57 protein-coding genes and 1 tRNA gene (1 of these 58 cut by a window edge) are annotated in these 56,131 nt (G+C 68.6%); 40 read left to right on the top strand and 18 right to left on the bottom strand.

The genetic code is table 11. From position 1 onward, the window contains the following. From ACH413_RS41190 to ACH413_RS41135, 12 genes are all read left to right on the top strand, one after another. Nucleotides 1-1,269, top strand: partial view of a sodium-translocating pyrophosphatase gene (locus ACH413_RS41190; RefSeq protein WP_360045815.1) — the 3' portion only. Its footprint begins 1,038 nt before the window's first position; only the last 1,269 of its 2,307 coding nucleotides appear in the window; its start codon lies off the left edge, out of view; the stop codon is at nt 1,267-1,269. Between the two features lie 64 nt (nt 1,270-1,333). Continuing rightward, nucleotides 1,334-1,906 (top strand): hypothetical protein, encoded by a 573-nt coding sequence (locus tag ACH413_RS41185; RefSeq protein ID WP_360045813.1) that lies wholly within the window; start codon nt 1,334-1,336, stop codon nt 1,904-1,906. 29 nt (nt 1,907-1,935) lie between these two features. Continuing rightward, entirely contained in the window at nt 1,936-2,493 is a 558-nt protein-coding gene (locus ACH413_RS41180; RefSeq protein WP_360045811.1) for a hypothetical protein, read from the top strand. An 81-nt stretch (nt 2,494-2,574) separates the two neighbouring features. Beyond that, a complete protein-coding gene (locus ACH413_RS41175; protein WP_360045809.1) occupies nt 2,575-3,180 on the top strand; it encodes a hypothetical protein in 606 nt (201 codons plus the stop codon). Next, entirely contained in the window at nt 3,177-3,767 is a 591-nt protein-coding gene (locus ACH413_RS41170; RefSeq protein WP_360045807.1) for a hypothetical protein, read from the top strand. The genes ACH413_RS41175 and ACH413_RS41170 overlap by 4 nt, the downstream gene beginning before the upstream one ends. A gap of 5 nt (nt 3,768-3,772) precedes the next feature. After that, a complete protein-coding gene (locus ACH413_RS41165) occupies nt 3,773-4,327 on the top strand; it encodes a hypothetical protein (RefSeq protein ID WP_360045805.1) in 555 nt (184 codons plus the stop codon). 48 nt (nt 4,328-4,375) lie between these two features. Next, entirely contained in the window at nt 4,376-4,948 is a 573-nt protein-coding gene (locus ACH413_RS41160) for a hypothetical protein (protein WP_360045803.1), read from the top strand. Between the two features lie 141 nt (nt 4,949-5,089). Then, nucleotides 5,090-7,852: a type I DNA topoisomerase gene (gene topA / locus ACH413_RS41155; protein WP_360045801.1), complete on the top strand. Its 2,763-nt coding sequence runs from the start codon at nt 5,090-5,092 to the stop codon at nt 7,850-7,852. A gap of 13 nt (nt 7,853-7,865) precedes the next feature. Continuing rightward, nucleotides 7,866-8,300, top strand: coding sequence for a hypothetical protein (locus ACH413_RS41150; RefSeq protein ID WP_360045799.1), 435 nt, complete (start codon nt 7,866-7,868; stop codon nt 8,298-8,300). Nucleotides 8,301-8,372: 72 nt separating this feature from the next. Then, complete coding sequence (locus ACH413_RS41145) at nt 8,373-10,409, top strand: bifunctional MFS transporter/dTMP kinase (RefSeq protein WP_396425752.1); 2,037 nt, start codon at nt 8,373-8,375, stop codon at nt 10,407-10,409. A gap of 23 nt (nt 10,410-10,432) precedes the next feature. Continuing rightward, nucleotides 10,433-11,629, top strand: coding sequence for a DNA polymerase III subunit delta' (locus ACH413_RS41140; protein WP_360045797.1), 1,197 nt, complete (start codon nt 10,433-10,435; stop codon nt 11,627-11,629). 4 nt (nt 11,630-11,633) lie between these two features. Continuing rightward, nucleotides 11,634-12,035 carry a hypothetical protein gene (locus ACH413_RS41135; protein ID WP_360045795.1) on the top strand — a complete coding sequence of 134 codons (402 nt, stop codon included), beginning with the start codon at nt 11,634-11,636 and terminating at the stop codon, nt 12,033-12,035. Here ACH413_RS41135 and ACH413_RS41130 read toward each other — a convergent pair. The 3 genes from ACH413_RS41130 to kduI are packed head-to-tail and all read right to left on the bottom strand — an operon-like array spanning nt 12,012 to nt 14,295. Further along, on the bottom strand, nt 12,012-12,749 hold the full coding sequence (locus tag ACH413_RS41130; RefSeq protein ID WP_360045793.1) for an IclR family transcriptional regulator: 738 nt from the start codon (nt 12,747-12,749) through the stop codon (nt 12,012-12,014). The genes ACH413_RS41135 and ACH413_RS41130 overlap by 24 nt on opposite strands. Then, entirely contained in the window at nt 12,746-13,471 is a 726-nt protein-coding gene (locus ACH413_RS41125) for an SDR family oxidoreductase (RefSeq protein ID WP_360045791.1), read from the bottom strand. The genes ACH413_RS41130 and ACH413_RS41125 overlap by 4 nt, the downstream gene beginning before the upstream one ends. Then, complete coding sequence (gene kduI / locus ACH413_RS41120) at nt 13,468-14,295, bottom strand: 5-dehydro-4-deoxy-D-glucuronate isomerase (RefSeq protein WP_360045789.1); 828 nt, start codon at nt 14,293-14,295, stop codon at nt 13,468-13,470. Before kduI ends, ACH413_RS41125 begins: the two co-directional genes overlap by 4 nt. 135 nt (nt 14,296-14,430) lie before the next feature. Between kduI and ACH413_RS41115 the strand changes: the two genes are divergently transcribed. Further along, nucleotides 14,431-16,020, top strand: a complete 1,590-nt coding sequence (locus tag ACH413_RS41115; RefSeq protein WP_360045787.1) for an L-lactate permease — start codon at nt 14,431-14,433, stop codon at nt 16,018-16,020. On the opposite strand, the gene ACH413_RS41110 is transcribed toward ACH413_RS41115, so the two are convergent. Further along, nucleotides 16,017-17,363: a hypothetical protein gene (locus ACH413_RS41110; protein WP_360045785.1), complete on the bottom strand. Its 1,347-nt coding sequence runs from the start codon at nt 17,361-17,363 to the stop codon at nt 16,017-16,019. The genes ACH413_RS41115 and ACH413_RS41110 overlap by 4 nt on opposite strands. 108 nt (nt 17,364-17,471) lie before the next feature. Here ACH413_RS41110 and ACH413_RS41105 point away from each other — a divergent pair. Beyond that, nucleotides 17,472-17,545: transfer RNA gene (locus ACH413_RS41105), tRNA-Thr, on the top strand. 45 nt (nt 17,546-17,590) lie between these two features. On the opposite strand, the gene ACH413_RS41100 is transcribed toward ACH413_RS41105, so the two are convergent. Both ACH413_RS41100 and ACH413_RS41095 read right to left on the bottom strand, forming a co-directional pair. After that, nucleotides 17,591-17,998 (bottom strand): NUDIX domain-containing protein, encoded by a 408-nt coding sequence (locus tag ACH413_RS41100; protein WP_360045783.1) that lies wholly within the window; start codon nt 17,996-17,998, stop codon nt 17,591-17,593. Between the two features lie 21 nt (nt 17,999-18,019). Further along, complete coding sequence (locus tag ACH413_RS41095; protein ID WP_360045781.1) at nt 18,020-18,679, bottom strand: HNH endonuclease family protein; 660 nt, start codon at nt 18,677-18,679, stop codon at nt 18,020-18,022. Nucleotides 18,680-18,743: 64 nt separating this feature from the next. Between ACH413_RS41095 and ACH413_RS41090 the strand changes: the two genes are divergently transcribed. Then, nucleotides 18,744-20,321 carry a DUF885 domain-containing protein gene (locus tag ACH413_RS41090; protein ID WP_360045779.1) on the top strand — a complete coding sequence of 526 codons (1,578 nt, stop codon included), beginning with the start codon at nt 18,744-18,746 and terminating at the stop codon, nt 20,319-20,321. Here the strand turns inward: ACH413_RS41090 and dctA are convergent. After that, on the bottom strand, nt 20,211-21,545 hold the full coding sequence (gene dctA, locus ACH413_RS41085) for a C4-dicarboxylate transporter DctA (RefSeq protein WP_360045777.1): 1,335 nt from the start codon (nt 21,543-21,545) through the stop codon (nt 20,211-20,213). The genes ACH413_RS41090 and dctA overlap by 111 nt on opposite strands. A gap of 85 nt (nt 21,546-21,630) precedes the next feature. Between dctA and ACH413_RS41080 the strand changes: the two genes are divergently transcribed. Then, entirely contained in the window at nt 21,631-22,449 is an 819-nt protein-coding gene (locus tag ACH413_RS41080) for an endo alpha-1,4 polygalactosaminidase (protein ID WP_360045775.1), read from the top strand. Here ACH413_RS41080 and ACH413_RS41075 read toward each other — a convergent pair. Both ACH413_RS41075 and ACH413_RS41070 read right to left on the bottom strand, forming a co-directional pair. After that, complete coding sequence (locus ACH413_RS41075; RefSeq protein ID WP_360045773.1) at nt 22,422-23,162, bottom strand: SRPBCC domain-containing protein; 741 nt, start codon at nt 23,160-23,162, stop codon at nt 22,422-22,424. The two genes, ACH413_RS41080 and ACH413_RS41075, sit on opposite strands and share 28 nt — an antisense overlap. Beyond that, complete coding sequence (locus ACH413_RS41070) at nt 23,159-23,758, bottom strand: helix-turn-helix domain-containing protein (protein WP_360045771.1); 600 nt, start codon at nt 23,756-23,758, stop codon at nt 23,159-23,161. Before ACH413_RS41070 ends, ACH413_RS41075 begins: the two co-directional genes overlap by 4 nt. Nucleotides 23,759-23,902: 144 nt before the next feature. Between ACH413_RS41070 and ACH413_RS41065 the strand changes: the two genes are divergently transcribed. Continuing rightward, on the top strand, nt 23,903-24,076 hold the full coding sequence (locus ACH413_RS41065) for a hypothetical protein (RefSeq protein ID WP_360045769.1): 174 nt from the start codon (nt 23,903-23,905) through the stop codon (nt 24,074-24,076). Here ACH413_RS41065 and ACH413_RS41060 read toward each other — a convergent pair. The 3 genes from ACH413_RS41060 to ACH413_RS41050 form a co-directional block, all read right to left on the bottom strand. Beyond that, nucleotides 24,058-25,020 (bottom strand): TIGR03617 family F420-dependent LLM class oxidoreductase, encoded by a 963-nt coding sequence (locus ACH413_RS41060; RefSeq protein WP_360045767.1) that lies wholly within the window; start codon nt 25,018-25,020, stop codon nt 24,058-24,060. The two genes, ACH413_RS41065 and ACH413_RS41060, sit on opposite strands and share 19 nt — an antisense overlap. An 18-nt stretch (nt 25,021-25,038) precedes the next feature. After that, a complete protein-coding gene (locus ACH413_RS41055; RefSeq protein ID WP_360045765.1) occupies nt 25,039-25,740 on the bottom strand; it encodes an excalibur calcium-binding domain-containing protein in 702 nt (233 codons plus the stop codon). A 118-nt stretch (nt 25,741-25,858) separates the two neighbouring features. Next, nucleotides 25,859-26,311 (bottom strand): DUF4442 domain-containing protein, encoded by a 453-nt coding sequence (locus ACH413_RS41050; protein ID WP_360045763.1) that lies wholly within the window; start codon nt 26,309-26,311, stop codon nt 25,859-25,861. A gap of 175 nt (nt 26,312-26,486) precedes the next feature. Here ACH413_RS41050 and ACH413_RS41045 point away from each other — a divergent pair, with 175 nt between their 5' ends. Both ACH413_RS41045 and ACH413_RS41040 read left to right on the top strand, forming a co-directional pair. Next, entirely contained in the window at nt 26,487-27,008 is a 522-nt protein-coding gene (locus ACH413_RS41045) for a MarR family transcriptional regulator (RefSeq protein ID WP_360045761.1), read from the top strand. 2 nt (nt 27,009-27,010) lie between these two features. Next, the gene (locus tag ACH413_RS41040; protein WP_396425745.1) at nt 27,011-28,651 is read left to right on the top strand and encodes an MDR family MFS transporter; all 1,641 of its coding nucleotides are present in this window, start codon (nt 27,011-27,013) and stop codon (nt 28,649-28,651) included. Between the two features lie 57 nt (nt 28,652-28,708). On the opposite strand, the gene ACH413_RS41035 is transcribed toward ACH413_RS41040, so the two are convergent. Continuing rightward, entirely contained in the window at nt 28,709-29,215 is a 507-nt protein-coding gene (locus ACH413_RS41035) for an inorganic diphosphatase (protein WP_090070060.1), read from the bottom strand. A gap of 124 nt (nt 29,216-29,339) precedes the next feature. Here ACH413_RS41035 and dacB point away from each other — a divergent pair, with 124 nt between their 5' ends. From dacB to hpt, 4 genes are read left to right on the top strand one after another with little or no spacing between them, the layout of a single operon-like run. Then, nucleotides 29,340-31,442 carry a D-alanyl-D-alanine carboxypeptidase/D-alanyl-D-alanine-endopeptidase gene (dacB, locus tag ACH413_RS41030; protein WP_360045757.1) on the top strand — a complete coding sequence of 701 codons (2,103 nt, stop codon included), beginning with the start codon at nt 29,340-29,342 and terminating at the stop codon, nt 31,440-31,442. A gap of 28 nt (nt 31,443-31,470) precedes the next feature. Further along, a complete protein-coding gene (locus tag ACH413_RS41025) occupies nt 31,471-32,514 on the top strand; it encodes a zinc-dependent metalloprotease (RefSeq protein WP_360045755.1) in 1,044 nt (347 codons plus the stop codon). Beyond that, nucleotides 32,511-33,422, top strand: a complete 912-nt coding sequence (tilS, locus tag ACH413_RS41020) for a tRNA lysidine(34) synthetase TilS (protein WP_360045753.1) — start codon at nt 32,511-32,513, stop codon at nt 33,420-33,422. The genes ACH413_RS41025 and tilS overlap by 4 nt, the downstream gene beginning before the upstream one ends. 17 nt (nt 33,423-33,439) lie before the next feature. Continuing rightward, a complete protein-coding gene (gene hpt, locus ACH413_RS41015) occupies nt 33,440-33,988 on the top strand; it encodes a hypoxanthine phosphoribosyltransferase (RefSeq protein WP_360045751.1) in 549 nt (182 codons plus the stop codon). Between the two features lie 511 nt (nt 33,989-34,499). On the opposite strand, the gene ACH413_RS41010 is transcribed toward hpt, so the two are convergent. Further along, nucleotides 34,500-36,158 (bottom strand): substrate-binding domain-containing protein, encoded by a 1,659-nt coding sequence (locus ACH413_RS41010; protein WP_360045749.1) that lies wholly within the window; start codon nt 36,156-36,158, stop codon nt 34,500-34,502. A 366-nt stretch (nt 36,159-36,524) separates the two neighbouring features. On the opposite strand from ACH413_RS41010, the gene ftsH reads away from it, so the two are divergent. From ftsH to ACH413_RS40975, 7 genes are read left to right on the top strand one after another with little or no spacing between them, the layout of a single operon-like run. Next, nucleotides 36,525-38,714, top strand: coding sequence for an ATP-dependent zinc metalloprotease FtsH (gene ftsH / locus ACH413_RS41005; RefSeq protein WP_360045747.1), 2,190 nt, complete (start codon nt 36,525-36,527; stop codon nt 38,712-38,714). Next, nucleotides 38,711-39,358 carry a GTP cyclohydrolase I FolE gene (gene folE / locus ACH413_RS41000; RefSeq protein ID WP_360045745.1) on the top strand — a complete coding sequence of 216 codons (648 nt, stop codon included), beginning with the start codon at nt 38,711-38,713 and terminating at the stop codon, nt 39,356-39,358. Before ftsH ends, folE begins: the two co-directional genes overlap by 4 nt. A 32-nt stretch (nt 39,359-39,390) precedes the next feature. Further along, nucleotides 39,391-40,176 carry a dihydropteroate synthase gene (folP, locus tag ACH413_RS40995; RefSeq protein ID WP_360045972.1) on the top strand — a complete coding sequence of 262 codons (786 nt, stop codon included), beginning with the start codon at nt 39,391-39,393 and terminating at the stop codon, nt 40,174-40,176. Further along, nucleotides 40,169-40,561 carry a dihydroneopterin aldolase gene (folB, locus tag ACH413_RS40990; protein WP_360045743.1) on the top strand — a complete coding sequence of 131 codons (393 nt, stop codon included), beginning with the start codon at nt 40,169-40,171 and terminating at the stop codon, nt 40,559-40,561. Before folP ends, folB begins: the two co-directional genes overlap by 8 nt. Further along, nucleotides 40,558-41,052 (top strand): 2-amino-4-hydroxy-6-hydroxymethyldihydropteridine diphosphokinase, encoded by a 495-nt coding sequence (folK, locus tag ACH413_RS40985; protein ID WP_360045741.1) that lies wholly within the window; start codon nt 40,558-40,560, stop codon nt 41,050-41,052. The genes folB and folK overlap by 4 nt, the downstream gene beginning before the upstream one ends. After that, entirely contained in the window at nt 41,049-41,501 is a 453-nt protein-coding gene (locus ACH413_RS40980; RefSeq protein ID WP_360045739.1) for a DUF3180 domain-containing protein, read from the top strand. The genes folK and ACH413_RS40980 overlap by 4 nt, the downstream gene beginning before the upstream one ends. A gap of 50 nt (nt 41,502-41,551) precedes the next feature. Beyond that, nucleotides 41,552-43,072, top strand: coding sequence for a DUF6779 domain-containing protein (locus ACH413_RS40975; RefSeq protein WP_360045737.1), 1,521 nt, complete (start codon nt 41,552-41,554; stop codon nt 43,070-43,072). Between the two features lie 144 nt (nt 43,073-43,216). Here the strand turns inward: ACH413_RS40975 and ACH413_RS40970 are convergent, their stop codons facing one another. From ACH413_RS40970 to ACH413_RS40960, 3 genes are read right to left on the bottom strand one after another with little or no spacing between them, the layout of a single operon-like run. Further along, nucleotides 43,217-44,302: an NADH-quinone oxidoreductase subunit D gene (locus ACH413_RS40970; protein ID WP_360045735.1), complete on the bottom strand. Its 1,086-nt coding sequence runs from the start codon at nt 44,300-44,302 to the stop codon at nt 43,217-43,219. Between the two features lie 43 nt (nt 44,303-44,345). After that, entirely contained in the window at nt 44,346-44,768 is a 423-nt protein-coding gene (locus ACH413_RS40965) for a DUF1203 domain-containing protein (protein WP_360045733.1), read from the bottom strand. A 17-nt stretch (nt 44,769-44,785) separates the two neighbouring features. After that, nucleotides 44,786-45,700, bottom strand: a complete 915-nt coding sequence (locus tag ACH413_RS40960) for an SAM-dependent methyltransferase (RefSeq protein ID WP_360045731.1) — start codon at nt 45,698-45,700, stop codon at nt 44,786-44,788. A gap of 30 nt (nt 45,701-45,730) precedes the next feature. Here ACH413_RS40960 and ACH413_RS40955 point away from each other — a divergent pair, with 30 nt between their 5' ends. From ACH413_RS40955 to ACH413_RS40935, 5 genes are all read left to right on the top strand, one after another. After that, nucleotides 45,731-46,876, top strand: a complete 1,146-nt coding sequence (locus ACH413_RS40955) for a PrsW family intramembrane metalloprotease (protein WP_093594184.1) — start codon at nt 45,731-45,733, stop codon at nt 46,874-46,876. Between the two features lie 102 nt (nt 46,877-46,978). Continuing rightward, nucleotides 46,979-47,869, top strand: coding sequence for a DUF2520 domain-containing protein (locus tag ACH413_RS40950; RefSeq protein WP_360045728.1), 891 nt, complete (start codon nt 46,979-46,981; stop codon nt 47,867-47,869). Between the two features lies 1 nt (nt 47,870). After that, on the top strand, nt 47,871-48,761 hold the full coding sequence (gene panC, locus ACH413_RS40945) for a pantoate--beta-alanine ligase (protein ID WP_360045726.1): 891 nt from the start codon (nt 47,871-47,873) through the stop codon (nt 48,759-48,761). Nucleotides 48,762-48,770: 9 nt separating this feature from the next. Continuing rightward, nucleotides 48,771-49,241, top strand: coding sequence for an aspartate 1-decarboxylase (gene panD, locus ACH413_RS40940; protein ID WP_360045724.1), 471 nt, complete (start codon nt 48,771-48,773; stop codon nt 49,239-49,241). A gap of 10 nt (nt 49,242-49,251) precedes the next feature. Further along, nucleotides 49,252-50,046 carry a type III pantothenate kinase gene (locus ACH413_RS40935; RefSeq protein WP_360045722.1) on the top strand — a complete coding sequence of 265 codons (795 nt, stop codon included), beginning with the start codon at nt 49,252-49,254 and terminating at the stop codon, nt 50,044-50,046. On the opposite strand, the gene ACH413_RS40930 is transcribed toward ACH413_RS40935, so the two are convergent. Continuing rightward, nucleotides 50,036-50,791 carry a methyltransferase domain-containing protein gene (locus tag ACH413_RS40930; protein ID WP_360045720.1) on the bottom strand — a complete coding sequence of 252 codons (756 nt, stop codon included), beginning with the start codon at nt 50,789-50,791 and terminating at the stop codon, nt 50,036-50,038. The genes ACH413_RS40935 and ACH413_RS40930 overlap by 11 nt on opposite strands. Before the next feature lie 136 nt (nt 50,792-50,927). Here ACH413_RS40930 and lysS point away from each other — a divergent pair, with 136 nt between their 5' ends. The 5 genes from lysS (at nt 50,928) to ACH413_RS40905 (ending at nt 56,026) form a co-directional block, all read left to right on the top strand. Then, nucleotides 50,928-52,382: a lysine--tRNA ligase gene (lysS, locus tag ACH413_RS40925; RefSeq protein WP_330278264.1), complete on the top strand. Its 1,455-nt coding sequence runs from the start codon at nt 50,928-50,930 to the stop codon at nt 52,380-52,382. Nucleotides 52,383-52,496: 114 nt separating this feature from the next. After that, the gene (locus ACH413_RS40920; protein ID WP_030477509.1) at nt 52,497-52,847 is read left to right on the top strand and encodes an Lsr2 family protein; all 351 of its coding nucleotides are present in this window, start codon (nt 52,497-52,499) and stop codon (nt 52,845-52,847) included. Nucleotides 52,848-53,160: 313 nt separating this feature from the next. Next, on the top strand, nt 53,161-54,153 hold the full coding sequence (locus ACH413_RS40915; protein ID WP_360045718.1) for an iron ABC transporter permease: 993 nt from the start codon (nt 53,161-53,163) through the stop codon (nt 54,151-54,153). A gap of 11 nt (nt 54,154-54,164) precedes the next feature. After that, the gene (locus tag ACH413_RS40910) at nt 54,165-55,232 is read left to right on the top strand and encodes an iron chelate uptake ABC transporter family permease subunit (protein ID WP_360045716.1); all 1,068 of its coding nucleotides are present in this window, start codon (nt 54,165-54,167) and stop codon (nt 55,230-55,232) included. Beyond that, nucleotides 55,229-56,026 carry an ABC transporter ATP-binding protein gene (locus ACH413_RS40905; protein WP_360045714.1) on the top strand — a complete coding sequence of 266 codons (798 nt, stop codon included), beginning with the start codon at nt 55,229-55,231 and terminating at the stop codon, nt 56,024-56,026. Before ACH413_RS40910 ends, ACH413_RS40905 begins: the two co-directional genes overlap by 4 nt. The last annotated feature ends 105 nt before the right edge of the window (nt 56,027-56,131 follow it).

Below are 56,131 nucleotides of genomic sequence, written 5' to 3'. Positions count from 1 at the left end.
CCCGCGCTGATCGCGTCCGTCGCGGTGATCATCGGCATCGTGCTGGCCGGCGTCATCCTCTGGCTGACCGGCTACTACACCGGCACCGAGCACAAGCCGGTGCAGGAGGTCGGCAAGACCTCGCTGACCGGTGCGGCCACGGTGATCCTGTCCGGCATCTCGGTCGGTTTCGAGTCGGCCGTCTACACCGCGCTCGTCATCGGTGCGGCCGTCTACGGCGCGTTCCTGCTCTCCGGATCGACCGTCGTCGCGCTGTTCGCCATCGCGCTGGCCGGTTGTGGTCTGCTGACCACCGTCGGTGTCATCGTCGCGATGGACACGTTCGGCCCGGTCTCGGACAACGCGCAGGGCATCGCCGAGATGTCCGGTGACGTGCACGGCGAGGGCGCGCAGATCCTCACCGAGCTCGACGCGGTCGGCAACACCACCAAGGCCATCACCAAGGGCATCGCGATCGCGACGGCGGTGCTCGCCGCGACGGCGTTGTTCGGCTCCTACAGCGACGCCATCAAGCAGGCGTTGCTCAAGACGGGCGAGGTCGTGGGCGACGCGTCGTCGTTCTCGTTCGTCGTGTTCACCCCGAACGTGCTGGTCGGCATCACCATCGGTGCGGCCGTCGTCTTCATGTTCTCGGGCCTCGCGGTCAACGCCGTGACGCGCGCCGCCGGTGCCATCGTGTTCGAGGTGCGCCGTCAGTTCCGCGAGAACCCGGGCATCATGGACTACTCGGTGAAGCCGGAGTACGGCCGCGTCGTCGACATCTGCACCAGGGACTCGCTGCGTGAGCTGGCGACTCCTGGACTGATGGCGGTGCTCGCCCCGGTCGCCGTCGGCTTTGGCCTCGGCGTCGGCCCGCTGGCCGGTTACCTCGCCGGTGCCATCGCGACCGGCACGCTCATGGCGGTCTTCCTGGCCAACTCCGGTGGTGCCTGGGACAACGCCAAGAAGCTGGTCGAGGACGGCAACCACGGCGGCAAGGGCTCCGACGCCCACGCCGCGACGGTCATCGGCGACACCGTCGGCGACCCGTTCAAGGACACCGCGGGTCCGGCCATCAACCCGCTGATCAAGGTCATGAACCTGGTCTCCGTGCTGATCGCGCCGGCCATCGTCACCTTCTCCATCGGTGACAGCGCGTCCGACCCGATCCGGATCGCGATCGCCGTGGTCGCGGCACTGGTCATCGCCGGTGCGGTGATCGTGTCCAAGCGTCGCGGCACCGCGATCGCGGACACTCCCGCGGAGTCCGTCAGCAACGGCGCCGCGTAGATCCACCTCTGGTCGGGGTACGTTCGGGTCTTCCCCCGACGTACCCCGACCGAGGAGTTACGACATGAGGCGCAGCCTCGTCGCCACTGCCGCTGTTGCCGCCCTTGCGCTGGCCGGGTGCACCACCGGCGGCAACTCCGGCACTTCATCGACGCCCACCAGCGGCGCGGCCAGCCCCGAGGCCGTCGCCTACATGGACAAGGTGTGCGGCGCAGCCTCCGAGTTCGCCAAGATCGAGAAGACGGCCCCCAAGTTCGACGCCGGCGACTCCGCCAAGCTCAAGGCCGACATGGCCGCGTACATGGGCCAGCTCGCCGACGCCTTCACCAAGTCGGCGGAGGGCCTCAAGAACGTCGGCCCGTCGCCCGTCGCGGGTGGCGAGGCGGCCGTCAACAAGATGGCCGAGACGTTCACCTCGCTCGGTGTCGTGTTCACCGACGCCAAGACCAAGGTCGAGCAGGCGGACGCCAACAACGCCAACGGAGGCCTCCAGGCCGCCGGAGAGGCCATCGCCAAGCTCTCCGAGCTCGCCGACCCGCTGCGCGAACTCAAGGACGTTCCCGAGCTGCAGAAGGCCACGCAGTCCGCGCAGCAGTGCCAGGCGATGCAGCGCCTCAACGTCACGCCGACGAGCTGAGCGGGGCCGTCCGGAGTAACTTCCGGCCCATGCGCCGCACAGTCCTCGCAGTTCTGACGTGCTGTCTGCTCGCGGTCACCGCGTGCAGCAGCGGAGGTTCCACCTCGACCTCGCCCACCGCCAGTGAGGCCGACGTCGTGGCGTGGATGGACAAGGTCTGCGGTGCCGTCGACGGCACCGTGAAGGCCATGTCCGACGAGCCGCCGATCGACATGAGCGACCCGGCGAAGCTCAAGACGGGCCTGTCCGACTGGCTCGGCACCAAGGTCGCCGCGGTCGACAAGTCGATCTCGGACCTCAAGGGCCTGGAGAACGGCCCGCACCCGAAGTCGAAGGAGCTGGCCACCGCCGCGCAGGACGGCATGGGTCAGATCAGGACCCTGCTCGCGGACACCAGGTCGAAGCTCGACGCCTCGACGGACGCCACCCAGGCCATCACCGCCTTCACGGAGATGGTCGCCAGGGCGAGCGAACTGGAGAAGGCGGGCGCCGACGTGCAGAAGAAGTTCGACGAGACGGGCCTGGCCTCGGCCGCGCAGAAGGCCAACAACTGCAAGGGTCTTCAGACGTCTCCCCCTGCTTCCTGACGACGGAAAGCCCGACTGACCGGATCGCCCGAACGTGTACTGTTCGGCGGTCCGGTTAGTCATTTCCTGGGGGATTTCACCGTGAACGCACGTTTGTCGATCGCTGCTGCCTGCGCAGGCCTCACCCTCGCCGTGACGGGCTGCGGCACCACCGCCGCGCCGTCCGCGCAGAGCACCGCGCCCACGACCACGACGACCACCACGCCCGCCGCCGACCCGGTGAAGTGGGTGGGCGCGTTCTGCTCCGGCACCACGCCGGTGCTCACGGGCGCGATCGAGCTCATCACCGTCGTCGCGGCCAACGCCGAGAACCCGCCCGCCATCAAGGAGGGCATGCTCAAGCTGCTCGAGACCGGCGGCAAGGCGATGGCCGACACCGAGAAGAAGCTCAAGGAGGTCGGCGCGCCCGGCCCCGAGAACCAGGCCATGCACGACGAGCTGGTCAAGATGTTCGGCGACGGCGCCAAGGAGTACGTGACGGTCCGCGAGCAGATCAGCAAGATCGACGCGACCGCGCCCGACTTCATGGCGCAGGTCGAGAAGGTCGGTGGCGACGCCGCGGACCCGTCGAAGCTCTCGGACCAGATCAAGAAGCTCGACGCGGACCCGAAGTTCAAGGACGCCGTCGCGAAGGCGCCGGAGTGCACCGAAATGCGCGCCAAGCTCGGGAAGATGCTCGGCCAGTGACGACGTTCCGCCTGGTCGCGGCCGTGCTCAGCGCTGCCGCGATCACCGCCTGCGGCACGCAGCCACCCGCTCCGGTCCAGCAGGCCGCACCGACGACCACCACGACGGCGGACGTGCCCGGCGCGGACCCGGTGGCCTGGTTCGAGGCCTACTGCGGCCCGATGGGCGTCACGCAGACCGCGCGACTCCAGCTCCAGGGCAAGGCCCAGGAGGGCATGGAGGCCGTCAAGGAGGCCGTGGTCGCCTGGACAGCGGGGGCGGCGGTGTCGGACCGGCACATGGCCGATGAGCTCGAGAAGCTCGGCCCGCTGGGTTCGGACGTGCGCAGCCTGCACGAACGGCTGGTCGGCGCGCTGCGGAACGAGGCCAAGACCTTCGACGACAGTTCGGCGCGGCTGCGGGCGCAGGCGGCGGACGACAAGTTCCCCGAGCGGTACGAGCAGATCATGGTCGGCAGCAGTGGTGACGCCGTGGCGACGTTGTTCAAGCAGATCGTGGACACGAGCCCGAAGTACGCCGAGGCGTTCCGTGCGAACGAGGTGTGCAAGGCCTGGCAGGGGCTGGCGAAGCAGTCCGGGGGAAACTAGTCCGGGTGAGGACACGTCTGCTCGCTGCCCTGCTGACCGGTGCCGTCGTGCTGACCGCCTGTGGAACGGATGCGGACAAGCCGATCACCGACGCTCAACGGCAGTGGGTGGACGCGTTCTGCGGTGGCGTCCTGCCAGGTATGGAAGCGGGCCTTGAGCTGCGCAAACAGGACCCGGCGAACTTCGCCGCGGTCAAGGACGGGTACGTGAGACTCGTCTCGTCCAACACCACCGCGTTCACCGCCGCCGAGAAGAAGCTGAAGGAGCTCGGCGCGCCCGAGGACGACCTCAAGGGCGTGCACGAACGGCTGGTCAAGTTCGTGACAGAGTCCGCCAAGTCGTACGGCGACGCGCAGGCTCCCGTCCAGGGGTTGGAACCGAACGCCCAGTTCCTGGAAGGCGCCGAGAAGGTGCTGGCCGACACCAACGTCGTGACCAGCCCGGAAGACCTCCGCGCCACCTTCCAGGAACTGCAGAAGCGGCCGAAGTACGCAGCGGCGATAGGCCAGTCCGCACCGTGCTCGGAGATCAGGTCGAAGGGCCAGGAGCTGGGACAGTAACAACTGTCCCACTGGTCACACTCGAACGTCTGTTCTACCCTGTGGGCCGTGGTTGGGCAGCTGTCCTTCTTCTCGGCCGAGGCACGAACCCCGGCCAAGGCGGACCTCGCCGGCTTCCTCTGCGGGCCGGGGCAGGCCGTCAGCTTCGCGCGCGGTACAGCCGCCCGCGTGTACACCGAGCTGCGCGACGACTGGCGACTGCGCCCTCTCAAGCAGGCCTGCGCCGAGCGCGGCGTCACCACCGAGCTGTGCGTGAACGAGGCGGGCACGCACTTCGTCCGCACGCCGTTCCGCACCGATCTCACTCCTCTGGCCGCCCGCTGGCTGGACGGAACCGTCAAGACGGTGCCGCCGGACTTCGAGCTGAACGGAGCAGTGCTGCGCGTCTGGGCGCTGGCGGCGGGCAGCTGGATGGAGTCCGCGTACCTGCTCGGTTTGGACCCCAACGCACCGCAGACACACGCACCGTTGCAAAATGCGCTGCTCGCATCCGGACTTCCGTGCACCCTGGTAGGGGCACCCGCGTTGCGGGTGACCGGCCGGCGAAGGCTGGCACGGCTCGCTGAGCTGGTCGGAAGCCCTCCTCAGGGAGTGGCGATGAGCACCTGGCCGGCGGCCTGAGCGGGGCGGTCGGGCAAGGTTGTGTCACTCTGTCTCGTCGTACGGGCGTCGCGGAGACATGACGGATGGTGTGCTTTTCGGCCGACGCTGGGCAACACTGGCGGGCCTGGGAACCGGGTTTGGAAGAGAGCGGGACGGCGAGTGGCTGGATCGACACGGACGAAGAAGAGCAGCGGAGGCGGGGGTAGCACCCGACGATTGGTGATCGTCGAGTCGCCCACGAAGGCGCGCAAGATCGCCTCATACCTCGGCGCCAACTTCGTCGTGGAGTCCTCCAGGGGACACATCCGGGACCTGCCGCGCGGTGCCGCCGACGTTCCCGCGAAGTTCAAGGGCCAGGCCTGGGCCAGGCTCGGCGTCGACGTCGACCACGACTTCGAGCCCCTGTACGTGATCTCCGCGGACAAGAAGTCGCTGGTCACCGAGCTCAAGGAAGCGTTGAAGGACGTCGACGAGCTCTACCTCGCGACAGACGGTGACCGCGAGGGTGAAGCCATCGCGTGGCACCTGCTGGAGACGCTCAAGCCGAAGATCCCGGTCCGCCGGATGGTGTTCCACGAGATCACCGAGTCCGCGATCCAGGCCGCCGCGGCCAACCCGCGTGACCTCGACCAGGACCTGGTCGACGCGCAGGAGACCCGCCGCATCCTCGACCGCCTCTACGGCTACGAGGTCAGCCCGGTCCTGTGGAAGAAGGTCATGCCGAAGCTCTCGGCTGGCCGCGTGCAGTCCGTGGCGACGCGTCTGGTCGTGGAACGCGAACGCGAGCGGATGAAGTTCGTCTCGGCGAGCTACTGGGACATCTCCGCGCAGATGGACGCCGGTGCCGACGCCGCGCCGCGTCAGTTCGGCGCGCGTCTCGTCGCCGTCGACGGCACGCGTCTCGCCACGGGCCGCGACTTCGGCTCGGACGGCAAGCTCACCGGCAAGGCCGACGTCGTCGTGCTGGACGAGGCCCAGGCCCGCGCCATCGCGGCCGGGCTGCAGAACGCGCCGGTCAAGGTCGCCTCCGTCGAGGAGAAGCCGTACACGCGCAAGCCGTACGCGCCGTTCATGACCTCGACGCTGCAGCAGGAAGCGGGCCGCAAGCTGCGGTTCTCCGCCGACCGCACGATGCGCACGGCGCAGAAGCTGTACGAGAACGGCTACATCACCTACATGCGTACCGACAGCACGACGCTGTCGGAGACCGCGATCAACGCGGCCCGCACGCAGGCCACGGACCTCTACGGCGCGCAGTACGTCTCGCCGCAGCCTCGCCAGTACACGCGCAAGGTCAAGAACGCGCAGGAGGCCCACGAGGCGATCAGGCCGGCAGGAGAGGTCTTCCGCACGCCTGGTCAGGTGGCCGCCGAGCTCGACTCGGACGAGTTCAAGCTCTACGAGATGATCTGGCAGCGCACGATCGCCTCCCAGATGGCGGACGCGCGGGGCAACACGACCAGCATCCGCATCCAGGGCCGTGCGGGCACGGGCCAGGAGGTCACGTTCGCCGCGTCCGGCCGCACGATCACGTTCGCCGGCTTCCTCAAGGCCTACGTCGAGACCGTCGACGCCGAGGCCGGTGGCGAGTCGGACGACGCGGAGTCGCGCCTGCCGCTGCTGGTCAAGGACCAGGACCTGACGATCGCGGAGCTGTCCGCGGACGGTCACACCACCTCGCCGCCCTCGCGCTACACCGAGCCGTCGCTGATCAAGACGATGGAGGAGCTCGGCATCGGCCGTCCCTCCACCTACTCGTCGATCATCAGCACCATCCAGGACCGCGGCTACGTGTGGAAGAAGGGCGCGGCGCTGGTCCCGTCCTGGGTCGCGTTCGCCGTCGTCGGGCTGCTGGAGGGTCACTTCGGCCGGCTCGTCGACTACGACTTCACCGCCGCTCTCGAAGACGAGTTGGACGGCATCGCCGCGGGCCGGCAGCAGCGCACGACGTGGCTTTCCGGGTTCTACTTCGGTGGCAGCGTCGGCCCCGACGGCTCGATCGGCCGTTCCGGCGGTCTGAAGAAGCTGGTCGGCACGGGTGTCGAGGACATCGACCCGCGTGAGGTCAACTCGATCCCGCTGTTCAGCGACTCCGAGGGCCGCACGGTCGTCGTGCGCGTCGGCCGCTTCGGGCCGTACCTGGAGCGCGACGTCGACGGCACCGCGCAGCGCGCGAACCTGCCGGACGACCTGGCGCCGGACGAGCTGAGCAACGAGATCGCCGAGAAGCTGTTCTCGACGCCGCAGGAAGGCCGTTCGCTCGGCACCGACCCGGTCTCCGGCAACGAGATCGTGGCCAAGGAAGGCCGCTTCGGTCCGTACGTGACCGAGGTCCTGCCCGAGCCGGCCGAGAACGGCACCGCCCCGAAGAAGGCGCCGAAGCCGCGTACCGGGTCGCTGTTCAAGTCGATGTCGCTCGACACGGTCACGATCGACGACGCGCTGAAGCTGCTCTCGCTGCCGCGCGTGGTCGGCAAGGACCCGGAGACGGGCGCCGAGATCACCGCGCAGAACGGCCGCTACGGCCCGTACCTGAAGAAGGGCACGGACTCGCGGTCGCTGGTCGACGAGAGCCAGATCTTCACCGTCACGCTCGACGAGGCGCTGAAGATCTACTCCGAGCCGAAGAAGCGCGGCCGCGCCGCCGCCGCTCCGCCGTTGCGCGAGATGGGCAACGACCCGGTGTCCGGCAAGCCGATGGTGATCAAGGAGGGCCGCTTCGGCCCGTACGTCACCGACGGTGAGGCGAACGCGTCGCTGCGCAAGACCGACAGCGTCGAGTCGATCACCGACGAGCGCGCGGCCGAGCTGCTGGCAGAGAAGCGCGCGAAGGGGCCGGTCAAGAAGAAGGCTCCGGCCAAGAAGCCGGCCGCGGCGAAGAAGCCGGCGGCCAAGAAGGCTCCGGCCAAGACCAAGAGTTGAGCAGGGGGTGGCGGTGCCGATCAACGAGTTCGGTCCGGACGGGACTCAGGCCCCGCCGCCTCCCCGGCTGTTCCCCGACCCGCTCGCGGGCCTGGTGACGGCTGACAGTTTCGTCGCTCCTCAATGGACGTCTTTCAGCTCACGTGTGTCGGTGCCGACACCTCTGGAGCCGACCGAGGAAGCGCGGCAGGCCGTCTGGTCGCAGATGCAGCAGGAGCAACGGCGGCCGCGGGGCCGGGCACAGCGAGCACCTCAGCCGCAGCAGGCGCATCCGTACGCCGTCCAGCAGTTCGCGCCGACGTACCAAATGTCTGCGCCGCAACAACAACAGCAACCGCAGCAACCCGCCAGGCAGACGAGCGGCGTGGCCGCGTTCATCGGCTGCCTGGTCGTCATCGGGTTCTTCGTCCTGATCCTGGTCAGCATTCTCGGAGCGATCTTCAGCTAGCCGTGTTGTGAGTCCGGCGTGCTGACTCACCACATCCGGTTACGCTGACCGCACGGGAGTGGCGATTTAGGGGTGACTGAAATTCAGGACGCGGACACACCGGTGACCGAGGCAGGCCAGGCAGGGCAGGCCCAGTCCAGCGTGTCCACCGTTCACCGGCTTCGGTCAGTTCTCGCCATCCGCCCGTTCCGGCGGCTCTGGCTCGTCACCTACCTGTGCAGCGTTGGTGACTGGCTGTCACTGCTCGCGCTGACCGGTCTGGTCTCCGCGATGATGAAGAGCTACGAGTGGCAGTCGTTCGCGCTGCCTCTCGTCGTGCTGACCCAGCTGCTGCCCGGCATCCTCTTCGCGCCCATCGGTGGCGTGCTCGCGGACAAGTTCGACCGCCGCAAGGTGATGGTGGTCTGCGACGTCCTGCGCGGGTCGCTGTTCATCTCGATCGCGCTGATCGGCTCCCCGATCTGGCTCTTCGTGGCGAACTTCCTGGTCGGCTGCTGCGCGATGCTGTGGATCCCGGCCAAGGAGTCGGCGGTCCCGAACCTGCTGCGCCGCCCCGACCAGGTGGAGTCGGCGAACCAGCTCGGCCTGGTGATGACCTACGGCATCTCGACGATCAGCGGTTTCGGTCTCTACTCGCTGATCTCGGGCATTCCCGCGTACCTGAACCTGCAGGGCGGGAACCTGGAGTTCAACATCGCGACGATCGCGGTGGTGATCAACGGCCTGCTGTACTTCACCTCGGCGATCCTGGTCGCGACCCGCCTGCCGGAGCTCTCCGGCCGCGTCGTCTCGACCCGCAAGAGGGAAGACGAGGACAAGCCCGGTTTCATCGCGATGTTCCGCGACGGACTGAGGTTCGCCGGCAAGACGCCGCTGGTCCGCGGTCTGCTCATCGGCATGATCGGCGCGTTCGCCGCGGCCGGTGCCGTGATCGGGACGGCCAAGCTCTACGCGTTGTCGCTGCTGGGCGGCGCCTCGACGTTCGGCCTGCTGTTCGTGGCCGTGTTCCTCGGGCTCGCGGTCGGCATGGCGACGGCACCCCGGCTGGCGCAGCGCCTCGCCTACAACCGCCTGTTCGGCGTCACGATCGTGCTCGCCGGCATCTCGCTGGCGCTGGTCGCGCTGGCCCCGCACCTGTGGATCGCGCTGCTGACGGTGGCGCTGGTCGGCGCGTGCGCGGGCGTGGCGTTCCTGACGGGTCTCACGATCGTCGGATCGCAGGTCGAGGACGACATGCGCGGCCGCACGGTCGCGTTGATCCAGACGTTGCTGAAGGTCGTGCTGTTCGGATCGTCGGCTGGTGCGCCGCTGCTGCTCACGTTGCTGCAGAAGCGGCAGGTCAGCGTGTTCGGCCACCCGATGGAGGTCGACGCGAGCCGTCCGGTGATGCTCGGCGGCGCGGTGATCGCGATCGTGCTGGGCCTCGTCGCGTACCGGCAGATGGACGACCGCCGCGAGGAGCCGGTGCTGTCGTCGCTGTTCGCGGCGATCCGCGGCCGCCGGCCCACCAAGGGCATGCTGATCGCCGTCGAGGGCGACACCCGCGAGGACACGTCGGTGCAGGCCCGCCGCCTGGCCGCGGTGTTGCGCGCCGAAGGCCTCGAAGTGCTGCTGGCCGCCGACCCCGAACACGACGAACGCCGCCTGCGCACGATGCTGTCGTCCGCCGAACTGGCCGGCGTGCGCGCGCAAGCTCTCGTAGCCGCCGCCGTCCGCGCGGACGTCGTCGAACGGCAGGTGCGCCCCGCGCTGGACAGCGGCTCCGTCGTGGTGATGGAGCGCTACGTCGACTCGCCGCTCGCGCACTTCAGCGCCACGAGTTCGCTGGAACACCAGGAGCTCGAAGGCCTGGTCGACTGGGCCACCGGTCGGTTGCGCCCGGACCTGACGATCCTGCTCGACCGCCCGGTCACCGACGGCAAGGGCATCGGCCCGGAGCACCACTGGCGCGTGCAGAGGCTGCTGAGCGAGATGGCCGCCGCCGACCCGGACCGCTACGTGGTGGTCGAGGCCGAGGGCGACGTCGACGAGGTGGCGGACCGGGTCCGTTCCGCCGTCGTGCCGCTGCTCGCCGGTCGCAGGCGCGCGGTCCCCGAAGCCGCGGTCTGACCGCTCGCTGGAAGACTGCACCCATGAGCGTGTGGGACGAGGTGGTCGGCCAGCCCGACGCGGTGGCGACCCTGGCGGCGTCCGCGGAAGCCGCGGCCACGATCGTCGCGGGAGGCACCCCCGCTCCCGGCGTGATGACCCACGCCTGGCTCTTCACCGGCCCTCCTGGGTCCGGTCCCACGTCCGCCGCACGTGCCTTCGCCGGCGCGCTGCAGTGCCTGGTGACGGACGACCGGCCTGGATGCGGCGAGTGTTCCGGCTGCCGCACCACGTTGCACGGCACGCACGCCGACGTTCGCGTCGTGGCGCCCGAGGGCCTGTCGATCTCCGTCGCCGAGATGCGGTCGCTGGTCCAGATCTCCGCCCGCCGGCCCACCTCCGGCCGGTGGCAGGTCGTGATCATCGAGGACGCGGACCGGCTCACCGAGGGTGCGGCCAACGCTCTGCTGAAGGCTGTCGAAGAGCCGCCGGAGCGGACGGTGTTCCTGCTGTGCGCGCCTTCCGACCACCCGGACGACGTCTCGGTGACCATTCGCTCCCGGTGCCGGCTGGTGTCCCTGGGGTCGCCTCGGCCCGCCGCCATCGCTTCGGCGCTGGAGGCCGTGGACGGGGTCTCGCTGGAGATGGCGCAGTGGGCGGCGTCGGTCTGCGGCGGGAACGTGGCCAGGGCCCGGCGGCTGGCCGCTGACGAGCAGTCGCGTTCGCGGCGTGAGGCCGTGTTGCGGATCCCGTTGGCGTTGCGGAAACCTGCCGACGTCTTCACCTGTGCCGACGAGCTGATCAAGGCCGCGGAGGACGACGCGTCCACCGCCAACGAGTCCCGCAACGAGACCGAGCGGGAGGCGTTGGAGACCGCCATGGGCGCGGGTGGCACCGGCAAGGGGACCGCGGCCGCCTCGCGTGGCGCCAAGGGTGCGTTGAAGGATCTGGAGAAGCGGCAGAAGTCCCGGGCCACCCGGACGCAGCGCGACTCCCTGGACATGGCCCTGGTCGACCTGGCCGGCTTCTACCGGGACGCGCTGGTGGTCAAGACCGGGTCCGAGGCCGCGTTGATGCACCCGGACCGGTCCAACGACTCGCGGACAGCCGCGGCCAGCTGGACTTCCGAGTCGATCCTGCGGCGGCTGGAGGCCGTGCTGGCGTGCAGGGAGGCCATCGAGGTCAACGTGAAGCCGCGGATCGCCATCGAGGCGATGGTGACGACGCTGCACAGGGGGTGAGGTCTTGGCTTTCCGAGTGACGGTCACCGAGGAGACGGCTGCGAGGCTCCGGCCGGAGCTCACCCGGCTGATCGCCGAGTTCCGCGCGATGGCACGGATGCTCGTCGGCGCGCTGCCGAACCCCGACCTGGACGACGACCTCCTGGAAGAGGTCGAGGTCGGTGGCCGGACGTGGTGGATCCACTGGCACGACCCGCACTACCGCTGCGAGAGCGACACCGGCGTGGTCGTGGAGGCGCAGATCTACCACCCGGACCAGATCGACCCGGCCTTCCTGCTGGAGTACGCGCGGACCGCCGGTGGGCACGAGGCCGTGGTGACGGCCTGCCCGCGCGGGTTCCACGACATCGCCCGGTTGCTCGACCTCGTACCTGACCTGGTCTCAGAGCCACCCCAGCGCGGCTGACACCTCGTCCGCCGCCCGCAGCACCCGCGGCCCGAGCGCGATCAGCTCCGGCAGCGAGTGCTCCATCGCCAGCGAGGACGCCGAAAGCCCGCCGATCACCGTGCCCGCGTGGTCCCGGATCGCGGCGCCCACACAGCGCACGCCCACCTCGTTCTCCTCGTCGTCCAGCGCGAACCGCGAGCGGCGCACCCGCGTCAGCTGTGACTTCAGGCGAGGAGAAGAGGTGATCGTGTGCGGCGTGCGGCCCGGCAGGCCGGTGCGGGAGATGTAGGCGTTCAGTTCGGACCTGGAGAGCGAGGCCAGCACTGCCTTGCCGATGGCGGTGCCGTGGGCCGGGAGCGACATGCCCAGGCGGGACGCCATGCGGTACGGCTTGTCGGCCTCGATCTTGTCCACGTAGACCAGTTCGTCGCCGAACAGCACGGCCAGGTGCACGGTGCAGCTCGTCGACTCCTGCAGTGCGCGCAACGAAGGCCGTGCTCGCTCCACCGTGTCGATCGGGCGGAGGACCTTGCCCGCCAGGGCCAGAACCCGCGGTCCGGTCAGGTATCCGTCCGAGCTGATGGTCGCGAAGCCGCGGTCCACCATCGCCTGGAGCAGGCGGTGGACCGTCGACTTCGGCAGGCCGGTCACCCGCGCGATGTCCGTGATGCGCGTGTGGTCGGCCAGGGCCTCCAGCACGGCGAGCGTTTTTTCGACGGCGGTATCGGTCATCTCGCCAGCCAGCCTCCATCCACGACCAGTACGTGTCCGGTCACATAATCGGACGCGGCGGACGAAAGGAACACCGCCGGGCCCACCAGATCTTCCGGTGTGCCCCAGCGACCTGCCGGGATTCGATCACGGATCGCGGGTTCGCGGCCGGGATCCGCGCGCAGGGGAGCGGTGTTGTTCGTCTCGATGTAGCCAGGGGCGATGGCGTTGACCTGCACGTTCGACGCCGCCCACTCGTTCGCGAGCAGCTTGGTCATGCCGACCAGCGCGTGCTTCGAGGCGGTGTAGGCCGAGACGAGGATTCCGCCCTGAAAGGACAGCAGGGACGCGATGTTCACGACCTTGCCGCCGCCGTTGGCGATCATCTGACGGCCGCAGAGCTTCGAGATCTCGAACGCCGAGTCGAGGTTGACCGCCATGATCCGCTGCCAGTCCGACAGCGAGACGTCGACGGCGGCGCCACGGTGGATGGTGCCGGCGTTGTTCACGAGGACGTCGACGCGATGTTCGGCCAGCACCGGTGCCAGCGCGGGTTCGACGGACTCCGGTTGCGCCAGGTCCACGGAGACCGTGGCCAGGGCCGGTGCCACACCGGAGAGGTCGCCGCGGCCGACGAGGATCAACTGGGCGCCGGCGTCGTGCAGGCCGCGGGCGATCGCCGCGCCGATGCCCGTGCGAGCACCGGTCACCAGCGCGGTTTTGCCTTCCAGGGAGAAGCTCACCGCAGCTCCGCAACTGCGACCGGGTCCATGTCGTCGTAGGCCTGGTTCTCGCCGCCCATGGCCCAGACGAAGGTGTACGAGTGCGTTCCCGCTCCACTGTGGACGGACCACGACGGCGAGATGACGGCTTCCTCGTTGCGCACCACGATGTTCCGCGTGTTCTGCGGTTCGCCGCACAGGTGCACGACGCGGTGCTCCTCCGGCAGGTCGAAGTAGAGGTAGCACTCGGTGCGGCGGTCGTGGGTGTGCGGCGGCATCGTGTTCCAGACGCTGCCCGGCGCCAGCGAGGTCACGCCGAGCACCAGTTGCGACGAACGGATGCCGTCGGCGTGCACGAACTTGCGGATCTCCCGGACGTTCGCGGTGCTCTGGTCGCCCAGCTTCAGCACGTCGACCTCGTCGAAGCGGGCTACGGCGGTGGGGAACGAGGCGTGCGACGGCGTCGAGAAGAGGTAGAAGCGGGTGTCCTCGTCGTCGGCGTGGAACTCGACGTCGGCGGCGCCCTGGCCGACGTAAAGGCAGTCGCGCGTACCGAGTTTGTGTTCGGTCCCGTCCACGGTAACTGTCCCGGTCCCGCGGATCGCGAGCACGGCCAGTTCGCGTCGTTGCAGGAAGTACTGGGAGCGCAGAGGGGAAGCGCTTTCCAATTTCAGCGATTTGCCTGGTGACGGGGTCGCGCCGCCGAGGACGATGCGGTCCTCGTGGGTGTAGACGGTCCGGATCTCGCCCGGTACGAAGAGGTCGTCGACGAGGTAGTGCTGCCGCAGCCCGTCCGTGTCGAAGTCCGGCAACTGCGCCGGATGGGTCGAGTGCCTGATCTGCATCAGTTGATGCCTTCCGGTCGGGGCGGCGGAGTGACACGATGTCCGCCGACCATGGAACTACGTTCCGTGGAACGGAACAAGCCCATCGCCTCCCCGCCGCCGGAGACGCGTTCAGGCATATGAAAGGCGGCCTTGGTGTACCAGCAGAACCCGAATCCGACGGGCTCGCTGTTCCTGTCGGCTTTGCTCGCGCTGATCCCTCTCGTCGCAGTGTTGGTGCTGCTCGGAGGGCTCAAGTGGAAGGCTCACTGGGCGGGACTGACCGCCCTCGCGCTCGCGATCGGCGTCGCGCTCCTCGGCTACTCGATGCCGCTGGGTCAGGCGCTCAACTCGGCGGCGTTCGGCGCGGCGACCAGCGTGCTCGTGGTCCTGTGGATCACGTTCAACGCCATCTGGATCTACAACCTGACCGTCCACAGCGGACACTTCAGCGTGCTGCGGCGGTCGTTCAGCTCGATCTCCGACGACCAGCGCGTGCAGGCGATCGTCATCGCGTTCTCGTTCGGCGCGCTGCTCGAAGCCCTGGCGGGCGGCGGTGGTCCCGTCGCGATCTGCTCGGTCATGTTGATCGCGCTGGGCGTCGACCCGATGAAGGCGGTGGCGCTGGCGTTGATCGCGGACACCGCGCCGGTGGCGTTCGGCGGGATGGGCAACCCGATCACGGTGCTGAACACGGTCACCGGGCTGCCGGCGGACACGTTCGGCGCGATGACCGGCCGGCAGGTGCCGATCCTGGCGATGCTCGTGCCGTTCGTGCTGGTCTTCGTGGTGGACGGCAAGCGCGGCATCAAGCAGGCGTGGCCGGCCGCCCTGGTCGCGGGTGGCTCGTTCGCGGTCACGCAGTACCTGGTCTCGAACTTCTGGTCTTACAAGCTGTGCGACATCATCGCGGCCGTCGTCTCGGTGCTCGCGTTGATCGCGCTGGTGCGGGTCTGGCAGCCGGAACGCTCGATCCCACCGGTCATCGCCGGTGGCGCGGTGGCTGACTCACGACGTGACGTGATCATGGCGTTCAGCCCGTACGCGATCATCGTGGCGATCTTCTCGGTGGCGCAGATCGTGCCGGTGAAGAAGTTCCTCGACTCGCTGACCTACAAGTTCGCGTGGCCGGGCATGCACCTCGTCGCGCCGAACGGCAAGCCGATCAAGGTCGAGTACGCGCTGAACTGGGCGTCCGCCACGGGTTCGCTGCTGTTCGTGTCCGGCCTGATCACGTTGGTGCTGCTGGGCATCAGCGCGCGCAAGGGCGTCGAGATCTACGGTCAGACGATCAAGCAGTTCAGCTGGGCGATCGTGGCGATCCTCGCGGTGTTCTCGCTGTCGTACGTCATGAACTACTCGGGCCAGATCACGACTCTGGGCCTCTGGCTGGCGGGGACCGGCGCGTTCTTCGCGTTCCTGTCGCCGGTCGTCGGCTGGTTCGGCGTCGCGATCACCGGCACGGACGCGGGTTCCAACGCGCTGTTCGGCGGCCTTCAGGTCACCGCCGCGCAGCAACTCGGCGCGTCACCGTTCCTGTTCGGCGCCTCGAACAGCTCCGGTGGCGTGATGGCGAAGATGATCTCGCCGCAGAACCTCGCCATCGGCACGGCCGCAGCCGGTCTGGTCGGCCGTGAGGGAGACCTGTTCCGCAAGGTCTTCGGCTGGAGTCTGGTGCTGCTGCTGGCGATGTGCGTCATCGCCTATCTGCAGTCGACGCCCGTGCTCGGCTGGATGGTGCCTTAGCTCGACCTGCGCCGGGCAGGCAGCGCGGCGAAGATCACCACGCCGGCGAGCAGCAGCGCCGTGCCGGTCCAGAACAGCGGGATCGAGTTGTACGCGGCGTTCGTGTAGGCCAGCGGCGGTGCCCCCTTGGGTGGCGCCGCTGGCGCGCCGGGCTGCTGCGGCACGGTCGTCTGCGGCGGCTGCGAGGTCCCGCAGATCACGCCGCCCTGCGGCGCCGCGGCCCGCACGATCTGCTCGCCCAGCGAGATCTGCGCGAGCGCCGTCGGCAGGTTCGGCAGCTTCAGCTTGTCCGTCGGCAGCACCTGCACGTCGAGCATCCGCGCGGTGGCCCCGAGCTGGAACCCGCTGAACCCGTTGCCGGTGAAGGCCGCCTTCTTCTCGTTGAGCCCGGCGATCTGGAGCTTGATCACGACCAGGTCCAGCAGCAACGGGATGTCGAGGGTCGGGTGCGCGGCGTCGAGCGTGCCGAGCTCCTTGCCGTTCTGACTGACCTTCAGCACCGGCGCGGTGTACGTGATCGTCGACGTTTTCTCGTCGCCGGTCGCCGTGGCCGTGAGCGTCGGCGGGGTCGCGACGTCGATCTTGATGCCACCCGCCAGCTCCACGCTGACCGCGCGCATCGTCGACGTCGACTCGACGGCCTTGTTCCTGCTGCCCGGCAGGTCGACGAGCTTGACCACCGAGCTCGCCTCGAACGCGTCCGGGATGCTGATCAGGCTGGTCTTCACCGGCAGCGGCACCTCGGCCGGCAACGCGCTCAGGACCTCGAGGCCCGCCAGCGACGTCTTGGCCGTGGCCAGCGGACTGACGCACGGCCCGACCTTCTCGTCCCACCGCGCGTGCACGCTGCCGTTGAGCAGCTTGAGCTTCGCGAGCGGCGTCTCCGGAATCGGCAGCCCGCCGTTCGTCGGCTGCGGGTTGTCCGGAATCGCCGTCTGCACCAGCGTCCCCGGCGACTGCGGCGACCGCCCGGCCACCGCGAACCCGAACGGATTGGCCTGCGTCACCACCCGCTCGGTGCTCAGGAACGCCTCGGTGTTGACCTGCGCACTCGCGAGCCCCAGCCCGAACTCGGTCACCGACTGCTTCGGCAACTGCTCGCCCAGCCCGGGCAGGATCGTGTTCGTCGGCACCCCCTGCGGCCCGAGCCGGACCACGCTCAGCCCGGTCCCGGCATCCCCGACGGCGTGCGCGAGCGGCTGCGGCCCGTTCGGTGCCGACGCCGGCGGCTGGTTCGGATCGCGCGGTCCCGGCACCGGAGTGGTCGGCGGCTGCGCGAGCGCGGGAGCCGCGACCAGCGCTAGCAACAACCCGGCCAGCGGCACGGACAACGAACGGCGCATGAACCACTCCTCGACGGTGGGGAGGTGGTGACGTCAGTCACGGTCCGTACAACGATGCCGACCCCCGTGAGTAACGCGCTTGCGGGTCGGTTATAGTTATCGCGTCTCGCCGCCTTAGCTCAGTCGGCCAGAGCAGCTCACTCGTAATGAGCAGGTCATCGGTTCGATTCCGATAGGCGGCTCGGTGAGATAAGACCCAGGTCAGGCTTCCTGACCTGGGTCTTTCTTTATGTCGTGCGGCGCAGGTCAGCGAACCAGTTCGCGATCGAGCGCCGGAAACCGTCAGGCATGTCGAGTGCGCCGACCTCGTGCTCGGTGAACAGCCCGATGTCTTTGTGCTCATCCGACAGAACGGGCTCGTCGGCGCTGTCCAGCAGACACCCGTAGGTCACGATGAACACGTTCTTCCCGGCCACCTCGATGTGGCGCATCCACGAGTCGAGGATCGGCCCGACGCGCACCCTCCACCGGGTCTCCTCGGCGATCTCACGGCTGAGGCACTGCTCGGGTGTCTCGCCGGCCTCGATGCGGCCACCGGGCAGTTCCCACTCGTCCCGCTCGTTCTTCAGCAGCAGCACCCTGCCGTCGCGGACCACCACGCCCTTGATCGAGACGGGGTACTCGGGGTGGCTCATCTGGCGTCCTCACCGCTCGGGTCAACCGCAGGTCGTGAGCGCGCGCTCCAGTGCCGACCGTTCCGCCGCCGCCACGCTCAGCCCGTAGGCCGCCTTCACCGTCACGTAGATCCGCCCGTACGAGCACGCGTACCCGGCGTTGGGCGGCATCCACTCGTCGGGGGTCTTGTCGCTCTTCGACTGGTTGACCTTGCCCGAGACCGCCACGAGGTTGCGCAGGTCGTTGGCCGCGGCCAGGCGCTGTTCGGGAGCCCAGGCCGAGGCGCCGCTGCGCCACATCTCCGCCAGCGGGACCACGTGGTCGATCTGGATCTTCGACGTGCCGCTGATCCGCGTGCCCGTGTACGGGTCGTCGAGGTTGCCCGCCTGGACGCCGCAGCGGCCCGGCTTGCGCTCGACCTCGGTCAGGTCGCGGGCCAGGACCTGGCTGCGCTGGTCGCAGCCGTCGCCGTCGGTGTCGAACCAGGGCTGGCCGAACACGCACGCCTTGCCGTCCGAGCAGTCGCGCACGTACCCGTCCATCCGGCCCGGTACGGCCACTGGCAGGGCCGCGAGCGTCGTGCGCGCCGTGGCGGCGTCGAGGGTGCCCGTCGGTACCCGGTCCACCTGAGGTCCTGAGGTGGACGCCAGGGGAATGGCGGAACAGCCGGTCAGCAGGATGATCAGCAATAGCCACCGCATGGGAACGGATTACCCGCTACAACGTAGGTGATGGCCGCTCAACGGCGTAACTCCTGGAGGACGGATGCAGGAAGCCGACGCGATCGCCGACCGGCTCTTCGGTGCGATTCTCGACCGCTATCCGCTCGACGCCAGCCTGATGGGCTTCGACGTCGACCACGAGTCGCTCACCGACCACGGCGAGGAAGCGGGGGAGCGGTATCGGGCGCGGCTCCTGGCCATTCGCGAGGACGCGCTGAAGCTCGTGCCCGCGACGACGTCCGACCGCATCACGCTGGGGATCGTGCTGCACGAGGTGCGCACGCAGTCCGACGTCGTCGACTCCCGGCAGATCGAGTTCGGCATCAGCGCCAACATCCGCACGGTCGTCCCCGGCACGCTGGCCGGTCTGTCGCGTTCGCCGGTCGACACGCCGGAACGACGGCGGGGTTACCTGCAGCGGTTGCGGGGGCTCGACGGGTTCTTCGCGACGGTGATCGCGCGGCACCGGACCGGGTTCGCGGACGGTCTGACGCCGGTGGCGCACCTGGTCGAGCAGGCGATCTCGCTGTTGGACGGGCATCTGGCGAACCTCGGCGCGTTCGACCTGGTGGACGGCGCCGAAGTCGACGAGGTGGTGCGGCCGGCGATTCAGGGGTACCGCGACTTCCTGCGGCAGGAAGCCCTTCCACTGGGACGCGATGCCGGGCGCGCCGGGCTGTGCGGACTGCGGAACGACGCCTACCGCCAGGCGATCCGCGCGCACACGACCGAGGACCTCGACCCGGAAGACCTGCACGCCACCGGCATCAGGCTGATCGAGGAGCTCAAGCCGGAGTTCGCGCGGTACGGCGACGGCGTGTTCGAGCGCATCCGCCACGATCCCGCGTTCCGCCACACCAACGGCGACGAGATGCTCCGCGCCGCCCGTGCGGCCGTCGAGAAGGCCGAAGCCGCTGCTCCGCGTTGGTTCCGGACGGTGCCGGACGCGGCGTGCGTGATCAAAGCGGCGCCGCCGGGCGTGCCCGCGCACGTGCCGCCGAGCTACTTCCCGGCCGCCGAGGACGGCAGCCGGCCCGGCACGTACTACGTCAACACCAAGGACCCGCGGAACCGGCTCAGGATCAAGGACGAGGCCACGGCGTACCACGAGGCCGTGCCGGGACATCACTTCGAGCACTCGAAGGCCGCGTTGCTGAAGGACCTCCCTGTTCTCAGGCGCAAAGCTCCGATCAGCGTGTTCAGCGAGGGCTGGGCCCTGTACTGCGAACGGCTCGCCGACGAGATGGGGCTCTACAGCGACGACGAGGCCAGGCTCGGCATGCTCACGATGGACGCCATGCGCGCGGGCCGGCTCGTCGTCGACACCGGCCTGCACGCGCGAGGGTGGAGCCGCGAGCAGGCCGTCGCCTTCCTCGTCGAGAACACGCCGATGGGGCTCACCCAGATCGAGTCCGAGGTGGACCGTTGTCTCGGCGAACCCGGCCAGGCGCTCGCGTACGCGGTGGGGCGCCTCAAGTTCCAGGAACTGCGCGCCACCGCGGAACGAGCGCTAGGGACGGCGTTCGACGTCCGCGACTTCCACGAGGCCGTCCTCCGCCACGGCAGGCTCACCCTCGCGCTCCTCGACGAGGTCGTGGCCGCGTGGATCGCCGAGCACTGACCGCATCCGTTCGACGTCGAGCATGCCTTCCCAGCGGGACACCACGAACGTCGCCACGCAGTTGCCCAGCAGGTTCGTGAAGACGCGCATGGAGTCCATGATCCGGTCGGCGCCGAGCAGCAACGCCACCGCGGCAGCGGGGATCGAGCCGACCGCGGCGACGGTGGCGGACAGGGCCAGGAACGCCGAACCCGGCACGCCCGCCATGCCCTTGGAGGTCAGCACGAGCACCAGCACGATCGTCAGCTGGTCGCCGAGGTCGAGCGGGATGTTCAGCGCCTGCGCCAGGAACAGCGTCGCCAGCGACAGGTAGATCGAGGCGCCGTCGAGGTTGAACGAGTACCCGGTCGGCAGCACCAGGCCGACGGACGTGGGTGCGCAGCCGGCGCGTTGCAGCTTCGCCATCATCCGCGGCAGCACGGCTTCCGACGACGCGGTGCCGAGCGCCAGCAGGAACTCCTCCTTGGTGTAGCGCAGGAACTGCAGGAGGTTGACCCGTGCGAACACCCACGCGATCACGCCGAGCAGGGTGCAGAAGAGCAGGGCCGCGCCGTAGGACGCCAGGATCAGCCACATGTACGTGCGCAGCGACCCCAGGCCGTACTGCCCGACCAGGAACGCCATCGCGCCGAACGCACCGAGCGGCGCCAGTTTCATGATGTAGCCGAGCACCGCGAAGAACGCCAGGTTGATGCGCTCCAACAGGTCCACGACGGGCCTGCCGCGCTCGCCGAGCTGGGCCAGCGCGCAGCCGAACAGCACCGCGAACAGCAGCACCTGAAGCAACGCGTTGCGCGCCAGCGCGTCCACCACACTGGAAGGGATGAGGTCGAGCAGGAACTGGACGACGCCGGGGAGGTGGCCGCCCTGCGTCTTCGCCTCCACGGCGGAGGCGTCCAAAGTGGACGGATCGACGTTCATGCCGTCGCCGGGTCGCACGACGTTGCCGACGAGCAGGCCGAACGCGAGTGCGGCCGTCGACACGACCTCGAAGTAGATCAGCGCTTTCAGCCCGATCCGGCCGACCGCGCGCAGGTCCCCGACCTTCGCGATGCCCGTCGCCACCACGCAGAAGATCAGCGGTGCGATCACCATCTTGATCAGCTTGATGAAGCCGTCCCCGATCGGCTTCAGGTCGGCGCCGAACGAGCGGAAGAAGTGACCGACCAGCACACCGGCGACCACGGCCACGAGGAGTTGCAGGAAGAGCGACCGACTTTTCACCTGACGGAAGCTAAATCTCATTTATGAGCAATGGAGTGCTGTGCTGTTACGCCTGCGCTACCCCGTGAGTGACACACTCCCGCGCATGAAAACCGCCGCGGTGGTGGCCGCCCTGCTCCTGCTGGTCACCTCCTGCTCGGACGAGCCCGACCTGCCGCCGCGGGAGATGCCGCCCGCCGGTGGGCAGCTCGACTACCAGCTCGGCGGCGCCTACCAGCCCGATGTGCCGGTCAAGATCGTCGTGCGGGACCGCAGCAAGATCATCGACGGCCGGCGCTACAACATCTGCTACCTCAACGCCCTGCAGACGCAGCCGAACGAGGCCGAGGGCGGGCTGGACTGGTGGCGGAAGAACCACGACGACCTGCTCGTGAAGAAGCCGGGCGGTGAGGTCGCGATCGACCCGGAGTGGCAGGAGGGCATCCTCGACATCTCCAACGGCGACAAGAGGAACAGGATCCTGGAGATCCAGAAGAAGTGGATCAAGGACTGCAAGACGTCCATGTTCAAGGGCGTCGAGCCGGACAACCTCGACTCCTACACGCGCGCCGAGGGGGCGTTCGATCTCAACGCCACCAAGGAGTTCATGAAGGCGTTCGTCAAATACGCACATGAACAGGGCCTTGCCGTCGCGCAGAAGAACACCGCCGAACTGGGCACCGCGGGCAAGAAGGAGATCGGCTTCGACTTCGCCATCACCGAGGACTGCCAGGCGCGCGACGAGTGCGGCTCCTACGCAGAGGCGTTCGGCAACGACTTCTTCCAGATCGAGTACACCGACGAGGGGTTCAAGAAGTCCTGCACCGACCGCGGCGGACGGGTCTCGGTGATCCGCCGCGACCGGAACGTGGTGCCGTACGGGCACGAGGACTACGTCTACGAGGTCTGCCCGCCCACGGTCTGAGTCAGGAAGGCCTGCCACTTCTCGGCCTGCCCGGTCGCGTCGCCGAAGACGTGGTGACCGAAGGCGCTGGTGCCGTGGAACCGGTAGAAGCCCTCAGGGCCGCGCACGCCGAGGAAGTTGTGCAGGTCGTGACGGACGACGTAGTCCACGACCCCGTTGATACCGAACGGTTCGAGGGTGACCTCGTCGCCGACCTCGGCGTCCGAGGGGACACCGAGGGCCTTGAGCAGCACCGGCCAGTTGTCGGCGCCCTCTGGCTGCTCCGGCCACTGGGCGAACACGTAGGTGCCCGGCCTGCCGGCGAAGTGCTCGACGTACTCGGCCAGCGTGAACAGGTACATGTCCCAGCCCTTCGACTGCTGGTCGACGAACTCGTCGCCCCAGCCGTCGGCGAGGATGCCGGTGTGCACGAACCGCAGCACGGTCGTGCCCTGGTCACGGCCCTCGATCAGGTACTCCATCGCGTGGAACGTGCCGTCCTCGCCCTTGTCACTGGAGTAGGCGAGGCGCTTTCCGGGTTCCCACGAGGTGATCGTCGAGGACTCCTGGAAGAAACCCAGGTCGAGCGTCATGCGGCCGCCCACGCGTCCGTCGACGGTGTGCGGGCCCATGAACCACGAGTCGATGCCCGGTCCGGTCGCGATGGCGTCCCAGACCTGCTCGGGGGTCCCGTCGACCTCGACTTCCTTGCTGATCTCGAACTCGTGGGTCACGACTCTTCCTCCTTGGACGCGATCACGCTCGGGTGCAGGGCGACGACGACTCGGTGCGGACGCCCTCCTTCTGCCTGTTCGTCGTGGTACTTGGCGACCAGCTGCGTCATGAAGCCGGCGAGCTCCTCGGCGAACGCCGCGCGGTCCGCCGCCGTGGCGAACCGGACCTCGCCGTCCAGCGCGAAGGTCGCGAGCCGCTTCTTCGCCCTGGTGGACCCCGTGATCAACGTGCCGACGTCGCGCACCAGCCTCGCCGAGACCGCGAGCAGCCACCGCGCGGACAACCGGTCGGGTGACCGCGCCGGGTCGGGCTGCACGGCCGCGAGCGCCGTCGGGGAGATGACGTAGGACGCGGCGGTCGCCTGCATGAGGCGCTCGTTCACGTTGCCCTTGCGCCGTTCCTCGACGAGCTCCACCAGGCCGTGCTGCTCCAGCGTGCGCAGGTGGTAGTTCACCTTCTGCCTGGGCAGGCCGACCTTCGCGGCGAGCATCGTCGCCGATCCTGGCTCCACCAGCTCCGCGAGCAGCCTCGCCCGCACCGGGTCCAGCGACACCTCGGCCGCGGAAGGGTCCTCGATCACCGCCACATCGAACATGGCCTCAGCGTCACACCGAAAACAAAATTAGTCAAGAACTGAGTTGCTGTCGGTAACTTTGCTCCACCTGGGTGGCGTTCGAGCCGGTACCGTAAGCGACGTCTCGATTGGTCGTTGCTTGTTCGCAACCCCTGAGGAGACGACATGATGATGATGCTGGCCCTGACCCTGCTGGCACTCCCGTTCGCCCTGACCGCGGCCAACGTCGGAAGACGCCGGTGGATCCGCAAGAGGGGCGTCGCGAGAGTGCGCGCCGAGCTCCGCGGTTTCCACGCCGAGCTGGCACGCCAGGGGCTGAGTCATTTCTCGGGGCGCTGAAGCACGTCCCCTGACGGCGAGATCCGCGTGACGACGTCGCCGTAGCGAGCCAGAAGGGCGTCCGTGACGGTCTCAGGGGAGCCCAGGACGCAGAACTCGGTCAGCACCTCGTCCGTGATCAGCTCGCTCATCTCCGCCCACTGCTGCCGCCGCGACATGCGGTGCAACTCCTCGTGCAGCGCGCCCCAGCCGTGCAGGTCCAGCACCGGCTTGTACGCGGGCGTCGACCCGTAGAACGCGATCTGCCGCTTGACGTCCGCGATCTCCTCGTCGTTGGTCGCGGCGAACACCGGGCCGCTGATCTCGAAGCCCTCCAGCGTCTTTCCCGCCTTCGCCCGGCCGCGCTCCAACGCGGGCAGCGTCACCTCGCGCAGGTACCGCTCGGTCGTGAAGTTGTGGCACAGGAAGCCGTCCGCGACCTCGCCCGCGACCTCGGTCATCAGCCCGCCGACGCCCGCGAGGTAGATCGGCGCGGTGCCGTGCGGGTTCGGGCCCGGATCGAAGAACGGCGTCATCAGCGTGTGCTTGTAGAACTCGCCGCGGAACGCCAGCCGTTCGCCGGTCTCCCAGGCGTGCCAGATCGCGCGGATGGCGAGGACGAACTCGCGCATGCGTGCGGCCGGCTTGCTCCACGGCATCGAGAAGCGCTTGGTGATGTGCGCCTCGACCTGCGAGCCCAGCCCGAGGTTGAACCGGCCCGCCGACAGCAGCCGCAGGTCGTTCGCCGTGGTCGCGACGGTCATCGGGTTGCGCGCGAACGCCACCGCGATCGCCGTGCCGAGCTCGATCCGCTCGGTCGCCGCGGCGGCACCGGCCAGCGCGAGGAACGGGTCGTGCTTGGTCTCGGCGAGCCAGAACCCGTCGTAGCCCCGGTCCTCCGCCCGCTTCGCGATCGCCCCGGCCTCGCCTGGGGTGTAGTCGACGGCACTGCTGTCCAGCTTCATGGAGCTGAGGTTATTGGGTCACCGGTATCCGTACCGGGACTCGCAGGCGACGCCGTTGCGGTTGTCGTCGAGCTCGACGCGGTAGCCCGGCTGGCCCCAGTAGAGCGGCGCCTTGCCGGCCCTGCGCACGTCGTCGCAGGTCGCGAAGAAGACGGGGGCCGGCGGCTTCGGCGTCGTGGTCGTGACCTTCGGCTTGGTGGTCGTCACGGGTGGCGGCGGGGGAGGAGGCGGAGCAGACGAGGTCTCCAGGGCGTCCTTGCCACCGCACGGTGTTCCCCACAGGCCCATCGGAACGCGCTGCGCGGCGCCTTCGGCTTCCTTCTGCCCCGGCGTCGGGGTGCCGGCGCTGCGGCCGGCGCCGTTGCCCAGCGCGAGCAACGCGTAGTCCGTGCCGTCGGCGAGGGTCAGCGCGCCGGTGGTCTTGTCGTAGCGCACCTGCTGGTTGAGGAGCATCGCCTTGGCGAAGCCGGCGGCGGCCTCAGCCCAGCACGGTCCTGGCTGGGCGAGGCCCGTGACCTCGGCCTTCGAGCCGTCGGAGAGCATCACGGCCCGGCCGTCGACGATCGACGCCACGCTGATGCCCAGCTGGGCCGGCGCGACCGTGGCCGACGACGCGGTCACCGGCGTGTCCTCCGCCGGTTTCTCCACGGCGACAGGCCTCGACTGCTGCACCTGCGCCGCGCATCCCGCGGTCAGTGCGACCAGCAAGACTCCGCCCACAGTTCTCCACCCCGACATAACTCCAGATAGTGCCCTCGGGACGGAGAGTGGCCAAGGTTACGTATTTCGACCGGATCGGTTCACCGCAGTTTTGAACTGAAATACGGAGATGCCCAGTTCAGCGTGCGGGCTTCAACGTCCAGACGACGGTCATCTCGCCGGTGATCACGCCCTCGGCGTTGGTGATCGTGATGGCGACGGGGAATTCGGGACGGGTACCGGACTCCAGCTCGGCCAGGACCTCGTCCGCGGAACGGCCGAGAACGGCCTCGGCGCGCAGAACGCCCATCGCGATCTTCTTGTAGGAGATGTCGGCGCGGACCGCGAGCGGCGTGGCCTTGCCGAGGTGCGCGGCGAACGCGGCCATCACGACGGCACCGGACGCGGACTCGCCGAGACCGAACATCACGGCGGCGTGCGGGCCGCCGATGTGGTTGTTCAGCGTCGGGTTCTCCGGCAGCGACGCGACGACGCGGCCGGCGGAGACCTCCTCGAACTCGATGCCCGTGGTCTTCACGTACGGCACGGCCTGCTTCATGGCGTCGGCGACGAACGACACGTCTTGGCTCATGAGAGGGATGCTACCGGCGAGTAACCCGCACGGCTACCCGTCGGTAACAACTCACTCGCCGCGTCCGTACCACTCCACTGTGGAGTGAGACTCGGAACTCACTTGCATTTCGGTGGACCGGGATGGATGCTTGTACCGAGCAACTAGTTGGGTGATACAAGCAACGAGGTGTCAGATGGTCGATCCGGGCAGGTGCCTCGGCGCCGGCATCGATCCCGAGCACGAGCTCGCGGACCGCATCGGCATGGCGATGGTGCGCATGAACAAGATGCACGCCCAGGTCGCCCACCAGATGGCCAAGCAGGGCATGGACAAGTCCGCCTTCGTGCTCCTCGCGACGCTCTCCGGTCTCGGAGAGTGCCGCTCGAGTGCGCTCGCGGAGGCGGTGCTCTCCGACCCGTCCACGGTCAGCCGGCAGGTCGCCGGACTGGTGAAGGACGGGCTCGTCGAGAGGCGTGCTGATCCGGCTGACGGCCGGGCCAGCGTTCTCGCGGTCACCGAAGCGGGCCGCGAGCTGATCTTGAACCGACGCCGGAAGCGCAACGAGGCGATCCAGCAGGTGTTCGCGGACTGGGCCGATGAGGACCTCAAGGGTTTCGCGGACCTGTTCGAACGCTTCGTGCAGGACTACGAGCGCACGATTCCGGCGCTTTTGACCGAACGCGGGACGGGGACCCGCGCAGGAGGGGAAGACTAGAAATGTCAACGACAACCGATGCGACACCCACGCCAGGGGTCTCCCTGACGCATCGCCAGATCATGACGATCCTGTCCGGTCTGCTGCTGGGCATGTTCCTCGCGGCGCTGGACCAGATGATCGTCGCCAGCGCCATGAAGACCATCGCGGACCAGCTGCACGGACAGACGTTGCAGGCGTGGGCGACCACCGCCTACCTGATCACCGCGACCATCACGACCCCGTTGTACGGCAAGCTGTCGGACATCTACGGGCGCAAGCCGATGTACCTCGCGGCGATCTCGCTGTTCCTGGCCGGTTCGCTGCTCTCGGGCATCGCGACGTCGATGTACGAGCTCGCCGCGTTCCGCGCGGTGCAGGGTCTCGGCGCCGGCGGTCTGATGTCGCTCGCGTTCGCGATCATGGCCGACATCATCTCGCCGCGTGAGCGCAGCAAGTACTCCGCCTACTTCATGGCCGTGTTCGGTTCGGCCAGCGTGCTCGGGCCGGTCATCGGCGGCGTGTTCGCCGGTCTCACCTCGTTCCTCGGTGTCACGGGCTGGCGCTGGGTGTTCCTGGTGAACGTGCCGATCGCGCTGCTCGCGCTGTTCGTCGTCGCCCGCGTGCTGAACATCCCGCACCAGCGGGTCAACCACCGCATCGACTTCGGTGGCGCCATCGCGCTGACCGTCGGCCTCGTGCCGCTGCTGATCGTGGCCGAACAGGGCCGTGAGTGGGGCTGGGCCTCGGCGACGTCGATCGCCATGTACGTGATCGGTGTGCTGGGCCTGGTGGCGTTCGTGTGGGTCGAGAACCGCATGGGCGACGAGGCGCTGCTGCCGATCAGGATGTTCCGCAACCAGACGTTCTCGCTGGGCAACACGATCAACTTCGTGCTCGGCATCGGCATGTTCGGCGGCATGGTCTCCATCCCGCTGTACCTGCAGATCGTCAAGGGCGTCACGCCGACCGTGTCGGGCCTGATGCTGCTGCCGATGACGTTCGGCATCATGTCGGCCACCGCGATCGCGGGCAAGGTGACGTCGAAGACCGGGCGCTACAAGGTGTTCCCGATCATCGGCGCCGGTCTGATGGCGGTCGCGCTGTTCCTGCTCAGCACCATCGGCACGGACACGCCGAGCTGGCTCGTCATGGTCTTCATGTTCATCATGGGTGCCGGCCTGGGTCAGTGCATGCAGACGCTGCTGCTGGCGATCCAGAACGACGCCGAGCCGCGTGACATGGGCGTGGCGACCGCTTCGGCGACGTTCTTCCGCCAGATCGGTGGCACCGTCGGTACCGCGGTGTTCCTGTCGATCCTGTTCACCACGGTCGGCGACAAGATCGCGGAGGGCCTCAAGGCCGCGGCGCAGACCGACGCGTTCAAGATCGCTCTGGGCCAGAACCCGGAGTTCGCGAAGATGCTGCAGGGCGGTGGCGGATCCGGTGTGGACATCAACAACACCGAGTTCCTCAACGGCCTCGACCCCGTGCTGGCGAAGCCGTTCCTCGACGGGTTCTCCAGCGCGATCGACACGGTCTTCCTGACCGGCGGCATCGTGATGATCGCGGCGTTCGTCCTCGTGTGGTTCCTGCGCGAGAAGCCGCTGTCGACCAGGTCCGGTCTGGAGCGCGTGGCGGACGCGGAGTCCATCGCGGTCTAGAACCGAAAACGAAAAAGAGGGGGGTCGCTCCGAGCGACCCCCCTCTTTCGTCGTTACCTAGTGCAGCGTTTCGCCGCGCGCCTCGGCGTCCTTCAGACGCTGGTAGGAGCGCTTGACCTCGGCCTCGGCCTCGGTGCGGCCCACCCAGCTCGCGCCCTCGACGCTCTTGCCGGGCTCCAGGTCCTTGTAGACCTCGAAGAAGTGCTGGATCTCCAGGCGGTCGAACTCCGCCAGGTGGTGGATGTCGCGCAGGTGCTCGTGGCGCGGGTCGAAGGCCGGGACGCACAGAACCTTGTCGTCGCCGCCCTTCTCGTCGGTCATGCGGAACATGCCGATCGCACGAGCGGCGATCAGGCAGCCGGGGAACGTCGGTTCCTGGACGAGGACGAGGGCGTCCAGCGGGTCGCCGTCCTCACCCAGGGTGTTCTCGATGAACCCGTAGTCGGCCGGGTACTGCGTCGACGTGAACAACGTGCGGTCGAGGCGGATGCGGCCACTCTTGTGGTCCACCTCGTACTTGTTGCGCACGCCCTTGGGGATCTCGATCAGGACGTCGAATTCCACTGGTCCTCGCTCATGTAGCCCATTCGTGATGCCCACTAGTGTGGACCACAACGCCTTGTCAACCCTCATCGGAGCGGTGGTTGGTGGGTGTGAGATTGCCCGTACCGAGCTGACGGAGGTCCACTTGCCGGACGAGCCCCAGTGGCCGACCGAGGACGACGACGCCGGGTCGGCCCCAGCCGCGTCGGAGTCGACGGTGCAGGTCAGCCGCCCGTCCGTCGACCAGCCGACGATGCGTTTCCCGCTCGCGGCGATCCTGTCGGCACCGTCCACTCAGGAGCCTCTGCGTTCGTCGCCGGTCCGTTCCGCCCCGAACGGTGTGGGGTCCGGTCATTCCCCGTCAGGTGTGCCAACGACCGGCTCCGGCGGTTCCGGCGGGCCTTCCGGCGGATCCGCCGGTGGGAAGTCTCACGCGACGATTGGTCCAGAAGTCGGCCAACCTCGGGCCACCCCGGTGCGGATCGAGCCGAAGAACGACCAGACCCGCGTCGTGCCGAGGCCGGAGCAGAAGACCACGGAGCTCTCCGTTCCGAACGCCAAGACGGCGCGCGTCGACCAGCTGCCGAACTCCGAGCCGTCGTGGTTCGACCAGAAGACCAGACCCGAACAGCCGCCCGAGCAGCGCCGGCCGCGTCCCGAGCAGACCAAGCGCGTCGACCAGCTCCAGCACCAGGAACCGCCGCGTCAGGAACCACCGCGTCAGGAACCACCGCGCCAGGAGCAGCAGCGCCAGGAGCAGCAGCGTCCGGTGCCACCGCCGCCTCCTCCGCCTGCCCGGAAGGAGCCGCAGTCCGTCCGTCAGGAGCTGCCGGTCACCGGTTACGAGGAAGAGCCCGAGGACCGCCTCGCCACCGACGACGAGCCCAGGAAGGGCCGCAAGTCCCTCGTCGTGGTCCTGAGCCTGCTGGTCGTCGCGGCGCTCGCCGGGGCCACCCTCTACGCGGTCAACGAGTTCGGCGGCACCAAGGCGATCGAGACCAGGCCTCCGGCCGCGCCCGCGAACGTCCAGCCGCTGGTCAAGGCCGTCACCGCCGGTGCGCCGGCACCGACCCCCGCGGGTGTGAAGCAAGCGCTCGCCGGACCGGCGGCCAACGGCGTGCTGGGCACGCTCACCGGCAGCGTCGTCGACCCCGCCAGCGGCACCGCGCTGTGGCAGCAGGGCGACACCACGCCCGCGACCCCGGCGTCGAGCCTCAAGATCCTCACGGCCGCCGCGGCGCTGCTCAGCCTCGAGAAGACCGACCAGCTGTCCACCAAGGTCGTCCAGGGCGCGGAGCCCGGCACCGTGGTGATCGTCGGCGGCGGCGACCCCACGATCTCCGGCGTGCCCGGCAAGTCGGTCTACCCCGGCGCCGCGACGCTCGACGACCTGGTCAACCAGGTCAAGGCCAAGGGCCCGGTCACCAAGGTCCAGTTCGACCTGAGCCGGTACACGGGCGAGGCGCTCGGGCCGCAGTGGGAGTCGGCGGACATCGGCGGCGGCTCGGTCGCGCCGATCGTGCCGTTCATGCTCGACGGCGGCCGGGTCGACCAGTCCAACGTCAACGGCGCGCGCACCGGCAGTCCCGGCCAGGCGGCGGCGGACGCGTTCGCGCAGCGCGTCGGGGCGCCTGGAGCCACGGCGGGCGCGGCTCCCGCGGGCGCTCCGGTGCTCGGCGAGATCAAGTCGGCGCCGATCGAGCAGCTCGTCGACAACATGATGCAGATCTCGGACAACGTCCTGACCGAGGCGATCGCGCGGGAGATCGCGATCAAGACCGGCAACGAGGCGTCGTTCGCGGGCGGGGTCAAGGCCGTCCGGGACGTGCTGACCAAGAACGGGTTCGACCTCACCACCGCGAACTTCGTGGACGGCAGCGGGTTGTCCGCGTCGAACAAGATCCCCGCCAAGCTGCTCACCGAGGTGCTCACCGCGGCGGCCAAGCCCACGCTGGACGACGCGCGCACCGCGAAGCTGCGGCCGTTGCTGACGGCGCTCCCGGTCGCGGGCGGCAGCGGCACCCTCGCCGGTCGCTACGGCGGGACCGCGGCACCGGGCAAGGGCTGGGTGCGGGCCAAGACCGGCACCCTCACCGGGGTCAACGCGCTCGCCGGCATGGTCGTCGACGTGGACGGACGGGTGCTCGTGTTCTCGTTCATGTCCGCCAGCAACGGCAACGCGGAGAGGGAGGTGCGGCCCGCGCTGGACGTGATGGCCGCTGCGTTGCGGGGTTGTGGCTGTTCGTAGCGGCCCGTGCGCAGGTAGCGTCGGAAGCGTGAACGGGGCGACGGAGGCAGAGCTCGGCCCGGTGGACTGGGAGCTGGCGGTCTCGACCGCCACGCGCCTCGTCCGGCCGGGACCGGTGATCGGCAAGAACGAGGCTGACCACGTCGTCGGCAGGCTTCGCGAGCTGGCGCCGCAGGCGGAGGTGCACGTCCGCGAGCTGACCGGGCTCGGTCAGGGACTGCCCCTGCTGCCGGGCGAGGTCGTGGACAGGCCGGCGTGGGTCGCCGCCGCCGCACAGGGACTCGCCGCGCTGACAGCGCCCGCGATGCCACGCCAGACAGGTCCGATGGCGGGCATCCTCGCCGGGACCGCGGGCGTGCAGGCGGGCGTCGTGCTGGCGTTCCTGTCCTCACGGGTGCTCGGCCAGTACGACCCGTTCAGCCCGAACGACCAGTTGGCCGGACGCCTGTTGCTGGTCGCGCCGAACATCGTTGGCGCGCAACAGGCTCTGGACGTGCCGGACGACGACTTCCGCATGTGGGTGTGCCTGCACGAGTGCACGCACCGCCTGCAGTTCACCGGCGTGCCGTGGCTGCGCAAGTACTTCTCCGACCAGGTCACCGCGCTGTTGTCCTCAATGGACGAAGAGCGCGCGCCGCTGACCGACGTGATCCGCGACTTCCGGCAGAAGCTGCGCGAGGGCGACGGCCCGATGGGACTGGTCGAGCTCATCCAGTCGCCGCAGCAGAAGCTGGTGCTGGACCGGCTGATCGCACTGTCCACTTTGCTCGAAGGCCACGCCGACCACGTGATGGACGCGGTCGGCCCGTCGGTCGTGCCGTCCGTGTCGACGATCCGCAGCCGCTTCAGCGCGCGGCGCAAGGGCGGCGGCCTGCTCGACCGGATCCTGCGCACGCTGCTCGGCGTCGAGGCGAAGGTGCGCCAGTACGAGGAGGGCGAGGCGTTCACCTCGTACGTGGTGGAGCGGGTGGGGATGGACGGCTTCAACTCGATCTGGACGTCCGCCGCGACGTTGCCGACCCGCGCCGAGATCGCCGAGCCCATGAGCTGGCTGCGTCGCGTGTCGCCGTGAACGGACCGGTCGCGGAGATCCGTTCCGCGGTCCGCCGGTTCCTGGACGAGGTGCGGCCTGACGCGGTGACCGTCGCCGTGTCGGGTGGCGCGGACTCGCTGGCGTTGGCTGCCTGTGTGGGACGGCTGGTGCCCGGTGCGTTCGCCGTGGTCGTCGATCACCAGCTGCAGCCTGGGTCGGGTGACGTTGCTTCGCGGGCGGCTCAGCAGTGCGCCTCGTTCGGGCTTGTGGCTCGCGTGGAGGCTGTTCGCGTGGAGGGGCCGGGTGGTCCCGAGGCTGCGGCCCGCAACGCCCGTTACGCGGCTCTGAGGCCGTCTGCCGGTGTCGTGCTGCTCGGTCACACCCTCGACGACCAGGCCGAGACGGTGTTGCTCGGGCTGGGGCGCGGGTCCGGGCCGCGGTCGATCGCCGGGATGCGTGCTTTTGACGCGCCGTGGGGGCGGCCGCTGCTCGGTGTGTCGCGGGCGGTCACCCGTGCTGCCTGTGTTGAGCAGGGGATCGAGGTGTGGGAGGACCCGCACAACGTCGATCCGTCGTTCACGCGTGTGCGGTTGCGGTCTGAGGTGCTGCCGTTGCTGGAGTCTGTTTTGCAGGGCGGTGTTGCGGCGTCGTTGGCGCGTACGGCTGCGCAGTTGCGTGAGGATTGCGACGCGCTCGATGCGCTTGCGGAGGCGTTCGCCGGCGACTGCTGTGCTGTTGACGACATCTCCGAGCTACCGGTCGCGTTGAGGCGCAGAGTGCTCAGGGCGTGGCTGATCGGCGAAGCCGTGCCTGAACTGTCCGATTCGCACCTGCGACGAGTTGACGCACTGGTGAGTGAATGGCGCGGTCAGGGCGGTGTCTGGCTACCTGGCGGCTTTGTCGTGCGGCGCGCGCATGGCAGGCTCGTTGTGGAACCACAGTCTTAAGCAGAGGGGACCTGTCCGTGTACGACGGCGACATCGCATCCGTGCTCATCACCGAGCAGGAGATCAGCGACAAGGTCACCGAACTCGCCAAGCAGGTCGCGGCTGATCACCCAGAAGGTGACTCCGACCTCGTGCTGATCACTGTGCTCAAGGGCGCTGTGATGTTCATGGCCGACCTCGCACGCGCGCTGCCCGTTCCGGTGCAGCTCGAGTTCATGGCCGTTTCGTCCTATGGGTCCTCGACTTCGTCTTCGGGCGTTGTGCGGATCTTGAAGGACCTCGATCGCGACATCGCCGACCGCAACGTGGTGATCGTCGAGGACATCATTGATTCTGGGCTCACGTTGTCCTGGCTGTTGAAGAATCTGCAGTCTCGGAAGCCTCGGTCTTTGCAGGTTTGTACTTTGTTGCGGAAGCCTGATGCGGTTAAGGTCGAGGTTCCCGTCAAGTACATCGGGTTCGACATTCCCAACGAGTTTGTTGTCGGGTATGGGCTGGATTATGCGGAGAGGTACCGCGATCTGCCCTACATCGGGACGTTGGATCCGAAGGTTTACTCGAACTGAGTGGTTTGGCTTGGGCGGGGGCGTTGCCGTGGGTGGCAGCGTCCCCGTTTTGTGTTGGGCGTGCGGGTGCGGGTCCCGTTGCGTGCGGGCTGTTGCTGTTCCAGCGGGGTTGGTCGCGTTCCTGACGTTCCGTCGCCTTGCGAGGGTGGGCGCGCGGGTCGTGACGAAGTGCGGGGTTGCGATTGGGGCTTGACCTTGAGCCTCTAGCTGGGCGCGTAGACGGCCTCAAAGACCGGGGTTCAAAGCGCCCCGGCCGAGCCCAGACAGGGTGGCACCCAGCCCCTCAAGGTCAAGCCCCAATCGCCATGAGCGGGGTGCACCGCTACCCAGGCGGTAGAGGTTCACACGGCTCGCCTTCGGCATTGCGCCGCCAGGCTTCGTCCGTGGTTGCCTTGCGTTGCTGGCTTTCCTGTTGGCACCGCGCGGGGCAGGTCGCCGTGTCTGGTCGCTTTTAAAGACAAAGACAAAGCCGGGCCTCCCGTAGGAGACCCGGCTTTTACGTTGAAAGAAATCAGCAGTTCGGGCGGCACCTGCGCTGGGACACCGCGTCCAAAAGCACGCCGCGAATGTCCTCCGGGTTCCGCGCCTGGTAAGCCTTGCCGCCGGTTGCGGCGGAGATCGCGCGGAGTGCGTCCATGTCCACCTCGTCGCCGAGGCCCACCATGATGATTGGAACGGGTTTCGCGGGGTCGGACTCCCGCTTCAGGGTTTCGATCAGCGCGGCGGTGTCGATCGACGAGATGTCGTCGTTGCGGCCGTCGGTCATGAGGACGACCGAGTTGACCTTTGACGCGTCGTAGCCGGACAGGACGTGCCGGTACGCGGCCAGGGTGGTGTCGTTCAGGGCCGTGCCGCCGCCGACTAGACCGGGGAGCTGGGAGGCGCCTGCTTCCAGGCGTTTGCGGCGGGTTACGCCTGCCAGGGGTTCGCCCAGCGGGCCGATCGGGACCAGTTCGATCCAGTCGTTCGGTGGTTTTTTGTCGGTGGAGAACGCCCACAGGCCGATGGCCGTGGTGTCCGGGAGCATCGAGAGAGCGGTCATCGAGGCCTCGGTGGCGGCCTCTACTCGGGTTTTGCCGTTGCCGCTCTTCTCGATCATCGAGCCGGAGACGTCGATGACGGTGAGCATCCGCATGTCCAGGCTGATGGCGCCCCAGGTGCGGAGGAGTTCGGAGACCTGGTCGGCGCCGGGGGTCTCGATCAGCTTGACGTCGCCTGCCTGCACGCCTTCGACGTCGGTCGACCACTTCGCGGGGGCCGCGCCCTGGACGGTGCGGAAGCCGGCCTCGCCGAAGCGCTTGGAGGTGTCTGCGGAGCGGAGGACCTTCTCGAACTCCGCGGCTGCCTCGCCGATGCCTTCCGGCTCGTTCGGGCGGGAGACCCTGACCAGCGGGTAGTCGAAGGAGAGCGTGCCCTCCTTGGGCGGGGCGCCCAGGACCGCGTTGTCCTTGACCGAGCGGTTGTTCGCCACGACTGACTGTTCGGTGGCGGCGAACAGCGGGGCCTTGTCGGCGTCCGTGGTGACCTTGCCGAAGGCGTCGCGGACTGACGGGACGGCGCTGCGGCCCACGCGCAGCAGGGTGCCGACGAGTTCAGGTTTGGGTGTTCCGTCTGGATTGCCCAGCAAAGTACGGATGACGAACAGCGAGGCGAGGCCCTCCGACGTCATCGTCGGGTCGCTCATCGAGATCTGGACCTTCGGGTCCACGACCTTCGCCCACGAGACGGGCGTGACCGGGAAGCCGATCTTCGACATCGCCTGTTCCGAGCCCGCCATCACCAGCGGGCTGGACGCCAGCGAGGGCTTGATGTCCAGCTTCGGGGCCTCCGGGCCGGTCTCCGCCGCCTGGCGCTGGGCCTCCGCGGCCCACATCGAGGAGTCGGGGATCCAGAGGGAGTGGGGGTTGATCTGGGCGGTGGGGAGCTCGTTCGCCACGTCGGCCGCGTTGCGCGACTCGACCTGGACCTGGACGCACCTGCCGTTCACGACTGGTTGTGACCGCTGGTAGTCCTGCGCCGCCGCGTTCACCACATCCAACGCGGCGGGGGTGACGGCGACCTTCAACGGCAGCGCGCCGGAGCAGTCTGCGCCGCTCGTGACACGCAGTGCCACGACCGTGACGCCTGCCGCCGCGACCACTCCGAGCAGGGCGCCCACGGGGAGGGCCACCCGCCGGAACAATCCGGGGGACGTATGACGTGCTGACATACAGTTACTTACCTTCGGTCACGTGTTCACTCTTTCGAGTGGCGAGGGAAACGTTCGGGGGATAGATGAGGATGACATGTGACCCCCAAACGTAATGAGACAGCGTGACCTGCGTCACTCGTCTGGACGGCGGTATTTGTTCCGGATGAACCAAACTGCGTGAACATGCGTGGTGGGGGTCACCCGCGGGAACCCGCGAACGCCCCCGCCCGTTGGTTGCTCAGTACCCGGCCAGCGAGCGGTAGGCTGGTCGGACGCGGTATGTGGGTCTTCCACTGCCCGACGCGCAAGTCAGGGAGGGTCGAGGCCGCCCCCGGCCGTAAGTGCATGGACCGCAAGCGCCTGCTTCGCAACCCGCTGCTGTGGATCGCTGCGGTGTTGCTGCTCTACTTCGTCTTCACCGTCCTCTTTGACGACTCGCGGGGCTACCACCCCGTGAAAACGTCTCAAGCGCTTCAACAGGTGCGGGACGGCAAGGTCAAGGAAGCCACGATCGAGGACAAGGAGCAGCGTCTCCGACTCACCCTCACCGATGGCACCACCTTCGAGGGCAGCAACCGCCTGATCACGCAGTTCCCGGCCAGCTCGACGGACGAGATCTTCACCGTCCTCGACCAGGCCGGCAACAAGCCGACCGTCGAGACCAAGGTCAGCCAGGAGTCCATCCTGATGCAGATCTTGATCTACCTCGTGCCGCTCGGCCTGCTGTTGCTGCTGCTCATGTGGATGATGAACAACGCTCAGGGCGGCGGTAACCGCGTTCTGAACTTCGGCAAGTCCAAGGCCAAGCAGCTGTCCAAGGACATGCCCAAGACGACGTTCTCCGACGTCGCCGGTGCCGAAGAGGCCGTCGAGGAACTGGAAGAGATCAAGGACTTCCTCCAGAACCCCGGCCGCTACCAGGCGCTCGGCGCGAAGATCCCGAAGGGCGTGCTGCTGTACGGCCCGCCGGGAACGGGCAAGACGCTGCTCGCCCGTGCCGTCGCCGGCGAGGCGGGCGTGCCGTTCTACTCGATCTCCGGCTCGGACTTCGTCGAGATGTTCGTCGGTGTCGGTGCCTCCCGTGTGCGCGACCTGTTCGAGCAGGCAAAGCAGAACGCGCCGTGCATCATCTTCGTCGACGAGATCGACGCGGTGGGCCGTCACCGCGGCGCCGGCCTCGGCGGCGGGCACGACGAGCGCGAGCAGACCCTCAACCAGCTGCTCGTCGAGATGGACGGCTTCGACTCGCGCGGCGGGATCATCCTGATCGCGGCGACGAACCGTCCCGACATCCTCGACCCCGCTCTGCTGCGTCCCGGCCGCTTCGACCGGCAGATCCCGGTGTCCGCACCGGACCTGAAGGGCCGCAAGCAGATCCTGCGGGTGCACTCGAAGGGCAAGCCGCTGGCCGCGGACGCGGACCTCGACGGCCTCGCGAAGCGCACCGTCGGGTTCTCCGGCGCCGACCTCGCGAACGTCATCAACGAGGCCGCGCTGCTCACCGCGCGCCACAACGGCCACGTCATCGACGGTGCCGCGCTCGAGGAGTCGGTGGACCGCGTGATCGGCGGTCCGGCCCGCAAGAGCCGGATCATCTCCGAGAAGGAGAAGAAGATCACCGCGTACCACGAGGCAGGGCACGCCCTGGCCGCGTGGGCGATGCCGGACATCGACCCGGTCTACAAGGTCACGATCCTCGCCCGCGGCCGCACGGGTGGTCACACCCTCTCGGTGCCGGAAGAGGACAAGGACCTGATGACCAGGTCCGAGATGATCGCGCGACTGGTGTTCGCACTGGGTGGCCGTTCCGCCGAGGAGCTCGTCTTCCACGAGCCCACGACGGGTGCGTCCAACGACATCGAGCAGGCGACCAAGATCGCTCGCGCGATGGTCACCGAGTACGGCATGAGCGCGAAGCTCGGTGCGGTCAAGTACGGGCAGGAGCAGGGTGAGCCGTTCCTCGGCCGCTCGGCCGGTCGCCAGGCGGACTACTCGCTGGAGGTCGCGCACGAGATCGACGAGGAGGTGCGCAAGCTCATCGAGGCCGCGCACACCGAGGCGTACGAGGTGCTCGTCACCTACCGCGACGTCCTCGACGACCTCACGCTCGAGCTGATCGAGAAGGAGACCCTGCACCAGAAGGAACTGGAGCGGATCTTCGCGAGGGTCGAGAAGCGGCCGCGCATCACCCAGTTCAACGAGTTCGGTGATCGCACACCGTCCGACATCCCGCCGATCAAGACGCCCGGCGAGCTCGCCAAGGAACGTGGCGAGCCGTGGCCGCCGGTCGTCGAGGACACCCTCGACGACGAGCCGGAGACGCCGGCGGAGCCCGCCGCGGAACCGGCCACGGAGGCGCTGCCGTCGCCGAACGGGTCGAACGGCGCGCACCAGCCAGGTCAGCCTTCGAACCAGTCGGGCCCGCCGAACTACGGCGCGCCGCCCGGATGGACCCCGGCGACCGTGCCCGGCGGCAAGCCGCACAACGTCTGGGAGCCGAAGAAGCCGCAGCCAGACCAGGACGAGCGGCAGTGACCGAGCAACAACAGCTCGACGGAGACGCCGGCCTCACCCACCACGGGGAGGCCGGCGTCTCCGCGCGGCGGGTCTTCGACCAGCCGCGGGCAGAGGCTGCGGTACGCGAACTTCTGATCGCGTGCGGTGAGGATCCGGACCGGGAGGGTCTGCGCGAGACACCCGCACGGGTGGCGCGCGCCTACCAGGAGTTGTTCGCGGGCCTCTACACGGACCCGGACAGCGTCCTCGCGAAGACGTTCGACGAGAGCCACGAAGAGCTCGTCCTCGTCACCGACATCCCGATGTTCAGCTTCTGCGAGCACCACCTGCTGCCGTTCCACGGCGTCGCGCACGTCGGGTACATCCCGAACGAGCAGGGCCGCGTGACGGGGCTGTCCAAGCTGGCCAGGCTCGTCGACCTCTACGCCAAGCGGCCACAGGTCCAGGAGCGGCTGACGTCGCAGGTCGCGGACGCGTTGGTGCGCAGGCTCGAACCGCGCGGCGTGATCGTGGTGATCGAGGCCGAGCACCTGTGCATGGGCATGCGCGGTGTGCGCAAGCCCGGTTCCCGCACGACGACGTCCGCGGTGCGCGGGCTGCTGCGCACGTCCGCCTCTTCGAGGGCGGAGGCCATCGAGCTGATCAGGGGCCGTCTCCGGTGAGTGGTCTGCCCCGCCCCGGCCGGTGCGTCGTGATGGGCGTGCTGAACGTGACGCCCGATTCGTTCTCCGACGGCGGCCGCTACATCGATCGCCGTGACGCGGTGTCGCACGGCGTCGACATGTTCAAGCGCGGCGCGGACGTGATCGACGTGGGCGGCGAGTCGACCCGGCCCGGCGCCGGGCGCGTCGAACCCGCCGAGGAGATCGCCAGGATCGTGCCGGTGATCCGCGCGCTGGTCGCCGAGAGCGTGCCGGTCAGCGTGGACACCATGCGTGCTTCCGTTGCGGCTGCGGCACTGGAGGCCGGCGCGTCCATCGTGAACGACGTGTCCGGTGGCCTGGCCGATCCCGAGATGGCTGCCGTCGTCGCCGCCGCGGGTGTGCCGTACGTGCTGATGCACTGGCGTGGGCACAGCACGGAGATGGACGCGTTGGCGACGTACGACGACGTGGTGACGGACGTTCGTTCGGAGCTGCTGGAGCGCGTCGAGGCCGCACTGGCCGCCGGTGTCGCGGAGTCGTCGATCGTGCTCGACCCCGGACTGGGCTTCGCGAAGCTCGGCGACCACAACTGGGAGTTGTTGCAGCGCCTGGACGAACTGGTCGAGCTGGGCTTCCCGGTGCTGGTCGGGGCGTCGCGCAAACGCTTCCTCGGCACGTTGCTCGGCAACCGTCCACCGGACGGCAGGGAGGACGCGACCGCGGCGGTGTCCGCTTTGGCCGCGTTCAACGGAGCGTGGGGTGTGCGGGTGCACGACGTCGACCGGACGCTGGACGCGGTCGCCGTCGCCGGTGCGTGGAGGCGGGGACATGGCTGACCGGATCGCGTTGACGGGTCTGCGGGTGCGCGGGAACCACGGCGTGTTCGAGCACGAGAAGCGCGACGGGCAGGAGTTCGTCGTGGACGTCACGCTGTGGCTGGACCTCAGCGCGGCTTCTCGCACCGATGACCTCAAAGAGACCTACCACTACGGCGAACTGGCCGAGATGGCCGCGGCGATCATCGGCGGCGAACCGTACGACCTCATCGAGACGGTGGCGGGCAAGATCGCCGACGCCGCGATGACGGACGCACGGCTGCACGCGGTCGAGGTGACGGTGCACAAGCCGTCCGCGCCGATCCCGCTGACCTTCGACGACGTGTCGGTGACGATCCGCCGCTCGCGCCGGCTCGCCGCACCGCTGCCGAAGGAAACCCGTTGAGTCGCGCGGTTCTCTCGATCGGATCGAACCTCGGCGACCGGTTCGCCTTCCTGCAGTCCGTCGTGGACGGGTTGCGGCCCTTCGTCGTCGCCGTTTCGCCGGTGTACGAGACGGCGGCGTGGGGAGTCGAGGACCAGCCGGACTTCCTGAACGCCATCGTGATCGTCTCCTCGGACGACGTGGACGAGTGGGGCTGGCTGCGCCGCGGTCAGGCGTTGGAGAACGCCGCCGGGCGCGTGCGGGAGAAGCGCTGGGGACCGCGCACGTTGGACGTGGACGTGGTTTCGGTGGACGGGGTGACCTCCGACCACCCCGACCTGCTTTTGCCGCATCCTGGGGCGTTTGAGCGCGCAACAGTTCTCATCCCGTGGCTCGACGTCGAGCCGGGCGCGGTGTTGACGGGCCACGGACCCGTTGCGGGCCTGGAGTTCTCGGCCGAGGGCGTGCGGCGGCGTGACGATCTCGTGCTTTCGGGTTGGATGGACGAGTGAGGTTCACCAGTCCCCGAGACCTGGCGGCCATCGCGCTCGTCGGCGCGTTGCTGGCCCATCTGCTGCTGCGGCTCGCCTACGACACGTTGCCGCCGTTGCCCGTCCTGGCCGGGTCGACGTTGTTCGTCATCGCGGTCGTGGAGTTCGTGTTCGCGTTCTCGTTGCGGGCCAGGATCCAGCGCCGCGCGGGTGCGCGTCCGGTGCAGCCGCTGACCGCCGCCCGAGCCGTCGCGTTGGCAAAGGCTTCGTCCGTTTTGGGCGCTTTGATGTTCGGTGCCTGGACCGGTGTGCTGATCTTCGTGATCCCCGTTCGCGACTCGTTCGCCGCGGCCTCGAACGACCTGGTCGCGGCCATCGTCGGGATCGTCGCGGCGGTCGCGTTGACGGCGGCCGCGCTGTGGCTGGAGCACTGCTGCAAGACGCCGCGCGAGAGTTCCGGGAACGAATAGATACCCGGCCGTAGGTCTCAGTCGCATAACTACGCGGTACCGTAGTGCCCATGACCGGGCGAGGCGCGTCGATCGACGACGAGCAGGAAGATCACGGTCGTGGCTCAGGGCGATTGCTGTTAGTAGCGGCATTGGCGCTCGCCCTGGTGGCCGCGGCGGTGCTCGTGCTGAGTGACAGCGCCCGCATGCTGCGTCTGGCCGTGGTGGCCGCGTTGTGGGCGGCACTGGTGGGTGCTTTCCTCGCCGCCAGATACCGCAAACAAGTCACGGAACGTGACGACGAAGTGGCCGATCTCCAGTCCGTTTACGAGCTGGAACTCGAGCGCGAAGTGGCCGCCCGCCGCGAGTACGAACTCGAGATCGAGTCGGAGACCCGCAAGCGGATCGAAGAGGAGTCGCGGGCGGACATCGAGGCCCTGCGCGCCGATCTCCACTCGCTGCGCGACAACCTCCAGGCGCTGCTGGGCGGAGACGTCCTCGTCGAACGCGTGGCCCTGCGCGCCGAGTCGACCCGCCTGCGTTCGCTGGGGTCGGAGGCGGCGCGGCTGGCCGGGATTCCCGAGAACCGCATCATCAACGCCAAGCCCGCGATCACCGCTTCCGCGGCGGCGGAGAAGCCGTCCGAGCGCACCGAACTGATCGAGCGCGTCGCCCACGACGCCAAGGTGCAGGCCCCTCGCCGCGAGCCCCTGCGTCCCGAGCCCGTCCGCCCGGATCCGGCCAGGAACTCGCCCCGCCCGCAGCCCGCCGTGGTCCGCCGCGAGCCCGTGAAGGCCGCGAAGCAGGAACCGGTCAGGCCGCAGCCCCGTCCTTCCGCCGCGGCCGCCGTCTCGGCCAGGCTGGGCGGCGCCAGCCCCGCGCCCGCTCCGGCACCGCAGAAGCCCCCGCCGCCGCCGACCGTGAAGGCCAAGCCGGTCCAGGCCCAGCCCGTGCAGGCACAGGTCCACCGGACCGAGCGAGTGCCCCGCCCGCCGCAGCCCCCGGCCCGCACCGAGGCGTTGTCGCGCCCGGAGCAGCCCCCGAAGGCTCCCGCGGCCGTCATGAAGTCGGTGGAGACCCGCAAGCCGGAACCGCGTTCCCGCGTGGCCGAGCGCACCGAGATGATCGACCCGAAGGCGTTGCAGGCCACCGGTGGCAACGGCCGCCGCCGGGCCGACGACCGCCCGGCTCCAGTGCAGGACAGCGGCTCGTGGGAGACCCTGAAGCCGGACGCTCCCGCCGCCACCCCCGCCGGCCGTCGCCGGGCAGACGACCCGCCCGCCCGTCGCACCGCCTCCGAGGACTCGCTGGTGTCGCTGCCTCCGGTGGGCCGCCGTTCGGCCTCGGAGCAGTCGTCGACCAGGCTCCCGGCGGTCTCGCCAGGACGTCGTTCCCCGGCCGACGAGGCCCCGGTCTCCGGACGTCGCGTGGCCGAGGACTCGTCCACGCGCCTGCCCGCCGTCTCGACCGGCCGCCGTGCCGCACCGGAAGACCCTTCCGGCGCGCACGCCGACGGCAAGTCGGTGAGCGAACTGCTGGCCTCGCTCGGTGGAGGCGACGCGCCTCGTCGCCGGCGCCGTCGCGACGACTAGATCGTGTTCTGCAAGCTCGTTCGGTGATAGGCGCGGGCGAGCGACCCGGAGGCGGTGCCGCCGGGTGTGTTCGGGTGCTGCGTGCAGTCTCCAGGTCCCTCGGCCGCCGAGGTCGCCGGACGGGACCTGCAGGACCCGGCCTGGCTACTTGTCGATGTCGCCGACGATCACGGCGAACGAGCTCAGCACGGCCGGCAGGTCGTCGACCTTCGTGCCCGGCAGCAGCGCGGACAGCGCTTGAACGTTGTTGAACGACGGCGTGCGGAGCTTGAGGCGCCACGGCGTCTTCTCGCCGCGTGACGACAGGTGCACGCCCGACGTGCCGAGCGGCGCCTCGACCCGCGTGTAGACCGAGCCCTCGGGAGCCTTGATGGCCTTGGGCAGCCGGACGTTCACCGGGCCCGGCGGCAACTGCTCCAGGCATGCCCCCGCCAGTTCGACGGACTTCTGCACCTCGTCCAGGAGACACCGCACGCGTGCCGCCGCGTCGCCCTCGGTCCGGACCACGGGCGTGAAGCCCAGCGTCCGGTAGGCGGGCAGCGGGTCGTCGCGGCGCAGGTCGAAGTCCACTCCGCTGGCGCGGCCGATCGGGCCGGTGACGCCGTACGCCAGCGCGTCCTCGTGCGGCAGGACGCCAAGCCCTTGCAGTGTCCCGAAGTCGATCGGCAGCCGCGCGACGTCCACAGTGGACAGGAACTCGGCGACCCGCGAGGTCCAGCCCGCCGGGACGTCCTCGCGCAGGCCGCCGATCCGGTTGAACATGAAGTGGATCCGGCCGCCGGACGCCTCCTCCATCAACGCCTGCACGCCCTCGCGGTACGTGGCTGCGTTGGGAGACAACGGGGTCAGGAAGACCATGTGCGCCATCAGGCGGTTCAGTTCGCACAGCAGAGCGCGCAGCCATTGGGCGCGGGCCGGTACGTCCATGCCCGTCATGCGTTCCACGGCCAACGCCACGGCGAGCTCGTTGCAGAAGGCCGAGAGCCAGTCGTGGCGGTTGGCGAGCGTCAGGACCTGGCGGTAGTCGCGCACCTCGAACAGCTTCTCGGCGCCGCGGTGGAGGTGGCCCACGAGCGGCTCGGCCGCGGTGATCAGCAGGTCCGGCGTGACGGTCAGGCGCAGGCGGTAGGCGCCGTGAGCCGACGGGTGCAGTGGACCCAGGTCGATCACGCGGTCCACGCCCAGGTACCGGGCGCCCGCGCCCACGCCGACGGTGATCTGCTCGCTCACCCGAGCATGGTTTCACGGTGCCGGGAACCCGCCTGGACGTGGCTTACGACCTCGTGATCGCGAAGAAGAAGCAGCCGTGCGACACGCTCCGGATCTGGAGCGACTCGATCGAGGGATCGTTCAACAATCCTTCAACCGCACGATCGAACGATCCGGGCTCGACGACCTCGCCGTCGTGGATCTGACCTGCGGCGTTGTAGGAACGTAGGATCCGGGGATTGTTCAACAGTTCAACAGGGAGACGATCCAACGAGGGCTCCTCCGCGCACTCCACGTGCGTGAAGATCGGCCCGATCTCGGCGTACGGGCCCTTGCCCGACGTCGGCGAGTAGCGGAACAGCCACACGGGCTCGTCGGGCAGCGACTTCCGCAGACAGCAGCGCAACGGCACACCCGGCTCGGAGGCGCGGTACTCGCGGCCGGGGTCGGAGAACGAGTCGGACGGCGACACGGTGTGGATTCGCATGTCACCAACGATCGTCGTCAGTCACCAGAAAATCTGGCGGGATTCGGACGCCAGGGCGGCAGCGCGGAAAGCAGGTCCGCCACCGCCACCCCGCGCCCGTGCAGCAGCCATCCGAACGCCCCCAGCCCGGCCGGTGAGCGCAGCTCGGCGATCCGCCCGGCCCGCGCAGCGGACTCCAGCCAGTCCCACCCGGAACCGCTGACCTCGCCGGTCAAACCCAAGGCCGCCAACGCATCCCGCTGCGACACGAGCACGAAGTCCCCGCCGGCAGCCGCCGCACAGGCGTCCAGAGCGACGTGCGCCGTGATGTCACAGGACCCGTCGAAGACCACGGGAACCTGACGCCCGTCCCGATACCCGGTCAGCGAGAAGTGCCGCGAAGACACGAGATGTCCGTAGTCGATCGCCAACGCCGCCCCGCGCACCGAGGACACGGCCGCAGCCCACGCCGCATCCCGGGGCGCGCCGACCTCGGCCAGTGAGCCGTCCTCAAGCGACGGCCACCACCGGGTGATCCACGGATCGGCGGAAGGCCCGCGCACCACCGGGCAGGGGATCGCGTCGAGCCACTCGTGCCCGACCAGCAGCCCGACGCAGGGCGGCACGGAGGTGGTCCACCGAACCCCTGGCAGTTCCACGAACGGCCCGACCTCGACAGCGGTCACCCGAAGCCGCTCGGCCAGCGACCCGGACGCCAGCGACCGCACCGCGAAGGCCAGCTCACCCCCGCCCGCCCCGACGTCCACGAAGTCCACGACCGGGGGAAATCCGAGCGCCGCGTCCACCCGCGACAGCAGCTCCAGCAGCCCGGCGGCCAGCTCCGGACCGACCAGCGGAGACGTCCGGAAGTGCGACGAGGGCTTCTCGCCGCGGGCGAAGAAGCCACCCGGCCCGTACAACGCGGCGTGCCAAGCGGCTTCCCAGTCGAACATCGGACAAGTGTGCATCTAAGGTCATTTCCCGTGACCGACGCCGACCTGACGCCGACGCCGACGAAGAAGCGCATCGAGCAACGCCGCTGGACCGTCCTGTTCCCCGTCGTGGCGCTGATCGCGCTCGCCGCGGCGGGCCTCGTGCTGTTCGCTCTGGGCACGTCGAGCATCGGCATCGAACCGCTGCTGGTCGGTGCCGCCGCGGCACTGATCCCCGTCGCCTTCGTGGTGACCGCGTTCCTGTGGATCGACCGCTGGGAACCCGAACCGGCGAAGATGCTGCTCTTCGCGTTCGTCTGGGGTGCGTGCGGCGCGACGATCAGTTCGCTCGCGTTCAACCAGACGAGCCGCGTGCTCGGCGATCTGCTGACCAACGACGGCACGACGTTCACCGCCGTGGTCGGGGCGCCGATCGTCGAGGAGGCGACCAAGGCCGCGTTCCTCATCGCCGTGTTCGTCCGTCGCCGGCACGAGTTCGACGGCGTCGTGGACGGCATGGTCTACGCGGGCATCACGGCCGCGGGCTTCGCGTTCACCGAGAACATCTGGTACTTCGGCCGGGTCTTCCTGGAGGACGGGCTCGGCAACATGGGCGGCGGCGTGATCGCCCTGTTCATCCTGCGCGGGGTGCTCTCGCCGTTCGCGCATCCGCTGTTCACGGCGATGACGGGCATCGGCGTCGGCATCGCGGCCACCACGAGCAACGCCACGGTGCGCATCCTCGCGCCGATCGGCGGCTACCTCACGGCCGTCGGGCTGCACTCGCTGTGGAACTTCTCGACCACCGTCGGCACCGGCGCCGAGTTCATCAACCTGTACTTCCTGATCATGGTGCCGGTGTTCGCCGGAGCCGTCTCGATCGTGGTGTGGCAGCGCCGCAGGGAACAGCGGATCGTCGCGGGCCAGCTCGCCGCGATGGCGCAGAACCGGTGGATCGCCAACAGCGAGGTGGCCCTGCTGGCCAGTCTCAACGGCCGCAGGAACTGGCTGCGGGCGGTCAAGCGCAAGTCGGGTGACGCGTCGGTCAAGGCCGTGAAGAGCTACCAGATCGCGGTCACCGAACTGGCCTTCCTGCGGCACCGCATCGAGCAGGGAACGGCCGGTCTGAGCGCCGAGCAACGCCACGGGGTGCTGCTCGACAGCCTGCACGCCGCCAGGGCCGCCGCCCGCCGGTGAGTCCGGTCACCGACCAGGTGCACGAGACAGTGGCGGGATTACCCTCGGCGTCGTCGTCCGGTACCCGCACCAGGGACTGGAACGTCAGAAGGAGTTAGTCGCATGGACGCGACCCCACGTCCGGCGAGGCTCGCCGTCGGTGTCATCTCGGCAGGCCGCGTCGGCTCCGTGCTGGGCGCCGCGCTGGCCAGGACGGGCCACGTGGTGACCGGCGTTTCCGCCGTCTCCCAGGCCTCCCGCAACCGCGCGGACGAGCTGTTGCCCGGCGTTCCGATCGCCGACCCCACCGAGGTCGCCCAGCGTGCCGACCTGGTGCTGCTGGCAGTGCCGGACGACGAGCTGGAAGGCCTGGTCAAGGGCCTCATCGCCACCGAGTCGCTGCGCGCGGGCCAGATCGTGGTGCACACCAGTGGCGCGCAGGGCGTGAAGGTCCTCGAACCCGCTGCCGAACTCGGTGCGCTCACGCTCGCGCTGCACCCCGTCATGACCTTCACCGGCCGCCAGGAGGACCTCCTGCGGATGACCGCGGCGTGCGTCGGCGTGACGGCCGCGGACGGCGACGAGGTGGCCTGGAGCGTCGGCGAGGCGCTGGTCGTCGAGATGGACGCCGAGCCGATCCGCGTCCCCGAGGCCGTCCGCCCGCTCTACCACGCGGCACTGGCCCACGGCGCGAACCACCTGATCACGCTGGTCCGCGACGCCGCCGACCTGCTCACGAACGCTGGTGTCGCCAACGCCGAGCGCCTGCTCGGCCCCCTGCTGTCCGCCGCGCTCGACAACGCGCTGCGCCACGGTGACCGCGCCCTCACCGGTCCGGTCGCCCGCGGCGACACGGGTACCTTGCGCAAGCACCTCGACGTGCTGGCCGAGCAGGCACCCGAAACCCTGCCCAGCTACCGCGTGCTCGCCCGCCGCACCGCCGAGCGGGCCGAACGTTCCGGGCTGCTCAAGCCCGACGCGGCCAACGACGTTCGCACCACTCTTGAGGACTGACGTGACGAAGCCACTGACCAAGGACGACTACCGCCCGGACGACGTCACGGTGCACCGCGACCCCGTTCGCCTCAACCGGGTCATCAGGGCACTGCGCAACGCCGGGCGCAACGTCGCGCTGGTGCCCACGATGGGCGCCCTGCACGCGGGCCACCGGCAGCTGATCCGCGAGGCGCAGGTCATGCAGAACACGGTGGTCGTCGTGTCGATCTTCGTGAACCCGTTGCAGTTCGGGCCGAACGAGGACCTCGCGAAGTACCCGCGCCAGTTCGAGTCCGATGTGGACATCTGCCGCGAGGAGCGCGTGGGCATCGTCTTCGCGCCGTCCACCGAGGACATGTACCCCGAGGGCGCGCAGGTGACCGTGCACCCCGGACCGCTGGGTGACGAGCTCGAGGGCGCGGTCCGCCCCGGCCACTTCGCGGGCGTGCTCACGATCGTCTCGAAGCTGTTCAACATCGTGCAGCCCACGTACTCGGTGTTCGGGCAGAAGGACTACCAACAGCTCCAGCTCATCCACAAGATGGCGCGAGACCTCAACTTCCCGCTCGACGTCGTCGGCGTGCCGACCGTGCGCGAGTACGACGGCCTCGCGCTGTCGTCGCGCAACGCCTACCTGACGCCGGAACAGCGCCACCACGCCGTGACGCTGTCGGCCGCGCTCACCGCCGGCGCGCACGTGTCGTCGCAGGGCGCGGACGCGGTGCTCAAGGCCGCGCACGACGTGCTGGCGCAGGTGCCCGAGGTCGAAGTGGACTACCTGGAACTGCGCGGGACCGACCTGGGTGCCGCGCCGGAGAACGGCGACGCCCGGCTGCTGGTCGCGGCCCGTGTCGGTACGACCCGCCTGATCGACAACATCGCGGTGTTGCTCGGCGAAGGCGACGAGTAGGGGGATGCCATGTTCCGCACGATGCTGAAGTCCAAGATCCACCGCGCCACCGTGACGCAGGCCGACCTGCACTACGTCGGCTCGGTGACGGTGGACGAGGACCTGATGGAGGCCGCCGACCTGCTGGCGGGCGAACAGGTCGCCATCGTCGACGTCACCAACGGCGCCCGGCTGGAGACTTACGTCATCCCGGGCGAGCGCGGCACCGGCGTGCTGGGCATCAACGGTGCCGCGGCGCACCTGGTGCACCCCGGCGACATCGTGATCCTGATCGCCTACGGGCAGATGGACGACGCCGAGTCGCGCGCCTACAAGCCGCGCGTCGTGTTCGTGGACGCCGACAACAAGGTCGTCGACCTCGGCGTGGACCCCGCGCACGCCCCCGAGGGGTCCGGTCTGGTGAACGGCTCCACGAGCGCGCCTTCTTCTGAGACCGTTGAGGCGACCGCGCTCGACGCGTTGATCCAGGCCGAGAACTGAGGAACATCACGTGCTGCTCGCCATCGACGTCGGCAACACCAACATCGTGCTCGGTCTGTACGACGGGGTCGGCGACTCGGCCCCGCTCGTGCGCGACTGGCGGATGCGCACCGACGCCAGGATGACCGCCGACGAGCTCGCGCTGACCATGCGCGGCATGTTCGGCGAGTACGCCGACAAGATCACCGGCATCTCCGCGCTGTCCACCGTGCCCGCCGTGCTGCGCGAGCTGCGGGTCATGCTCGGCCGCTACTACGACGCGGTGCCGAAGATCCTGGTCGAGCCCGGTGTGAAGACCGGCGTCCCGCTGCTCGTCGACAACCCGAAGGAGGTGGGCTCGGACCGCGTGATCAACACGCTGGCCGCGCACCACCTCTACTCGACCTCGTGCATCGTGGTCGACTTCGGCACGTCCACGAACCTCGACGTGATCTCGTCGCGCGGCGAGTTCCTCGGCGGCGCGCTGGCACCGGGCATCGAGATCTCGGTCGACGCCCTCGCCTCCCGCGCCGCCCAGCTGCGCAAGGTCGAGCTGGTCAGGCCCCGCAACGTGATCGGCAAGAACACCGTCGAGTGCCTGCAGTCCGGCATCGTCTACGGGTTCGTCGGCCAGGTGGACGGGCTGGTGCGCAAGATCACCGAGGAGCTCCAGCAGACCGATCCGGGGCCGGTCACGGTGATCGCCACCGGTGGCCTCGCGCCGCTGGTCGTGTCGGAGTCCTCGACGATCGCGCACCACGTGCCCGACCTGACGCTGCTGGGGTTGCGCATGGTGTTCGAGCGCAACATGTCCGCTACTCGCTGAGACGGACCATCCGGAAGACCTCCGCGCGCAGGGGGATGTCGAACGGCCCGTTCGACGTCTCCGGGCGTTCGCGGAGGAACGCCAGCATCTTGTCGTTGATGGCGGCCCGTTCGTCGTCGTCGATGACGAGCAGGCGCGAGTGCGTGTTGATCCACGCGACGGCCGCCTCCGGCGAGTCGCGGCGGTGGGCGTGCGGGAAGACGGCGCGCTCCTCCGTCGTGAACGACGGGTGGGCCGTGACCGCGACGGGGTCGTGCCGCTGCGACTCGACGCTGCTCACCGACACCTGCTCCAGCTCGCGGACCCACTCGACGTCCGTGACCGGTTCGGCCCACATGGCCGCCAGCACGCCACCGGGCCGCAGCACGCGGGCGATCTCCGGCAGCGCCTTCTCCTGGTCGAACCAGTGGAACGCGGTGCCGACGAACACGGCGTCGAGAGTCTGGTCCGGGACCGGGATGTGCTCGGCGTGACCGGGTAACGCGCGCACGCCGTGCACGCGGCGGACCAGCTCGGACAACATCTGCTCGTTGGGCTCCACGGCTGTCACGCGGTGGCCTTCCGCGACCAGTCCCGCGGTCAGCTTTCCGGTGCCGGCGGCCAGGTCGAGCACGTCGAGCTGCTCGGTCTTGCCCAGTGGCTCCAGTGCCCACCGGATCGCCGCCACGGGATAGTCAGGCCGGTGTTCGGCGTAGGCCTCGGCCTGCGCGCCGAACGAGTCCGCTCGCCTCGCGTGTAGATCCATCACCCCAACTTAGGGTGTCGGGTATCCGGCGGGGTATCCGGTTCGCTTCGCCCATGAGCCCTTCCGTACCCTTCTCGGCGTGAGTGAGCAGCCGAAGCAAAACCTCGTGACCAGCGAAGAAGACCTGCCAGAGCAGATGCGCGTGCGCCGGGAAAAGCGTGCGCGGCTGCTCGCTTCCGGCAAGGAGCCGTATCCCGTCGAAGTCGCGCGCACGCACACGTTGCGCGAGATTCGCGACGCGCACCCCGAACTCGAACCCGACACCCAGACCGGCCAGATCGTCGGCGTCACCGGGCGCGTGATGTTCATGCGCAACACCGGAAAGCTGTGCTTCGCGACGTTGCGCGAAGGCGACGGCACCGAACTGCAGGCGATGCTGAGCCTCGCCGGTGTCGGTGAAGAAGCGCTTTCCGAGTGGAAGACCGACGTCGACCTCGGCGACCACGTTTTCGTGAGCGGTGAGGTCATCAGCTCACGCCGCGGCGAGCTTTCCGTGATGGCCGACGGGTGGCAGCTGACGTCGAAGTCGCTGCGTCCGTTGCCGGTCGCGCACAAGGAACTCGGCGAGGAAACCCGTATTCGTCAGCGATACGTCGACCTGATCCTCAGGCCGATGGCGCGTGACACTGTTCGGACCCGTGCGAACGTCGTTCGTTCTCTGCGCGACTCGTTCCACCGGCGCGGATTCCTCGAAGTCGAGACGCCGATGTTGCAGTCGCTGCAGGGTGGTGCGAGCGCGCGTCCGTTCATCACGCACTCGAACGCGCTCGACATCGACCTGTTCCTGCGCATCGCGCCGGAGCTGTACTTGAAGCGCTGCGTCGTCGGTGGCATCGAGAAGGTCTTCGAGATCAACCGCAACTTCCGCAACGAGGGTGTGGACTCGTCGCATTCGCCCGAGTTTTCGATGCTGGAGTACTACGAGGCCTACGCCACGTACGACTCGAACGCCGTACTGACGCGTGAGCTGATCCAGGAAGCGGCGGAAGCCGTGACCGGTTCTCAGATCGTGACGCTGGCGGACGGCAGCGAGTACGACCTCTCGGGTGAATGGACGACTCTGAGCATCTACGAGTCGTTGTCCGAAGCGGTTGGTGAGGAAATCACCCCCGAGACGCCCGCCGAGACGCTGCGGAAGCTTTGTGACCGTCACGAACTCGAGGTGAACCCGAAGTTCGGGCACGGCAAGCTGGTCGAGGAGCTGTGGGAGCACCTGGTGTGCGACTCGCTCTACGCGCCGACGTTCGTGCGCGACTACCCGGTGGAGACGTCTCCGCTGACCAGGCAGCACCGCAGCAAGCCGGGTGTCGCCGAAAAGTGGGATCTGTACGTCCGCGGATTCGAACTCGGAACCGGTTACTCCGAACTGGTGGACCCGGTCATCGAGCGGGAACGCCTGGAAGCACAGGCGCGTCTTGGCGCGGCCGGTGACCACGAGGCGATGCCGATCGACGAAGACTTTCTGCGATCACTGGAGTACGGAATGCCACCGAGTGGTGGCGTCGGAATGGGTATCGATCGGCTGCTGATGGCCCTCACGGGTCTGGGTATCCGGGAGACCATCTTGTTCCCGCTCGTTCGCCCTGAATGAGTAACTTTCCGGATGTCGATAGGTGCAATGCGGCACCTGTGCGCTAACCTGCGTCGCAGAAGGCTTTAGTTGGCGACGCGGGTGACCGCGCATTCGGGGTCCAGGAGGATACGCATGGCGCAGAAGGTCACGGTGACCCTCGTCGACGATCTGGACGGTTCCACCGCTGAGGAGACCGTCGAGTTCGGACTGGATGGTGTCAGCTACACCATCGACCTTTCCTCGGGCAATGCGGGCAAACTGCGTGACGCTCTTGCCGACTTCGTGGGAAGTGCACGTCGTGCGGGTGGTCGCAAGCGCCTTGGGCCCGGTCGTCCGGCCGGCAGCGTGAAGGCGCGCCCCGCTTCGGCGGATCGTGAGCAGAACCAGGCCATTCGCGAGTGGGCCCGCAAGCAGGGCATGAAGGTGTCGGACCGGGGTCGCATCCCGGCCGAGGTGCTCGACGCCTACCACCAGCAGGGCTGAAATTCGGTAAAACACGAAGGGGTTCCGAGGATGATTCCTCGGAACCCCTTCGTGCTATTTGAGTGACCGATCAACTACCGGCAGGCGTCCAGAAGGTGGAACGGTGCGATCCAAACGAGATCGCGAACACACTTGCTGCCGACTTTTTAGTTGATCCGACAACGGGTTTGCTGAATCTTTTTTCGCCTTCTCGCACGGCTCTTCTTCTCCCGGTGAGACCGGTGATGTGACCAGAACCGGTGCCCTGGACCTCGGGCCGACCAGGTGGTTCGGTTAGGCTTACCTCTCCTGTCTGAGATGAGGAGGGTGGGCCTTGGGTCGTAGGTCGTCGGGCCTGCTCTTCCTGCTGGTCGTGCTGGTCGCCGTGTCCGTGGCGAGCATCGCGATCGGTTCGAAGGAGATCCCGCTCTCCGGGGTCTGGCACGGTCTCTTCACGCCGACCGGCGTCGAGGACGACGTGGTGATCCGCGAGCTGCGGATCCCGCGGACGTTGCTCGGCATCGTGGTGGGCATCGCACTCGGTGTGGGTGGCGCTCTCATGCAGGGCCACACGCGCAATCCGCTGGCCGATCCCGGCATCCTCGGCGTGACGCACGGCGCCGCGCTCGCGGTCGTGCTCTCGATCTTCCTGCTCGGCGTCGACTCGCTGGTGGGCTACATCTGGTTCGCCTTCGCCGGCGCGATGATCGCGAGCGTCCTGGTGTTCCTGCTCGGCTCCGCCGGGCGAGGCGGTCCGTCGCCGGTGACGCTGGCGCTGGCAGGCGCCGCGGTCTCCGCGCTGATGAACGGCCTCGTGTCGGCGATCGTGCTGCTCGACCAGCAGTCGCTCGACGCGTTCCGGTTCTGGCAGGTCGGCGCGATCGCCGGCCGCGATCTGACCGTGCTGACCCAGGTCGCGCCGTTCCTGTTCGCCGGACTGGTGATCGCGGCGCTCAACACGCCCGGCCTCAACGCCCTGTCGCTGGGCGAGGACGTGGCCAAGTCGCTGGGCGTCAACACCGGCCGGACGCGGTCGCTGGGCATCTTCGCCATCACGCTGCTGGTGGGCGGGGCCGTCGCCGCGTGCGGGCCGATCGGGTTCCTGGGCCTCGTGGTGCCGCACGTCGCCCGCGCGTTCACCGGGCCGGACTACCGCTGGATCCTGCCGTACTCGGCACTGCTCGGAGCGATTCTCATCCTGTTCGCCGACATCGTCGGCAGGGTGGTCGCCCGGCCGTCCGAAGTGGAGGTCGGCGTGATGCTGGCCCTGCTCGGCGCCCCGTTCTTCATCTTCCTGGTGCGGCGCAAGAAGCTGGTGAAGATTTGACGACGACCGCGGTGAAGACCCCCGCAGCTCAAGCGCCCGCCCTGAGGCTGGGCGCCACCTCGTTCCGGCTGCGCCGCCGGCCGTTGCTGGTGGTGGCGGCGTTGCTCGTCGTGCTGGCGGCGGTGCTGATCGCCGACATCATGGTCGGCGACTTCCCGCTGACGGTGGGCCAGGTCGTCGACACGTTGCTGGGCGGAGGCACGCGCCGCGACCAGTTCGTGGTGATGGAGCTTCGGATGCCGCGCGCGCTGACGGGGCTGCTGGTCGGTGGTGCGCTTGGTTTGTCCGGGGCGATCTTCCAGGCGATCGTGCGCAACCCGCTGGCCTCGCCCGACATCCTGGGCGTGACCTGGGGTGCCGGTGCCGGGGCGGTCTCGGTGATCACGTTCGCCGGGTCGCTGGGCGTGGTGACCGGTAGTGCGGCTTCTGTCGGCGTGCCGCTGGCCGGTTTGTGCGGTGGTCTGCTCGCCGGACTGCTGGTCTACGCGCTGGCGTGGCGGCAGGGGATCGAGGGCTTCCGGATGGTGCTCGTCGGCATCGGCATCACCGCTGTCGCCGGCAACTTCACGCACTACCTGCTGACCGTCGGCGACGTGCAGGACGCCGGGCGCGCGATGGTGTGGATCACCGGGTCGTTGAACGGTCGCGGCTGGGAGCACGTCGTGCCGGTCGCTCTGGCGCTGGTCGTGCTGGTTCCCGTGGCTTTGATCGGTGGCCATGTTCTCGGGGCGTTGCAGTTCGACGACCAGACTTCGCGCGGGCTGGGTGTGCGGGTGAATCTCGCGCGGTCTGGTCTGATCGTCGTGGCGATCGTGCTGGCTTCTGTGGCCACGGCTGCGGCTGGGCCGATCACGTTCGTGGCTCTGGCTTCGCCGCAGATCGCCTTGCGGCTGTCCGGGACCGCGCAGCCGCCGTTGTTCGGGTCTGTTGTGGTCGGTGGCGCGTTGGTGATGTTGTCGGATCTGGTGGCTCGGACCGTGTACCGGACCGAGTTGCCTGTTGGTGTTGTCACCGCGGTTCTCGGTGCGCCCTATCTGATGTTCCTGCTGATCCGAAGCCGCCGGGAGGCGCGGGTATGAGTGTGCGTCTTGAGGCTTCGTCGTTGTCGGTCGGGTATGGGGAGCGGCTGGTCGTCGATTCTCTGGACTTGTCTGTTTTCGGTGGGACCGTCACTGCTGTGATCGGGCCCAACGGGTGTGGCAAGTCGACTCTGTTGAAGGCATTGGGGCGGTTGCTGCCTGCTCGGTCCGGGGCGGTGTTGCTGGACGGGAAGCAGATCGACTCCATGTCCACTCGGGATGTTGCCCGGGTTTTGGGGATGCTGCCTCAGGCTCCGTCCGCTCCTGAGGGGCTGACTGTGGCTGACCTGGTGGCTCGGGGGCGGCATCCGCATCAGTCCTGGTATCGGCAGTGGTCGTCTGATGATGCTGCGGCTGTGGATGCCGCGTTGGCGATGACCGGGATTTTGGATCTTGCTGAGCGGACTGTGGACGAGTTGTCCGGGGGGCAGCGGCAGCGGGCCTGGATCTCCATGGCTTTGGCCCAGGGGACTGATCTGTTGTTGCTGGATGAGCCGACCACCTATTTGGATCTTGCTCATCAGATCGATGTGCTGGATTTGGTGCAGGAGCTGCATTCGTCTCTTGGGCGGACGATTGTGATGGTGTTGCACGATTTGAACCTTGCCGCCCGGTATGCGGACAACATCGTTGCCATGCGGGGTGGGCGGGTTGTGGCTTCTGGGACGCCTGGTGAGGTGTTGACCGAGGAGATGTTGTTGGAGGTTTTCGGGCTGGATGCTCGGGTTGTCGAGGATCCGGTTGCTGGGACTCCGTTGGTTGTGCCGGTTGGGTCTCGGCATCGGCTTCCGTAGCGTTCCCCGGCTTGCGGGCGGCCTGGTCGCCTTGCGTGCTTCCCCTGGGGGCTCTGCCCCCAGACCCCCGGCAATCTGATCGGGGGGTGGCGCCGCCTGCGGGTA

It is taken from the genome of Lentzea sp. NPDC020367 (assembly GCF_044387305.1).
In the GTDB taxonomy this organism is placed as follows: domain Bacteria; phylum Actinomycetota; class Actinomycetes; order Mycobacteriales; family Pseudonocardiaceae; genus Lentzea.
The sequence above is the reverse complement of the archived record's forward strand: the minus strand, read 5'-3'. Positions and strand labels throughout refer to the sequence as shown.

Excerpts from the sequence above, each read along its gene's own strand:
- ACH413_RS41060 (WP_360045767.1), bottom strand. The coding sequence starts at position 25,020 with ATGAAGCTGGACAGCAGTGCCGTCGACTACACCCCAGGCGAGGCCGGG.
- ACH413_RS40975 (WP_360045737.1), top strand. The coding sequence starts at position 41,552 with ATGACCGGGCGAGGCGCGTCGATCGACGACGAGCAGGAAGATCACGGT.
- ACH413_RS41185 (WP_360045813.1), top strand. The coding sequence starts at position 1,334 with ATGAGGCGCAGCCTCGTCGCCACTGCCGCTGTTGCCGCCCTTGCGCTG.
- ACH413_RS41070 (WP_360045771.1), bottom strand. The coding sequence starts at position 23,758 with ATGTTCGATGTGGCGGTGATCGAGGACCCTTCCGCGGCCGAGGTGTCG.
- ACH413_RS40950 (WP_360045728.1), top strand. The coding sequence starts at position 46,979 with ATGGACGCGACCCCACGTCCGGCGAGGCTCGCCGTCGGTGTCATCTCG.
- ACH413_RS41095 (WP_360045781.1), bottom strand. The coding sequence starts at position 18,679 with ATGCGGTGGCTATTGCTGATCATCCTGCTGACCGGCTGTTCCGCCATT.
- ACH413_RS41065 (WP_360045769.1), top strand. The coding sequence starts at position 23,903 with ATGATGATGATGCTGGCCCTGACCCTGCTGGCACTCCCGTTCGCCCTG.
- ACH413_RS41180 (WP_360045811.1), top strand. The coding sequence starts at position 1,936 with ATGCGCCGCACAGTCCTCGCAGTTCTGACGTGCTGTCTGCTCGCGGTC.
- ACH413_RS41110 (WP_360045785.1), bottom strand. The coding sequence starts at position 17,363 with ATGCGCCGTTCGTTGTCCGTGCCGCTGGCCGGGTTGTTGCTAGCGCTG.
- folB (WP_360045743.1), top strand. The coding sequence starts at position 40,169 with ATGGCTGACCGGATCGCGTTGACGGGTCTGCGGGTGCGCGGGAACCAC.
- ftsH (WP_360045747.1), top strand. The coding sequence starts at position 36,525 with ATGGACCGCAAGCGCCTGCTTCGCAACCCGCTGCTGTGGATCGCTGCG.
- lysS (WP_330278264.1), top strand. The coding sequence starts at position 50,928 with ATGCGCGTGCGCCGGGAAAAGCGTGCGCGGCTGCTCGCTTCCGGCAAG.
- folP (WP_360045972.1), top strand. The coding sequence starts at position 39,391 with ATGGGCGTGCTGAACGTGACGCCCGATTCGTTCTCCGACGGCGGCCGC.
- kduI (WP_360045789.1), bottom strand. The coding sequence starts at position 14,295 with ATGCAGATCAGGCACTCGACCCATCCGGCGCAGTTGCCGGACTTCGAC.
- ACH413_RS41100 (WP_360045783.1), bottom strand. The coding sequence starts at position 17,998 with ATGAGCCACCCCGAGTACCCCGTCTCGATCAAGGGCGTGGTGGTCCGC.
- panD (WP_360045724.1), top strand. The coding sequence starts at position 48,771 with ATGTTCCGCACGATGCTGAAGTCCAAGATCCACCGCGCCACCGTGACG.
- ACH413_RS41130 (WP_360045793.1), bottom strand. The coding sequence starts at position 12,749 with ATGACCGATACCGCCGTCGAAAAAACGCTCGCCGTGCTGGAGGCCCTG.
- ACH413_RS40920 (WP_030477509.1), top strand. The coding sequence starts at position 52,497 with ATGGCGCAGAAGGTCACGGTGACCCTCGTCGACGATCTGGACGGTTCC.
- ACH413_RS41080 (WP_360045775.1), top strand. The coding sequence starts at position 21,631 with ATGAAAACCGCCGCGGTGGTGGCCGCCCTGCTCCTGCTGGTCACCTCC.
- ACH413_RS41050 (WP_360045763.1), bottom strand. The coding sequence starts at position 26,311 with ATGAGCCAAGACGTGTCGTTCGTCGCCGACGCCATGAAGCAGGCCGTG.
- ACH413_RS41045 (WP_360045761.1), top strand. The coding sequence starts at position 26,487 with ATGGTCGATCCGGGCAGGTGCCTCGGCGCCGGCATCGATCCCGAGCAC.
- ACH413_RS41040 (WP_396425745.1), top strand. The coding sequence starts at position 27,011 with ATGTCAACGACAACCGATGCGACACCCACGCCAGGGGTCTCCCTGACG.
- ACH413_RS41090 (WP_360045779.1), top strand. The coding sequence starts at position 18,744 with ATGCAGGAAGCCGACGCGATCGCCGACCGGCTCTTCGGTGCGATTCTC.
- ACH413_RS40960 (WP_360045731.1), bottom strand. The coding sequence starts at position 45,700 with ATGTTCGACTGGGAAGCCGCTTGGCACGCCGCGTTGTACGGGCCGGGT.
- ACH413_RS40930 (WP_360045720.1), bottom strand. The coding sequence starts at position 50,791 with ATGGATCTACACGCGAGGCGAGCGGACTCGTTCGGCGCGCAGGCCGAG.
- ACH413_RS40965 (WP_360045733.1), bottom strand. The coding sequence starts at position 44,768 with ATGCGAATCCACACCGTGTCGCCGTCCGACTCGTTCTCCGACCCCGGC.
- ACH413_RS41140 (WP_360045797.1), top strand. The coding sequence starts at position 10,433 with ATGAGCGTGTGGGACGAGGTGGTCGGCCAGCCCGACGCGGTGGCGACC.
- ACH413_RS40905 (WP_360045714.1), top strand. The coding sequence starts at position 55,229 with ATGAGTGTGCGTCTTGAGGCTTCGTCGTTGTCGGTCGGGTATGGGGAG.